Origin of the sequence: uncultured Campylobacter sp. (assembly GCF_938002845.1) — a bacterium.
Lineage (GTDB): Bacteria > Campylobacterota > Campylobacteria > Campylobacterales > Campylobacteraceae > Campylobacter_B.
The window spans coordinates 1-42,310 of the sequence record NZ_CALKZP010000034.1; the positions used below are offsets into that span (position 1 = coordinate 1).

General features: G+C 46.9%; 41 protein-coding genes and 3 pseudogenes. 20 read left to right on the forward strand and 24 right to left on the reverse strand.

Features of this window, described 5'->3' with window-relative positions:
• The first annotated feature begins 130 nt into the window (after positions 1 to 130).
• From Q0224_RS04630 to Q0224_RS04660, 7 genes are all read left to right on the forward strand, one after another.
• On the forward strand, positions 131 to 685 hold the full coding sequence (locus Q0224_RS04630; RefSeq protein ID WP_297949483.1) for a UbiX family flavin prenyltransferase: 555 nt from the start codon (positions 131 to 133) through the stop codon (positions 683 to 685).
• Positions 685 to 1,161, forward strand: coding sequence for a pantetheine-phosphate adenylyltransferase (coaD, locus tag Q0224_RS04635; protein WP_295151818.1), 477 nt, complete (start codon positions 685 to 687; stop codon positions 1,159 to 1,161). Before Q0224_RS04630 ends, coaD begins: the two co-directional genes overlap by 1 nt.
• A 73-nt stretch (positions 1,162 to 1,234) precedes the next feature.
• A complete protein-coding gene (locus Q0224_RS04640; protein ID WP_297949484.1) occupies positions 1,235 to 2,311 on the forward strand; it encodes a hypothetical protein in 1,077 nt (358 codons plus the stop codon).
• A gap of 329 nt (positions 2,312 to 2,640) precedes the next feature.
• The gene (locus tag Q0224_RS04645) at positions 2,641 to 2,769 is read left to right on the forward strand and encodes a hypothetical protein (protein WP_297949485.1); all 129 of its coding nucleotides are present in this window, start codon (positions 2,641 to 2,643) and stop codon (positions 2,767 to 2,769) included.
• A 41-nt stretch (positions 2,770 to 2,810) separates the two neighbouring features.
• Positions 2,811 to 3,437, forward strand: a complete 627-nt coding sequence (tmk, locus tag Q0224_RS04650; RefSeq protein ID WP_297949486.1) for a dTMP kinase — start codon at positions 2,811 to 2,813, stop codon at positions 3,435 to 3,437.
• Between the two features lie 312 nt (positions 3,438 to 3,749).
• Positions 3,750 to 4,337, forward strand: coding sequence for a hypothetical protein (locus tag Q0224_RS04655; RefSeq protein WP_297949487.1), 588 nt, complete (start codon positions 3,750 to 3,752; stop codon positions 4,335 to 4,337).
• A 639-nt stretch (positions 4,338 to 4,976) separates the two neighbouring features.
• Complete coding sequence (locus tag Q0224_RS04660; RefSeq protein ID WP_297949488.1) at positions 4,977 to 8,000, forward strand: TonB-dependent hemoglobin/transferrin/lactoferrin family receptor; 3,024 nt, start codon at positions 4,977 to 4,979, stop codon at positions 7,998 to 8,000.
• A gap of 516 nt (positions 8,001 to 8,516) precedes the next feature.
• Here Q0224_RS04660 and Q0224_RS04665 read toward each other — a convergent pair.
• The 14 genes and pseudogenes from Q0224_RS04665 to secA form a co-directional block, all read right to left on the reverse strand.
• Positions 8,517 to 8,966, reverse strand: coding sequence for a hypothetical protein (locus Q0224_RS04665; protein WP_297949489.1), 450 nt, complete (start codon positions 8,964 to 8,966; stop codon positions 8,517 to 8,519).
• Between the two features lie 647 nt (positions 8,967 to 9,613).
• A complete protein-coding gene (ychF, locus tag Q0224_RS04670) occupies positions 9,614 to 10,717 on the reverse strand; it encodes a redox-regulated ATPase YchF (protein ID WP_297949490.1) in 1,104 nt (367 codons plus the stop codon).
• Positions 10,718 to 12,178, reverse strand: a complete 1,461-nt coding sequence (locus Q0224_RS04675) for a leucyl aminopeptidase (protein WP_297949491.1) — start codon at positions 12,176 to 12,178, stop codon at positions 10,718 to 10,720.
• Positions 12,153 to 12,770: a DedA family protein gene (locus tag Q0224_RS04680; RefSeq protein WP_177388946.1), complete on the reverse strand. Its 618-nt coding sequence runs from the start codon at positions 12,768 to 12,770 to the stop codon at positions 12,153 to 12,155. The genes Q0224_RS04675 and Q0224_RS04680 overlap by 26 nt, the downstream gene beginning before the upstream one ends.
• A gap of 2 nt (positions 12,771 to 12,772) precedes the next feature.
• Positions 12,773 to 13,321: an adenine phosphoribosyltransferase gene (locus Q0224_RS04685; RefSeq protein WP_005870566.1), complete on the reverse strand. Its 549-nt coding sequence runs from the start codon at positions 13,319 to 13,321 to the stop codon at positions 12,773 to 12,775.
• Positions 13,318 to 13,560, reverse strand: coding sequence for a hypothetical protein (locus tag Q0224_RS04690; RefSeq protein ID WP_297882774.1), 243 nt, complete (start codon positions 13,558 to 13,560; stop codon positions 13,318 to 13,320). Before Q0224_RS04690 ends, Q0224_RS04685 begins: the two co-directional genes overlap by 4 nt.
• Before the next feature lie 647 nt (positions 13,561 to 14,207).
• Positions 14,208 to 14,453, reverse strand: a pseudogene (locus Q0224_RS04695) (RpiB/LacA/LacB family sugar-phosphate isomerase); the annotation flags it as partial.
• A 318-nt stretch (positions 14,454 to 14,771) separates the two neighbouring features.
• Positions 14,772 to 14,936 (reverse strand): annotated as a pseudogene (locus Q0224_RS04700) (RpiB/LacA/LacB family sugar-phosphate isomerase); the annotation flags it as partial.
• 9 nt (positions 14,937 to 14,945) lie between these two features.
• Positions 14,946 to 15,791 carry a signal peptidase I gene (gene lepB / locus Q0224_RS04705; RefSeq protein ID WP_297882772.1) on the reverse strand — a complete coding sequence of 282 codons (846 nt, stop codon included), beginning with the start codon at positions 15,789 to 15,791 and terminating at the stop codon, positions 14,946 to 14,948.
• Positions 15,792 to 16,649, reverse strand: coding sequence for a bifunctional methylenetetrahydrofolate dehydrogenase/methenyltetrahydrofolate cyclohydrolase FolD (gene folD / locus Q0224_RS04710; protein ID WP_297949492.1), 858 nt, complete (start codon positions 16,647 to 16,649; stop codon positions 15,792 to 15,794).
• A 301-nt stretch (positions 16,650 to 16,950) separates the two neighbouring features.
• Positions 16,951 to 17,085 (reverse strand): hypothetical protein, encoded by a 135-nt coding sequence (locus Q0224_RS04715; RefSeq protein WP_297949493.1) that lies wholly within the window; start codon positions 17,083 to 17,085, stop codon positions 16,951 to 16,953.
• A gap of 339 nt (positions 17,086 to 17,424) precedes the next feature.
• Positions 17,425 to 18,615, reverse strand: coding sequence for an ABC transporter permease (locus Q0224_RS04720; protein WP_297949494.1), 1,191 nt, complete (start codon positions 18,613 to 18,615; stop codon positions 17,425 to 17,427).
• A 772-nt stretch (positions 18,616 to 19,387) separates the two neighbouring features.
• Complete coding sequence (locus tag Q0224_RS04725; protein WP_297949495.1) at positions 19,388 to 19,516, reverse strand: hypothetical protein; 129 nt, start codon at positions 19,514 to 19,516, stop codon at positions 19,388 to 19,390.
• 60 nt (positions 19,517 to 19,576) lie between these two features.
• Positions 19,577 to 22,195 (reverse strand): preprotein translocase subunit SecA, encoded by a 2,619-nt coding sequence (gene secA, locus Q0224_RS04730; RefSeq protein WP_297949496.1) that lies wholly within the window; start codon positions 22,193 to 22,195, stop codon positions 19,577 to 19,579.
• Positions 22,196 to 22,315: 120 nt separating this feature from the next.
• Here secA and lolA point away from each other — a divergent pair, with 120 nt between their 5' ends.
• From lolA to Q0224_RS04760, 6 genes are all read left to right on the forward strand, one after another.
• On the forward strand, positions 22,316 to 22,828 hold the full coding sequence (gene lolA, locus Q0224_RS04735) for a LolA-like outer membrane lipoprotein chaperone (RefSeq protein WP_297949497.1): 513 nt from the start codon (positions 22,316 to 22,318) through the stop codon (positions 22,826 to 22,828).
• Between the two features lie 6 nt (positions 22,829 to 22,834).
• Positions 22,835 to 23,395, forward strand: coding sequence for a low molecular weight protein-tyrosine-phosphatase (locus Q0224_RS04740; protein WP_297949498.1), 561 nt, complete (start codon positions 22,835 to 22,837; stop codon positions 23,393 to 23,395).
• Positions 23,396 to 23,460: 65 nt separating this feature from the next.
• Positions 23,461 to 23,913, forward strand: coding sequence for an FxsA family protein (locus tag Q0224_RS04745; RefSeq protein WP_297949499.1), 453 nt, complete (start codon positions 23,461 to 23,463; stop codon positions 23,911 to 23,913).
• Positions 23,910 to 24,839 (forward strand): hydroxymethylbilane synthase, encoded by a 930-nt coding sequence (gene hemC, locus Q0224_RS04750; protein ID WP_297949500.1) that lies wholly within the window; start codon positions 23,910 to 23,912, stop codon positions 24,837 to 24,839. Before Q0224_RS04745 ends, hemC begins: the two co-directional genes overlap by 4 nt.
• A 9-nt stretch (positions 24,840 to 24,848) precedes the next feature.
• On the forward strand, positions 24,849 to 25,484 hold the full coding sequence (locus Q0224_RS04755; protein ID WP_297949501.1) for a hypothetical protein: 636 nt from the start codon (positions 24,849 to 24,851) through the stop codon (positions 25,482 to 25,484).
• Positions 25,485 to 25,552: 68 nt separating this feature from the next.
• On the forward strand, positions 25,553 to 25,762 hold the full coding sequence (locus Q0224_RS04760; protein ID WP_297949502.1) for a hypothetical protein: 210 nt from the start codon (positions 25,553 to 25,555) through the stop codon (positions 25,760 to 25,762).
• A gap of 235 nt (positions 25,763 to 25,997) precedes the next feature.
• Here the strand turns inward: Q0224_RS04760 and Q0224_RS04765 are convergent, their stop codons facing one another.
• From Q0224_RS04765 to Q0224_RS04775, 3 genes are all read right to left on the reverse strand, one after another.
• Positions 25,998 to 26,948 carry a hypothetical protein gene (locus Q0224_RS04765; protein ID WP_297949503.1) on the reverse strand — a complete coding sequence of 317 codons (951 nt, stop codon included), beginning with the start codon at positions 26,946 to 26,948 and terminating at the stop codon, positions 25,998 to 26,000.
• A 116-nt stretch (positions 26,949 to 27,064) separates the two neighbouring features.
• A complete protein-coding gene (locus Q0224_RS04770; protein WP_297949504.1) occupies positions 27,065 to 27,421 on the reverse strand; it encodes an MmcQ/YjbR family DNA-binding protein in 357 nt (118 codons plus the stop codon).
• The gene (locus tag Q0224_RS04775; RefSeq protein ID WP_297949505.1) at positions 27,418 to 28,620 is read right to left on the reverse strand and encodes a replication-associated recombination protein A; all 1,203 of its coding nucleotides are present in this window, start codon (positions 28,618 to 28,620) and stop codon (positions 27,418 to 27,420) included. The genes Q0224_RS04770 and Q0224_RS04775 overlap by 4 nt, the downstream gene beginning before the upstream one ends.
• A gap of 80 nt (positions 28,621 to 28,700) precedes the next feature.
• Between Q0224_RS04775 and Q0224_RS04780 the strand changes: the two genes are divergently transcribed.
• Positions 28,701 to 28,868 carry a hypothetical protein gene (locus Q0224_RS04780; RefSeq protein WP_297949506.1) on the forward strand — a complete coding sequence of 56 codons (168 nt, stop codon included), beginning with the start codon at positions 28,701 to 28,703 and terminating at the stop codon, positions 28,866 to 28,868.
• Positions 28,869 to 29,318: 450 nt separating this feature from the next.
• On the opposite strand, the gene cysK is transcribed toward Q0224_RS04780, so the two are convergent.
• Genes cysK through Q0224_RS04795 form a run of 3 tightly spaced genes read right to left on the reverse strand, consistent with a single transcriptional unit; the run spans position 29,319 to position 31,927 of the window.
• Entirely contained in the window at positions 29,319 to 30,233 is a 915-nt protein-coding gene (gene cysK, locus Q0224_RS04785) for a cysteine synthase A (protein WP_295151870.1), read from the reverse strand.
• 9 nt (positions 30,234 to 30,242) lie between these two features.
• Entirely contained in the window at positions 30,243 to 30,656 is a 414-nt protein-coding gene (locus Q0224_RS04790) for an Rrf2 family transcriptional regulator (RefSeq protein WP_005870604.1), read from the reverse strand.
• The gene (locus tag Q0224_RS04795; protein ID WP_297949507.1) at positions 30,656 to 31,927 is read right to left on the reverse strand and encodes an aminotransferase class I/II-fold pyridoxal phosphate-dependent enzyme; all 1,272 of its coding nucleotides are present in this window, start codon (positions 31,925 to 31,927) and stop codon (positions 30,656 to 30,658) included. The genes Q0224_RS04790 and Q0224_RS04795 overlap by 1 nt, the downstream gene beginning before the upstream one ends.
• Before the next feature lie 191 nt (positions 31,928 to 32,118).
• Here Q0224_RS04795 and Q0224_RS04800 point away from each other — a divergent pair, with 191 nt between their 5' ends.
• The 6 genes from Q0224_RS04800 to Q0224_RS04825 all read left to right on the forward strand — a co-directional run bounded on the left by Q0224_RS04800 (position 32,119) and on the right by Q0224_RS04825 (position 38,829).
• On the forward strand, positions 32,119 to 32,478 hold the full coding sequence (locus Q0224_RS04800) for a hypothetical protein (RefSeq protein WP_297882019.1): 360 nt from the start codon (positions 32,119 to 32,121) through the stop codon (positions 32,476 to 32,478).
• A complete protein-coding gene (locus Q0224_RS04805) occupies positions 32,479 to 33,393 on the forward strand; it encodes an HAD family hydrolase (protein ID WP_297949508.1) in 915 nt (304 codons plus the stop codon). It begins immediately after the preceding gene.
• A gap of 934 nt (positions 33,394 to 34,327) precedes the next feature.
• Positions 34,328 to 34,573, forward strand: coding sequence for a DUF2018 family protein (locus tag Q0224_RS04810; RefSeq protein WP_177387432.1), 246 nt, complete (start codon positions 34,328 to 34,330; stop codon positions 34,571 to 34,573).
• Positions 34,573 to 35,565, forward strand: a complete 993-nt coding sequence (locus Q0224_RS04815; protein ID WP_297949509.1) for a polyprenyl synthetase family protein — start codon at positions 34,573 to 34,575, stop codon at positions 35,563 to 35,565. The genes Q0224_RS04810 and Q0224_RS04815 overlap by 1 nt, the downstream gene beginning before the upstream one ends.
• The gene (hemA, locus tag Q0224_RS04820; protein WP_297949510.1) at positions 35,565 to 37,121 is read left to right on the forward strand and encodes a glutamyl-tRNA reductase; all 1,557 of its coding nucleotides are present in this window, start codon (positions 35,565 to 35,567) and stop codon (positions 37,119 to 37,121) included. Before Q0224_RS04815 ends, hemA begins: the two co-directional genes overlap by 1 nt.
• A complete protein-coding gene (locus Q0224_RS04825; RefSeq protein WP_297949511.1) occupies positions 37,111 to 38,829 on the forward strand; it encodes a proline--tRNA ligase in 1,719 nt (572 codons plus the stop codon). Before hemA ends, Q0224_RS04825 begins: the two co-directional genes overlap by 11 nt.
• Positions 38,830 to 39,739: 910 nt before the next feature.
• Here Q0224_RS04825 and Q0224_RS04830 read toward each other — a convergent pair.
• From Q0224_RS04830 to Q0224_RS04845, 4 genes and pseudogenes are all read right to left on the reverse strand, one after another.
• The gene (locus tag Q0224_RS04830; protein ID WP_297949512.1) at positions 39,740 to 39,964 is read right to left on the reverse strand and encodes a hypothetical protein; all 225 of its coding nucleotides are present in this window, start codon (positions 39,962 to 39,964) and stop codon (positions 39,740 to 39,742) included.
• A gap of 266 nt (positions 39,965 to 40,230) precedes the next feature.
• A complete protein-coding gene (locus tag Q0224_RS04835) occupies positions 40,231 to 40,698 on the reverse strand; it encodes a hypothetical protein (protein ID WP_297949514.1) in 468 nt (155 codons plus the stop codon).
• Positions 40,699 to 41,082: 384 nt separating this feature from the next.
• A pseudogene (locus tag Q0224_RS04840) lies at positions 41,083 to 41,661 on the reverse strand (NAD(P)H-dependent oxidoreductase).
• A gap of 138 nt (positions 41,662 to 41,799) precedes the next feature.
• Positions 41,800 to 42,310 (reverse strand): Type 1 glutamine amidotransferase-like domain-containing protein (locus Q0224_RS04845; RefSeq protein WP_297949516.1); only part of this gene is annotated, 511 nt, incomplete at its 5' end.

The following is a 42,310-nucleotide window of genomic DNA, read 5'->3' on the forward strand; positions in this document are numbered from 1 at the left end:
AGCGCAACCTTGCCATGGTTGATGTCGCGAGTTCGACTCTCGTTTCCCGCTCCATCTTAACTTCAAATTTTAAAATTCCTTCCGTTTCGCTCGCTTTTGAAGCACAAAATTTCGATATGAAAGCTTTGAAATGAAAATTTTAGTTTGCGTAAGCGGCGCGAGTTTTTGCGAGATCGGGCTTGATCTGCTTAAATTTCTTGCCAGCTCGCCGCATGAAATTCACGCCGTACTTACGCAGGGCGCGCGCCGCGTCCTGCGCGCCGAAAGCGGCATAGACGCGGACGAGGTCTTAAAATCCGCGGAATTTAGGAGCGTAAAATTCTATCCCGACGACGATCTGGGCGCGCCGCCCGCTTCGGGCTCATTCGGCATTGACGCCACAATCTTTGCGCCCTGCTCTATTGGCTCTTTGGCTAAAATTTACGGCGGGCTTTGCGACAGCTTAAGCACCCGCGCCGCTGCAGTCGCGTTAAAAGAGCACAAGCGGCTGGTTCTTGGCGTACGTGAGATGCCGCTTTCTGCGATCAGCCTGCGTCAGATGAGTGAGCTAGCCGCACTCGGCGTCATCATCGCTCCGCCCGTGATCGCAGGCTACTGCGGCGTGCAAAATTTAAAAAATTTCATAATCGGCAAGTGGTGCGACGCGCTGGGCGTGCAAAACGAGCTATTTAAAAGGTGGCAATAATGCAAAACTCAAGAAAATGTATCTATCCGGGCACTTTCGATCCTATCACGAACGGCCATCTGGACGTCATCAAGCGTGCGCTAGGGCTTTTTGATGAAGTCATCGTCGCAGTCGCGCTAAACGAGAGCAAAAAGCCCTACTTCAGCCTAAAATCCAGACTAGAGATGGCGCGAGCCGCGACACGCGGGCTTCGTGGCGTGAGCGTGCAAAGCTTTGATAATCTGCTCGTGGATTTTGCTAAATCTTGCGGCGTGCGCTTCGTTATCCGCGGACTCCGCGCGGTTAGCGACTTTGAGTACGAGCTGCAGATCGGCTATGCAAACGCCTCGCTATGGGAGAAATTTGAGAGCGTGTATTTGATGCCGACGCTCAAAAACGCCTTCATCTCAAGCTCGATTGTCCGCTCCGTTTTGAGCCACGGCGGCGACGTTTCGCACCTGGTGCCGAGCGAAATTTTAAAATTTTTGAAAAAATGAGCTTGCAAGCTACTGAAATTTAGCCCGCAGGTGCGGCTAAATTTAAAATTTGTAAGCTGCACGGGAGATAAAAATGGATGAGATAGAAAGACTGCGAACGTTTTTAAAAAGCGTGAGAGATGAATACAAAGCCTTACATAAAATAGCCGAAGCGCAGGTCGTAAGTAGGCGCTGGGCGTCTGGTAGCTATATCAATTTAGAGCCGTTTTATTTCGAATATAACCGCTTCTTTAAGGGCAAAATTTTAAAAGCTAAACCAAAAAAGATCGCAAATGCCTACGAATACGGCTTTGACGCGCGAGATCGCGTCGTTTTTGAAAGACAACATGACGACAAAAAATCTTCCTGGGATAATTTGTATTTTTGGGGGCGGGACGAAGTTTTAAAATATCACTTCGGCTGCTATAATAAAAAATGCTCAAAATGCTTCTATATAAAAAGATTTGTCTATGAGGGTGGCGTGCTAAAGTCCATCTACTCGGCCTTTGACAACAACGCCTATGGGATAGAAAATTTTACTTACGAAGGCGGCAAGCTCGCACAAAGACGAGAGTATGTAGAGCACCCTCGCGCAGGCAGAAGGAATGACGTAACAAACTATGAATTTGACGCAATGGGCGAGCTAAGCTTAATAACCGAAAATGGTTATGTGCGCTATCAAAAGCCCGATAAGAATATGAGCTACAAAAAGCTCTATGAGCTCGCCGCGCAGAGGCTGCTGCCAGCGATTAAAGAGACGATCAAAAAGCATGCGCCAGACTGCAAGCTCTACTGCATAAATTTAGCTTGCGACAATAGGAGTTTGCCGCCAATCATCGGATTCGGCTCGCAAGAACAGCGCGCGCAGTGGCTTGCACGAAAGGACGGCTGGCTTCTTTGGCTCGTTCCTGATTACGAGTTTCGAGCCGAGGTCGAAGTAGACTACGAAACGGCGAAAATTTTCGATCTTTTCAATCAGGAAACGCAGCTAAATGATAAATATGCGCAGGCTAAAAAGCTCATTTGGGGGTGCGTGAAGCAGCTTAAAGCAGATCTTGGCGAATTTGCGCTCGATATGACGGAGGATTTTACGATCACGGCTACCGATTGCGATCTTGGCGATCTGAGGAAAGATTTCATAGCGATAAATCCCGAGCCGATAAACGTATAGGGCAAAATTTAAAATTTCATTGTCACGGTTTTATCATCGCGCGCAGCACTCACCCACCCCAATGCGCCCCACTATGCATAACGCCGCCCTGCTCCGCAAAAGCGCCGCCCTTTCCATCTAGCGCCATCCGCTTCGCAAAGCACATATCCTGCTATGTATAATGGCTCCCTACCTCGCCCGACGCGTCATCATATCCGCACGGCGTGCCGTCTTTACCGACCGGCGCTCCGCCCGGTAGATGTCCGTAAGCGCAAATTTACTCGCTCGCTGTTATGCGACACATCCATTCGAGCGCTAAATTTAACCGCGAGCCGTGCCGCAAAGAATAAGTGTTTAGCAACAAAGCGCCCGATAAAATTTTACGCCTAAAGATCAAAAGCGGCTCGGACAAGCTCGCGCAAAAGCCCGATTTTAAGACGAAATTTAGCGCCCGTCTGTTTAAAAAAGCCGCTATTTAGCTATAAGCTTGTAAAATAGCGCACAAATTTAAAGGCGAAAAATGTATGTAATATTCGAAGGTATCGACGGCGTGGGCAAAAGCACGCAGATAGCGCGGCTGGCGGCGGCTTTTCCGCAGGCGATCGTGACCAAGGAGCCCGGCGGCACAAAGCTCGGCGAAGCGGTGCGAAGCCTCGTTTTGGGCGAGGATTTTAAGTGGCGGCGCGGCAGCGTAAATCTGCGCGAAGCCTGCGGCGAAATTTCAAAGCGCGCCGAGCTGCTTTTGTTCCTCGCAGACCGCGCCGAGCACTACGAGCGCGTGATAAAGGGCGGTGCGGACAGGCTCGTGCTAAGCGATCGCGGCTTCATCTCGGGGCTTGCCTATGCGCTGGCAAATGACGAAAACGCGGATCTTAGCGAGCTTATCGCGCTTAATAAATTTGCACTTGGGGGCAAATTTGCAGATAAAATCGTGCTGTTTTCGGCGGACGAACAGCTCGTCATGCGGCGGCTTAAAACGCGCGCTAGCAGCGATATAATCGAAGCTCGCGGGCTTAAATACCTAATGCGCGTGCAAGATCTTATGGCGCGGGCATGCGCGGCGTGCGAAGTTCAGACTCTGCAAATCGACGCCGCGCAATCCGAAGAAGTGATCTGCGATCAGATAAAAAATTTCATACTTTCTTAAAATTTTAAGGCGTGAAATTTTGCCGCGGGAATTGATTTCTGAGGCTTGCCGTGAAATTTTAACTATGGAATTCCGCCCATAAAATTTCATCTCCAAATTTCGTAATAGAATTTTGCAGTAGAAGTTTTGGCAAAATTTCATGGGCGGAATTTGTTTTATAATTTCGCAGCAAAATTTAGCCACGGAATTCTGTCTTAAAATTCCGCCGCAGACCAAAAAGCGCAAAATTTCATAAGCGAAATCCCGCGCGGAATTTTAATCCACAGATTTGCAGGCGGAATTCCGCTTAAGCTTTAGATTAAAAGGATAATGATGAAGACATTAAAGTTCGTTTTGCGTAAGGTTTTTAAATTTATATTTCTGTTTTGGGTAGTCATAAGCTCGCTTTTGGGTAGCTATATTATCGCGGATAAATTTTTCGGCCGCACCGTCGTGGCCTGGACGCTCATCCGTGATTTTAGCAGCGCTTCGCTGGATCTGAAGGATTTTAGCATCAGCGCCCGCTTAAGAGCTACCACTATCGGCGGACGATCATGGCGCGACGAGCGCGAACCTGAGCCCGACTTCTCGGACGACAACTCGACCGGCGCCCCGTATGAACTAAATATAAAATTTGAGCACGTGAGCGCGCCCGGGATCGTGCTGAAAAACATCAAGCTCGAGCAGGTGCAAAGCGGGCGTGTCGTTTTTGAAAAAGATGAGCTAGAGGTGCCGATAGAGATGGGCTATAGCGGTTACAAAAGCGGCGAATTAGAGATACCGGGTCTCGATTCTGCGCATGTCAAACACATACTGAGCGCCGAAATATGCGTGCCTGACGGCACTTGCACGAAGTTTGTGCATTATTTCTTGCCGTACAGGCACGTAGAGGGCACAGCGGCTCTGCGAGGTATCTTTTAGCCGCGAAAGATTCGGCGTGAAATTTTAAAACATAAAATTTACGACGGCATGGGTTAATTTGGCGAAATAAACGAGTAAATTATCAATGCCTGCAACGCGGTATGGTTTATTTGCGTGGCAGGATTTTGCCGCTCGCCAGGAATTTGTGATTTCGCGGCGCATAAAATTTATAACGCAGCGTGAAATTCTGCCCGGCAAAAATTTATGCCCTATTCCGGCGCCGATAAATAAATCTGCTAACAAATCCCGCGAGGCTACAATCTATTAATATGATAAATTTACAGTGCAGCGATTGAGTATAAAATTTTGAAATTATCGGCAAAAATATCATAATTCAAAAAGTGCGTTACATATTATAAAATGCGCTTTGTTATCATTCGCTCTTTTATAATTTTCAGTATTTTTGCTAGCCGTTTTAAAAACGCTTTGCAAAATTTAGAGCTAGATTAAAGCTTAAAATGCGCCTATTACGTATTTTTCGACCTATTCAAAATTTTATACTTCTTAAAAACCAAAATTTCAAGTATTTAAAATTTATCCCTAAATTTAAACTGCAATTTAATTAAACATTAAAAATCTTTGTATTATTATTCGCCGCGTTAATAATCAATTCTATAATCATTAAGTAAGGAAATATGAATGTTTAGAAGATTCTCTCTCTCTCTCTATGCCTCGCTGCTCTTTTATGGCTCGCTTTACGCGGAAGAGCCGACCAACTCACAAGAATTAGGAACTATCCAGGTAACCGGCAATGTCGATTCGCAAAGCGTAGCCGAGCAAAAGGTCGGCGAAACAAAAACCACCGCGCAGACTATTAAGAAGCAGCAGATCACCGATAGTAGAGACTTGGTGCGATACCAAACCGGTATCACAGCGGTCGAGACGGGCAGATTCGGCGCTAGCGGATACGCCGTTCGCGGAGTGGACGAAAACCGCGTGGCTATCACGGTGGACGGGCTTCGTCAAGCGGAGACTCTAAGCTCGCAGGGCTTTAAAGACCTCTTTGAGGGGTATGGAAATTTTAATAACACAAGAAACGGCGTAGAGATGGAAAATGTCAAAACGGCCAATATCACCAAAGGAGCCGATTCCATAAAAGCAGGAAGCGGCGCACTCGGCGGATCGGTTATGTTTGAAACCAAAGACGCTAGGGATTTCTTGACGGAAAAGAATTACCATTTCGGCTTTAAACAGGGCTATCAAAGCGTCGATAGTCAAAATTTTCACTCCTTCACCGGTGCAGCTAGATACGGCTGGTTTGATCTTTTGGTTATAAACACCGATAGACACGGTCATGAAAGAAAAAACTATTTCTACGACATATATGATAGTAAAGAGGACAAACTTCATATAGGAAAAACTCGTGAAAAGGCAGACCCATATACCATAACCAAAAAAAGCACACTCGTAAAGGTAGGGTTTCAGCCAGGCGATGAGAATAGATTTTCCGTTGGGATAGACGATTATAAGCTAAATTCTGACGGTGAAGATTTTTCTTATACATTAAGACAGGGTTTTCGTCCAAATGCTCCAGAAGTATATGGAGATAGGACAAACCACGATAGCTCAACCAGAAGAAACGTGCAATTTGCCTATGAAAATTTTAGCGAGACGCCGCTTTGGGATCATGTTAAAATTTCATATTCAAAGCAGAGTATTAAAAACCGTGCGATAAACAGAGAGGGCTGCCAAGGAAGTGCTTGCCAGCAAACACAAAATCCATCGGGAATGCATCTAAATGAAAACTCAAGTGGATATGATCTCGTAGATAAAGATAATAAGCCACTTAGTGTCGATCCTACTCCTGGTGGTTGGCAAGAGGGCGCTATTAGAGATGGTTCTGGCAATGCGCTTTCCCGTTATTCCGATTATACAATCAAAGATGGACTTTATTTAGATTGTTCCAAAATAGATTGCAATAAAAAATTTAAAGTATTGAAAGAAACATACGATGGGGATACTTGGGATTATAACTATGAATTGGTAGAAAGAGAGATAGAAAAACATACTCTTCCCGACGGAAGGGTTTACGGAACTATAAAAAAAGATTCCAGCGATGCAGACGATATGACGAAAGAACATAAGTTATTTTTTCTAACTCCGTATACAGATGGCTATAATCGTATAATATATTCCGATAGGACATTAGAGACCAATACCCAGCAATTAAATTTGGATTTTGAGAAAGAGCTTAACCTATTTAACGTCATTGATAACTCCATATCATACGGCGGGCTTTTTGATAGAACAGATAAATCCATGATCAATAGAGACGGATTTTATGAAGGAAATTCGCAATGGTGGAATGATATATTTTTTGGCAAAACAGCCAAGGGAGTAATAAATCCGGATTGGAATAGGCTTGGAAGATTAAGAAATAATACTACTGACATTAACACCTATCTGATTCCGGTGCAAACTACGACTACGGCGGGTTATATCGGGGATGAAATTCAAATCACCAAATATGTAGGCTTTGATCTTGGCTACCGCTACGACAAGGTAAAGCATAAACCAAAATATACAGGCTATCCCGAAGTGCCAAGGGGTATGATAATAGGTCTTTGGGTGCCCTATCCTTATAATCCTTTTGACGGAACCGGAACATATAGCTATAAATCCTCTTATGGAGAGGAAAATTATCAGCAAAATTTAAAATTCCTGTTAAGAGAGAAGGAATACAAAAGCGGCTCATATAAACTAGGTCTAAATTTAGACCCGCTGGATTGGATGAGAATACAGCTAAAAAGTTCTAAAGGTTTCCGCGCTCCGACATCGGATGAGGCATATATGACCTTTAAGCATCCGGACTTTTCTATCCGTCCAAATATCGACCTGGAAGCCGAGATCGCAAGGACAAAAGAAGTCGCCCTTACCTTTTATAGCGAGAGAAGCCGCATAACTTTCGATGTTTTTAAGACGGATTATAAAAATTTTATCGATCTTGAATTTTTGGGAAATTTACAGGTCGTAGATCAGCAGATACCGTATCCGTTTTATCAAAACGTAAACCGAGATAGCGCCAAAGTTCATGGATTTGAGATAAATACCCATCTGGAGCTCGGCGATGTATCGGAGAGCCTGGAGGGATTTAGGCTGGGATATAAATACAGCAAACAAAAAGGCAGAATGTCGTGCGCCAGCAACGCCTCAAACGCCAATAATTCAAACTCCGGATGCAGCAGGGGCGAAGAGGTGCCGATGAATGCGATCCAACCGCCTACTTCCGTCTATAATATCGGCTATTCTACGCCCGGCGACAAATATGGCATTGATCTTTTCATCACCGACGTAGGAGCCAAGAAGCGCAAAGATACCTACAATATGTATTGGAAAAGCCAAGTCGAAAGAACGGATCCGTATTGGGGGCACATCGATGCTTCTATAGTAAACGGAGAGCCCGTAACCGATAATACCAAAGGTTGGCGAAGCGGTGATTATACGGTAGTGGACGTTATTGCTTATGCAAAGCCGCAAAAAAATTTTAACTTTAGTCTAGGCGTTTACAACCTAACCAACGCCAAGTATATCACTTGGGATAGCGCGCGCTCGATCAGGGCTTTTGGAACGGTCAATATGATCGATCAAGCGACGGGTGCGGGCATCGGTAGATTTTACGCGCCACGCAGAAATTTTAGATTTAACTGGGAGATAACGTTTTAGGTCTTGGGTATGTTTCGATCCAAAATTTAAAACGAATTTTGGATCGAAGGCTCGATTTGATCGAATTGAGCCCTGCTTTGCAATTTACGCTTTAAATTTATATCCAATGAGCCTTTACAACGCAAGAGCAAGATCGCTTCGTATTTTTGGCATTTCGATAAAATTTTTAGCGATATAATTTTCGCCGAACGGTAACATTTTGCGTGTGCATTAAATTTGTATATCGCCGCTTTCGTTTATGCGGTTTTGGCTCAGAACCTACCGCCGTGCGGTATAAATTTTACATTTCTATCGATAAAGCCTTTTTTTATTAAGGTCAAAGGCAAACTTTCATATCACCTAAATTTGCTCGCCGTATGATCCTAATAAAGACGAGTTAGAAGCACCGAAGACATTTGACAACCGCACGCAAAAACTACGGCAGCTGGATGAGACCTACGATAAGGCGCACAAGACGATGCTTAAATACAAATGATTTTTTATTTATGCGTTAATACGCGGAAAAATAAAGACAAATTAGCCTCTATTTTTCTCGATTTCATATAAAATTTTGATTTTTTTACAAGCTCTTTGCAAGATGCAGAACCCTAAGGCAATATATAATAAAATGGACAACTTACTAATGCCGTAAAACCATATGGGAAACGTTACGATTAAAAAAACTATTAATATAAAATCCCAAATTATAGCTAGAACCTGTTTCACTCTCATATAATTTGAATACTTAGCTAAAATCGAAATATGCGTTATGCTGGGCGACTCAAGGGAAAGATAACAATACGTTACCTCGACTATATCGCCGTTATCAGCAAACCATTGATCGGGATAGTCGAAAAATCTTATTCCTTTTACCTCAAATGTTATATACAGTCCGTCTCGCCCCCAGTCTGTTTCTAAGTTTTCCATTTTACCGATAATTGTGAAAAATTTCAATTCACTTGAAGCTTTCTTTTTTAAATGCCACATTATTTTCCTCCAAATTTCGGTAAAATTTCGTAAAATACGCGCTACTTTCTGTGGCGTTCGCGCTAAAATTTTAATTTTTGCACACTCGCGTTAAGATAGGCGAGAAGTCCTATCAAAATCAATGTTACAACACGCAATCATAGAAATTCGCTAAAACCGGGCAGCGTATGCGAAAACGCACGCCCTTAATCTCAAAAAGCGCGAATGTGTCGATACTTTTCGCAATGTATGGACGCTTAAATTTTCGATTCTGCTCGTGATTTTACTTTTAGCTTCGGATTTTGGCAAAAGATTCATATCTATAGTCCGTGCGCAAAATTCGCCACCGAAAGGTACAGCGGATTAAAATGCATAGAATTGTAAAGTTGAGCTTACTTACGATAATGTTTAAAGTTCCGTCCTGCGCGAGCTAAATTTTATATAATTTTAAAATCGAGCCGAACCCGAGCATGCGTTCGATCCCGGGGATTTTTTATGAAATTTCAAAATTTTAAATCGCTGCTTTAAACTAAAATTTTTAAATTTCCAAATTCTCACACGCCATAGAAATTCAAATTTCGCAAATTTAAAAATTTGAATCGGGTGTGCAAATTCGGCACAAATTAAAACTCTGTAAATTTTAAATTTCGCTCGAATGCAGCGCAAATTTAAACATTAAATCTAAAGTGCATCACGTCGCCGTCTTGCACGACGTAGTCCTTGCCCTCAAGGCGCATTTTGCCCGCTTCTTTCGCCCTACTCTCGCCGCCGCACGCGATAAAATCATCAAATCCGATCACCTCAGCTCTGATAAATCCGCGCTCAAAGTCGTTGTGGATCACGCTCGCGGCCTTTGGAGCCTTCCAGCCCTTCGTGATCGTCCACGCGCGCACCTCCATCTCGCCTGCGGTAAAGTAGCTGATGAGGCTGAGCTTTGCGAAGGAGCGCTTGATGATGAGCTCCAGCCCGCTTTGCTGCGCGCCCAGGCTTTGCAGCATCTCGTGCGTCTCCTCGTCGCTTAAGCCTATCAGCTCCTCTTCGATCTTGGCGCAGAGCTTGATCACCTCGGCGCCGCGGGCGTTTGCGTATTCTCTTACGTGCGCGACATATTCGTTATCTTGCGCGATACCGTCCTCGTCCACATTGGCGCCGTAGATTACATCTTTGGCGCTAAGCAGGCGCAGCTCGCGATTTAAAGCGACGTAGCTTTCGTCCTCTTTGAGCGCAAAATTTGAAGCAGGCTTACCGTCGTTTAGATGCGCCAAAAGCTCGTTTGCCACGGCTAGCGCCTCTTTAGCGCCCTTTTGATTTGCTTTGGCTTCCTTGCCGAGGCGCTCGATCTTGCGACCAAGCTGCTCGATGTCCGCTAAAATTAGCTCGGTTTCGATGATCTCGATGTCGCGGATAGGATCGACGCAGCCTTCGACGTGGGTTATGTCGCCGCTTTCGAAGCAGCGCACGATATGAAGGATGATCTCGCACTCGCGGATATTTGAAAGAAATTTATTCCCCAGCCCCTCGCCCTTGCTAGCTCCGCGCACGAGACCCGCGATATCTACAAACTCAATAGTCGAATGCACGATGCGACCGGGCTTAACGATCTCCGCCAGCTTCCCTAATCTGGCATCGGGTACGGGCACGACCGCTTTATTGGGCTCGATCGTGCAAAATGGATAGTTCTGCGCCTGTGCGTTTTGTGCGCCGCTAAGCGCGTTAAAAGTCGTGGATTTACCGACGTTCGGAAGCCCTACGATCCCTACTGAAAGCCCCATCTACGCGTCCTTCAGCTCTTTGGCTAGAGCCTGCAAGAAATATAAGTTTGCTCTCACGCCCGCGCCAGTCGCGCCCGCTGCGTAATAGCCCCACGCCTTTTCCAGATACGCAGGCCCCGCGATATCAAGGTGCAGCCACCTGTCTTTATACTCGTCTTTTATAAATTTATCCAAAAACAACCCCGCAGTTATCGCGCCGCCGTATCTACTGGAAGCGCAGTTAGAGACGTCTGCAATACTGCTTTTGATTAGCTCGCGCAGATAATCGTTAAATTCCAAAATGCTAAATAGCTCACCGCTGCAGCCGCTAAGATCTTTAAATTTACGCTTTATCTCCTCGCTGTTTCCCATTATGCCGCTCGTGTATTCGCCCAGGCCCACGACGCAAGCGCCGGTTAGCGTTGCCATATCGATTAGCAGATCGGGGGCAAGATCCTGCGCGTAGCTTAGGCAGTCGGCAAGCACGAGCCGCCCCTCTGCGTCGGTGTTTCGCACCTCGATACTCACGCCGCTGCGGCTAAGCAGCACGTCGTCGGGTTTATACGAATCGCCGCCGATCATATTTTCAGTAGCGCCGATAACCGCGTGTATCTCAAACGGCAGCTCAAGCTCGGCAGCGCCCTTGATGATGCCCATCGCGGCAAGCGCGCCGCTTTTGTCGCTTTTCATCGTAAGCATATAATCGGCAGGCTTCAAACTTAGCCCGCCGCTGTCGTAAGTAAGCCCTTTGCCGACGAAAACGACGCGCTTTAGGCAGCACTGCGGCTTATAGATCAGATGGATTAGGCGCGGCGGATGAGCGCTGGAGCGATTGACTGCCAAAAACGCATTCATATTCTGCTCGCGCAAAAAGTCCTCGTCGTAAATTTTAACGCTCACGTCGTCGTAGTTCGAGGCTAAAATTTCAGCCTCGCTCGCCATCTTTTCGGGCGTGTAAATTTCGGGGATCTCATTGACGCCGTCGCGCGCAAAATTTGCGGCATTTGCCATCACGGTGCCCTGCTGCACGCCGTAGTTCATCTTTTGCACGTCAGGCTTAGCTCCGCTATACTCTTGCGTCGAGATTAAAATTTCATTCAAGCTAGAGCTTTTTTTATCGCTTTTGTATTTGTTAAACTCATAGCCGCCCAGAAGCACGCCTTCAACCATCGCCATCGTGCTTCTGCGGTCGCATCCGCATTTGTAAAAGGCGATTTTAAAATTTTTAATCGCGTAGCCCTTAAGCGCGTTATATGCGCTCGCAAGCGCCGCTCGCAACCTATCGAAACTAAGCTCTTTGATCCCCACGTACAGCCGTCCGCTCTCGGCAAGAAGCAGATTACCCTCCCCTTTGTAATTAAAAAGCGCAAACTTATCCGCGTCTTTAATAAATTCGTGATTTAAATTTTTATCTACGATTAAAATAACTTCAAAATCCGCCTCTATCTCGTTAATTTTACGATCTAGCAGTTTTACTTTCATCTCGTTCCTTTCGTGAGTTCATAAAGTGATTTTCCATACGTTTAAATAACCTAAAAAATAGATATAAAATCCCGCCTATGATAGGTATCGCAAAATACCAGTGTTGCTCGATTAGCCGCAGCCCGCTCCAGATCTCCTCGCCGAAATACCACGCCAAAACCATCGTCGCACCCGACCAGCACCAAGCGCTAAAAAGATTGATAATCGCAAATTTCTTTGCGCTGTAGCGAGTGATGCCGATACTCATCGGGATGATGACGCGGAAGCCATACATATAGCGCTGCATTAAAATTATCGGCCAGCCGTAGCGTTGCAAAAGCAGGTGCGCGATCGCAAATTTTCGGCGCTGTGCCGCGAGCTTTTTACTGATATATTTTTTATTGTAGCGACCGATATAAAAATAAAACTGATCGCCGCAAAATGCCCCAAGACCCGCGACAAAGATACCTAGCGGCAAATTTATATGTCCCTCGTGCGCCATTATGCCGCCTAAAATCAGTGCGATTTCGCCTTCTAAAATACACCAAACAAAAAGCACGATATAGGCGTATTGGTGGTATTCTTGTAATAAATTTTTAAGTAGCTCTTCCAAAATCACGCCTCTAAAACGCAATAAACATTTGTGCGTCGCGAAAACTCGCCTAGATCGTTTAACTCACGTAAATTTAGCAAAAAGCAGGCTTCAACGCACTTAGCCTGCGTCTGCGCGATGAGATCTAATGCCGCTCGTGCGGTGCCTCCGGTGGCGATAAGATCGTCGATTAGCAACACCTTGGCATCTTGCACGCCGGAGAATGCATCCACATGCATCTCGACCTGATCGAAGCCGTATTCAAGGCTGTATTTTTGCGAAATCGTGATATAAGGAAGCTTCTTTGGCTTTCTAATTGGCACAAAAGCAACCCTCAACCTCGCAGCAAGTGCCGCTGCAAAAATAAATCCGCGACTTTCTATGCCTACTATGTAATCAAGTCCGTAATCAGCGTAGCGCTCGGCTAGATGATCAAGCAGGAAATTAAACGCCTCGCGATCGCCTACGAGCGTCGTGATATCGTAAAACAAAATACCGGGCTTTGGGAAGTCGCGCACGGTGCGGATCGAGCGAAATAAATAGCTTTTTTGCTCGTTGCTTAGACTTTTCATAGCTTACCTCTTTTCAATCTTGCGTTTTGGATTTTTAAGCTGCAGTTTTCGCTCTCCTCATTTTGCAGGGCCTCAATGCCGAAGCGAAGGGCAGTTTTGAGCTTTTCGTTATCGCTTTTAAGCTTTGAAATTTTCTGCTCGCTTTTACGAAGAAGGGCGTAAATTTTAGAATTTTTTCGGATCGATAGAATAAGTAGTGCTGCAAAAAATAGCGCTAAAACACCCAATGCTACGCTCATTGCTCGCCTCCTTTATTTGAATTTGCAAAGCGCATAGTAACGGGAGTCGCGCTGAAATAGACAGAATTTAGGCTTTTAAAATACGCGCTAGAAAGATTTGCTCCCTTTAAATTCACGCTCGCAATAGCAGAATTCTCATCTTTTAAACCTGCACTAGCGCAATTTGCGTTTTTTGGCTTAACGTTCATGCAGACGGAATTTGTAGTCTTGAAATTTATAATTGTGGGGTTCAAACCGACAAAATCTTTGTGGCTAGCTTTTTGAGCGAAATTTTTCTCGCAAACACTCTCGCGCGTAAAATTTAACGTAGAATTTGTGCTAGTGGAATTTTTATCTAGCGGATTTTTCTCATTAAAGATTATCTTTGCGTGCGTAGAATTTAAATTTATATGATGTGCACCACCAAAGCTTATCAAAGAATTCTCGCCGGTAAAGAAGGAATTTTTATCGTTAAAGCTCCGTGCAAAATTTGACGCGGAATCCGTGCCGATGGGATTTTTGTCGGAAGGATTTTTACCACCGAAGCTTAATTTGGAATTCCGCCCATTTAAATTAGCGCCATAGCTTTGTTCCGTAAAATTTTGAGCGGAATTCTGCATGAAATTCTCCCCATCAAATCCATGCGCGCAATTCGAACTACCGCAAGCGCCTAGCTTTGCGACGCGCTTAATGTGCCTACCGCCCGCAAAATCGGTACTAAAAAATGCCCTAATCATATCTCCGATCACCAGCGCGCCCATCAATCGCTCGCCGAAGGCTAGGACGTTGGCGTCGTTGTGCTCTCTAGCTAGTCTAGCGCTCGTCGCGTCATGACACAGCGCGCAGCGGATGTGAGCGTGGCGATTTGCGGCGATGCTGATACCGATGCCCGTACCGCAAATCAAAACGCCGTAAATGCCGTAGTCGGTGGAATTTAAAATTTTATCTTCGCTCGCATTAGGGCTTACGGCTGCATTTACGCAGGTAGTCATGCTTCCGCTAGCGTTAAAATTTTGACGACTAGCGTTTTTAACAGCGTTAAAATTTTCATTTTTCCCGCTACATTGTACGGCGTCGTTAAAATTTCCGCTACCGTTTATACTCGCGCTGGAATTTTCGCTGCCGCTATTACCGCCTGCTTCGGAATTTTCCGCGGCTGCAGCGGAATTTATGCCGTCGTTTTCTTTAAAATTTTCACTTCGCGCACAAGCTTCACATTCGGCTAAAATTTTATCCGCCAACGTGCCCGCAAAATCGGGATAGTCCACGCTCGCTTCGGCACTATGCGTGCCAAGATCGACCGCTTCGTAACCTAAAGTGGCGAGCGCTTTTTTGGCTTGCTCTTTGGCACGAAAGCCCGCGTGATCGCTCGCTATGAAAATTTTATTTATTTGCATTGCCGCTCCTTATTTTTGCTCATAGATTAGGCTCTCGTCGTTTTGCAAGGTATCGACGAAGCGTCCGATTCGCTCCCAGCGGATCTTGCGATCGGCGTCAATACTAAAATAGGTAAACCATGGCTTGCCGACGATCAGACGATAAGGTACCGGACCCCAGAAGCGGCTATCGGCGGAATTATTTCGATTATCGCCTATCATAAAATACTCATCCTGCGGCACTTTGATGTAAAAGGCATTGAAGCTTATCCCCGCAGCTTCGAAGCTATGAGGAATTTCACTTAAACTAATGGGCTTCATAGAAAATTCACCCTTCTCAAGTGCGATTTTGACATTTGTTAGCATTGAGTTTCTAGCATTAGGGTCGTAGTGAATGCCCTTAAATTTATACGGCTCTTTGACATATTTTTCGCCACCTAAAATCACAATATCGCGAGCATCATAGTTCGCGGCAATGAACTCATCTCCTTCATGCGGACGAAGGTAGAAATTATTCAGATCAAATATTACCTCGTCGCCGCCTACGGCAAAATTTCGCTTTACAAAGTGCATTTTTTCATTAAGCGGATAGCGGAAAACCACGATGTCACCGCGCTTCGGACCCTCGCCACGGATGATATGCCCATCTCCGTCGCTATCAGGAGCTACCTGCCACTCCACAAAGGGAATATGCGGGGTCGGGATGCCGTAGCTAAATTTTTTAACGAATAAAAAATCACCCTCCAAAAGCGTAGTGCGCATCGATCCGCTGGGGATCACGAAGGCTTGTGCAACAAAAAGAATGACGAATAAAACGACGATGACCGTCCCCGTCCAACTTGATAAAAAGTGATAAATTTTGCTTAGTATTTTCATTTAGGCTCTTTGTCTTAAGCGATTTTTCGCCGATTTTATCGTATTGCTAAGAAGCATCGCGATCGTCATCGGCCCCACGCCTCCGGGCACTGGAGTAATTAGCGAGCATTTTGGTGCGACCGCATCAAAATCGACGTCGCCTCTTAGTTTGCCGTCGCCGCCGCGATTGATCCCCACGTCGATCACTACCGCGCCTTGTTTTACCATATCGGCGCCCACAAAATGCACCTTGCCGACCGCGGCAACCAAAATGTCGGCGTCTGCGCAAAGCTGCTTTAAGTCTTTCGTCTTGCTATGAGCGATAGTGACGGTGGCATCGGCATTTAGAAGCAAGCTCGCCATCGGCTTTCCGACGATATTACTGCGACCCAGCACAACGGCATTTTTGCCCGCGATCTGCACGCCGTATTCCTCAAGCAGGCGCATCACGCCAAGCGGAGTGCAAGGCACAAAACCGTCTGAAAGCCCGCTAGTAAGCTTGCCTACGTTTATCGCGCTAAATCCGTCCACGTCCTTTTGCGGACTTATTTTTTCTAAAATTTTATTCGTATCGATATGCCTTGGAAGCGGCAGCTGTACCAAGATGCCGTCGATGCCCTCATCCTCGTTTAAATTTTCTATCAGTTCTAAAAGCGCCGCCTCGCTCACGTCAGAGCTCAAGCGGTGCGCTACGGAGCGGATCCCACAGGCGGCGCAGGCTTTTTCCTTGCTCGCGACATAGGTCTTACTAGCCGCGTCCTCGCCTACCAAAATCACCGCCAGTGCGGGCTCTACGCCCTTTGCGGCAAGATCCGAAGCGTCCGATTTGATCTCCTCTTTTACCTTCGCGCTTATGCTTTTGCCGTCGATTAAAGTCATTTAAAGCCTTTTTGAAAAATAGGGAATGTTACCCTAAAATTTATAAAATTTAGATTTATTTAGCGGGATTTTATGGGAATTTGAAAGAATTTTAAAAAGAATTTCGTCCTGCTCAAATAAGCCTAAATTTTATCGTCATTATAGACGGATGGACGCCTTGTCGCCGCTACATTCAAGTTGCAACGCTGCTAAGGCTTGTATTGCGGGCTTGAGAGCTTTTGTCCACGAATGAGCAAGAACTACAATGTTTCCATTTTTTCGCCTTTAAACGCTCCGTATCGTGCCCGTTACGCAATATACGCTATGCATAATAGTAGCCTGTATAATGGTGGCCGGGCGTCTTATTTTGCTCTGGTTTTGGGACATCTTGCGGTCCGCTCCTAGAGCAGCTGCATAGAAACAGCGCCGCGCACAGAAACAAAACGATCTTTTTCACCATAGATCCTTTCAAAATTTTTATGATTTCATCTTTGAGTGGTTTTGAAATTTTACAAAATTTAGAAAAGCGCTCTAAAAATTTGCTCCACTTTGGAATTTAAAATCTTGAATAAATTTGAACGACCAAATTTATTCAAGATTTAGGCTCCATGTAGCTTACAATCTCACGAAAAAATCAAAATTCTGGCGATGCAAATCGTATTTAGTGCAATTTTACGCGATACGCGCTGTGCAAGATCGCGTAGCTTCTGTCTTGCGCGCCGAAATGCCGCGCAAGACACAGCCGCGCCGCTTTAAATTTCAAAATTTAGTTAAATTTTAAGCGCCGCATTTAAATTTACTCGTTGCGCAGTGTTTGCAGCACGTCGATTTGCGTGGCTTTTTTGGCCGGATACCATGATGAAAGCGCCACGATAAGCACCGCGCCGATTAAAATCATCGCCAAATCGCCTAGCGAGAGCTCCATCGGCAGCTTCGAGCTTCCGTAAACGTCAGCCGGTAGATTTACGATGTCGAAGCTTCCGAGCAGCCACACGCCGAATAAGCCCAAAATGAGCCCGAATATGATGCCGCCGCCGCCGATCGTGGCTCCGAGCGCGAAAAAGGTCCTTTTAACCTCCTTTTTGCTGGCGCCCAGGCTAAGTAAAAGCGCGATCTCTTGGCGACGGTTCATCACGGTCATCAGAAGCGAGCTTACGATATTTAGGCTCGCAACCAGGATTATTAGCATCAGCACGATGAAAAGCGCGCGCTTTTCAAGCGCAAGGGCGCTGAAAAAATTGCCGTTTTGCTGCCACCAACCCACGACGCTAGCACCGCCGGGGAGGCTTTTTTTGATGCGCTCCAGATCCTTAAACGGATCGTTTGAAAAAACATGCACGCCGTCGAATGTCCCCTCGTCATAGCCCAAAATTTTGGCTAGATCGCTCGCGTCCGCGTAGGAATACGCCTTGTCGTAGGCGATCAGCCCGGAGCTAAAATCCGCGCGCACGTCAAAGCGTTTCATCTTAGGGATCAGCGCAAAGCCGCCCGGATCGCTCTTCGTAAAGATCATCGTGATCTTGCTGCCCTCATCCAGCATAAACTCGTCCTTGATCCCGCGTCCTATCATGATGCCGTAGTCCGTTAGATTGGCGTCTTTGGCGCCTGCTGCGACGACGGAGTTGATGCGCTTTTCGTCGTTTAAATTTACGCCGAAAATCAGCCCGCCCTCGAGCTTCTCGCCGCTTTTGGCGATAACTTGCGAGCTAATATACGGGCTAAAGATCAGATCGGGAAAGTCCGCCCGCAGCCCCTCCACGTCGTCTTTTGAAATACCGCCGCGAAAGTGGCTGTGGATCGTGATCGGGTAGTTCATCGTAAAGAGCTTGCGCTCGAACTCCTTATCAAAGCCGTTCATTATCGCCATCGCAACGATCAGCACCGTAAGCCCCACGCCCACGCCCAAGAACGCAAGCAGCGCCGAAAGCGTAATGAAGGGCTGAGAGCGGTCGAATCTGAGATATTTGAATAATAAATACTTTACCAAAAAGCCGTCCTTGTAAAATTTCACATAAAATTTAGCGCTAAATTATATGTGAAATTTTAAGTATTTTGGAATTTTAAAATTCCAAAAACAGGCTCCACGCCTTGGAATACTAAGTTTTAACTAAATAGAATTCTACTTAGGTGTGAACTATAATTTTAAACACTCTTAAAATGTTTCAAATCCCAACGGGACAAAATAAAGTTAAATTTAAAGATAGTGGAAAATGAGCCTTAACTCCCAGCGGGATAGAATTCTACTCTATTGTTTCTTGCACTTTGCTTGATTGCTAGCCGGTTTCAAACCGCAGCGAGTTTTAAAAATTTAAAATCGCGCTGCAATCTATTTTTATACGTAATAAATTTACTCCCAATAGATAAGAGATATCGGATACGACAAATCAAACAGACCTCTTTACCAAAACTTTGAAATTTTAAACCCGAATTCTAAATTTTAAAATTTCAAACGACTCAAAATTTCAAAATTTTAGAAATTTAAAACTTTTTTAGAATTTTGAAATTCTTAAAATTTAAAGGCGGAGTCTGCTTGCAAGCTCGCCCGCGTCGCATAAATTAAAAATTTCAAATACGCGCAATATCCTAGCCGCGTATTAAATTTAAGTATCACGCGCTGATTGGCTTACGTTTTGCCGCACGGCGCACCGAGACAGCGCTATGAAAAATATGCAACAAAGCATCAGGCACGCTTTGAAATTTTAAAATTTCAAAGCTAAAATTCCGCCCCATCGCGCAGCTTTGCACGCCGTCTGCACTGCCTAGCGATCAAGCTCTTTTAAAATTTCCATCCGCGCCGCCTCGCGATCAAACTCCCCTTTAAAATTTTTATGACGCCTTTCGCCCTCGACCGATCCGCCAAATACAAAAGCAAGGTCGAGAAGCGCCAATTGCGCAATGCTTGCAATCGAGATCACTGATCGTGCGATACTTACGACCGATCGCCGCGCCTACCTCGCAAAGCCGCCCTTTTTCGGACCGCCCTTGCCGTGGCAGTCTTTGTATTTTTTGCCGCTGCCGCAAGGGCAAGGATCGTTTCGCTTAGGTTTTTTGTCGCCGAACTCATCGGGGCCTTTTAGCTGCGCTTCATTCGTACTTGCGGCGGCGAGCTCTTTGGCGTTTGAGCTCTCCATGCGCTCCTGCATCGCGCGCTGCTCGGCTTCGATCTCCTCCCTAGATTTAAACTGGATCGAATGCAGCAAGCGGATGCTGTCGGATTTGAGGCGCATTACAAGCTCCATAAAAAGGTTGTAGCTCTCCTTTTTATACTCCGTAAGCGGGTCTTTGTGGTTGTAGCCGCGAAGTCCGATACCCGCCTTTAGGATATCCATCTGATACAGATGCTCCCGCCAGTCGCGATCGACGATCTGTAAATAAAGCATCTTTTCGATACTTTTGCGCTGCTGCGGATCGATCGGCGCCATCTTGTTTTCATACGAAACGGCAAGCGCGCCGATGATCTTTTCTTTCAACTCTTTAAAATCATCGACCTTCTCAAGCTCGCTATTTTCGAGCACCTCGCCCGTTTCTTGAGCGATTTTGGCGACGATCGGGAATTTATCGACCTCTTTGATATTTGCGCCGTCGAAAATTTCAAGCTCCTCAAGCACGCTAGAGATGTACTCCTCGCGGTTTTGAATGATTTTATCTTTCAGATCGTAGTCGGGATCCAAAAGCTCATTGCGATATTTATAGATCGTCTTGCGCTGCTCGTTTGCGACGTCGTCGTATTCTAAGATATTTTTACGCGCTTCAAAATGCAGGCTCTCGACCTTTTTCTGCGCGTTCTCTACTGCGCGCGAAACCATGCCTGATTCGATATGCTCGCCATCTTTTAGCCCCAAGCGATCCATGATATTTTTGATTTTGTCGCTACCGAAAATTCTAAGCAGATTGTCCTCCAAGCTTAAGAAAAATCTACTCTCGCCCGGATCGCCCTGACGTCCACTTCGTCCGCGGAGCTGATTATCGATACGGCGACTTTCGTGACGCTCGGTACCTAGAATATATAGCCCGCCTAAAGCGCGCACTTCATCGTCTATGCGGATATCCACGCCGCGTCCCGCCATATTCGTAGCAATCGTCACCGCGCCCTTTACGCCAGCGTCTTTGATGATCTGCGCCTCACGCTCGTGATTTTTGGCATTTAGCACGGAGTGCGCGATGTTTTCTTTAACCAAAAGCTCGTGCAGCTTCTCGCTCTTTTCGATCGACGCCGTACCTACTAGCACGGGCTGACCTTTGGAATTTAGCCGCTTGATCTCATTTATGACGGCGTCAAATTTCTCGCGCTCGGTCTTGTAGATAAGATCGTTTTGATCCTTTCTGATGACCGGCACGTTTGTAGGGATCGAGACCACTTCGAGTTTGTAAATTTGAGAAAATTCCGTTGCTTCTGTCTGTGCCGTACCCGTCATACCAGCGAGTTTTTCGTAAAGGCGGAAGTAGTTTTGAAAGGTAATGTCGGCAAGAGTTTGGCTCTCCTCCTGGATTTGCACGCCCTCTTTAGCTTCAAGAGCCTGATGGAGCCCTTCGCTGAATCTGCGCCCCTCGCTCAGACGTCCCGTAAATTCATCCACGATTATGACCTGTCCGTCGCGCACGACATAGTGCACGTCTTTTTCAAATAGATAATTCGCCTTAAGTGCTTGATCAAGGTAGTGGCTAAGCACGGCATTTTCGAGACTATAGAGGTTATCCACGCCAAAAAGCTTCTCGGCTTTTGAGATTCCTGCCTCTGTAATCAAAACGGCGCGGTTCTTCTCATCTACGGTAAAATCACCCGTCGCCTTGCCTTTCGGATCGGCTGGCGCCTCGCCGCGGATCATTGCGCGCGCTACTTCGTCGGCTTTAATATAACCGTCCAGAGTGCGATTCGTAGGACCTGAGATGATTAGCGGCGTCCTGGCTTCGTCGATTAGGATGCTATCAACTTCATCGACGATTACGAAATGATGCCCACGCTGTACCTTTTCATCCGCGCTAAATTTCATATTATCGCGCAGGTAGTCAAAACCGAACTCGTTGTTTGTGCCGTACGTAATATCGCACGCGTATGCGGCCTTGCGCTTGGCGTCGTCGTATTCTCCGCCTACGATCACACCGGTACTAAGCCCTAAAAATTCATATAGCTCGCCCATCTGCGCGGCATCGCGCTTAGCTAGGTAGTCGTTTACGGTCACGACGTGAACGCCCTTGCCCTCCATCGCATTTAGCACTACTGCCAAGGTCGCTACGAGGGTCTTTCCTTCGCCCGTTTTCATCTCGGCAATCGCGCCGTCGTTTAGCACCAAACCGCCTATTAGCTGAACGTCGAAGTGGCGCATATTTAGCACTCTTTTGCCCGCCTCTCGCACGATAGCAAATACTTCGTTAAGCACGTCATCCGTGCTCTTTTCGCCCGCGCGAACTTGCGCTCTTAACGCTTCAAATTCCGCCTTAAGCGCCGCATCGTCCATCGCCGCGTAGTTTTCTTCAAGCGCACTGATCTGCGCTGCGCGCTTGGCGTATTGCTTGACGATCCTATCGTTTTTAGTGCCGAAAATCCCGTGGATGACCTTTTTAAACATCTCAAACCTTAGTTTTAAAATTTTAACCGCGCATATTAACATATTTTTAGTTTCTATTTAATTAAATCCTAGAAAAACGGCTATAATACGCGCAAATTTTCAAAAATAAAGGCAAAATTTATGAAAAAAACTCTTATTTCTTTAGCGGCAAGCTGCATTTTTGCATTCGCAAGCGGGATAGAATTCAACACTCTGAGCGCAAATTTTTCGCAAACCGTGCAGAGCGACGATGCGAAAATCAGCTACGGCGGCGATTTTAGCGCCACGAAAGAGCACGCCGTGTGGCATTATAAGACCCCTACGATAAAAAATATATTTTTTAGCTTCACAAAGGTCGTCGTAATCGAGCCCGAACTTGAGCAGGCTATCATCACGAATATCAAAGAAACGCCGAATTTAACGGCGATCTTAGCTAACGCGAAACCCAATAAAAAGGGCGTTTATGAGGCGAGCTTCGACGATGTGAAATATCTAATCGAGATGAAGGGTGATCTGCCGAGCAAAATCAGCTACACCGACAAAATGGACAATAAAGTCGTCATTAATCTAAGCAACGTCCGCAAAAACGCGCCGGTAAATGAGGCGATCTTTAAACCCTCGATCCCGAAAAACTACGACATCATCACGCAGTAGGCGCGTGTGAGGCTACTTTTCGTCTGCCACGGCAACATCTGCCGCTCGCCGATGGCGCAGTCCGTGATGCAAAATTTCATTAATCAAAGCGGCCTAAATGCGCGCGTGAGTGTGGATTCTGCGGCGACGCACACCGACGAGATCGGCTCGCCGCCTTACTATGAGACGCAGCGCGTGCTAAAAGAGCAAAAGGTGCCGCTCGTAGCGCATCGCGCCGTGCAGGTCACGCCCGCAGACTACGAGAGCTACGATCTCATACTTTGCATGGACGATGAAAATATGCGCTCGCTGGGGCGAATTTTTCGCGGCAAGGATATGGCTAAGGTAAAATTTCTTTTGGAATTTGCAGGGGGAAATTTTACAGACTGCGATGCGCTAAATTTCAAAGACTCAGCAAAACAAACCGACTTAAATTTAAAAGACGCCGGTTCAAATTTAACCGCCTCCGAATGCCTACAAATCGCCGATCCATACTACACGCGCGATTTTGAGCGCTGCTACGCAGATATCAAACGCGGCTGCGAGGGACTCTTGCGATACATTAAAAATTCAGACGGAATTTGCTAAAATCCGCGATTAAATTTTAGCGTCTTTAAAAAGGCGCGGCTTAAAGTGATGATTCAAGGAAAAATATGTTTAGGCTTTTGATCGTTCCATATCTGATAATTGAGGCATTTACGACCTATTATTTCGTAAGCGCAAACGGCTTCGCGGCGTATGCGGTGGAGATCGTCATAAGCGCGATTTTAGGCGGATACATCGTAGCAAACCGCTCGTGGATGGGCTTTTTTAATCTAATGAAAATCTCGCCGAAAGAAATTTTAAGCGGCGTGGGCTTCGTCGTAGGCGGAGTTTTTCTCATCGCGCCTGGCATTTTCGGCGATATTTTGGGCGTTTGCGTAATCACCGCGTCGTTTTACTGCGTCACCAGCGACGTGCCTAAATTTAACGCTAGCAGCGAAAATTCCGAAAAAAGAGAGCGAAAATTTTGGCGACGCAGCCGCGCAAGCGACGACGTAATCGATGTAGAGGTGATCGAGGAGAACGAAATCGAGATTCGAAAAAGCATAGGAGAGGAAAAATGAAAAATTTGATCATCGCTACTCGCGGCAGCGTGCTTGCGCTGTGGCAGAGCAAACATATCGCATCGCTGCTTAACGCCCACGGCATCCAAGCGCAGCTAAAAAGCATGAAAACCAAAGGCGATAAAATTTTAGATACACCGCTTGCAAAAATCGGCGGCAAGGGGCTTTTCACAAAGGAGCTTGAGGAGAGTATGCTTCGCGACGAAGCACATATCGCCGTGCATAGCCTAAAGGATGTGCCCGTGGAGTTTCCGCAGGGGCTTGTGCTAGCGGCGATCTGCGCGCGCGAGGATGTGCGCGATGCGATGATCAGCGAAAAATACGCTAAATTTAACGAGCTGCCCCGCGGCGCAAAAGTCGGCACTACGAGCCTTCGCCGCAAGATGCAGCTGCTTAGCATGCGACCTGATTTAGAGATAATCTCCTTGCGCGGCAACGTCCAAACCCGCTTGCGAAAGCTCAAAGAGGGGGAATTCGACGCGATCATCTTGGCGATGGCGGGCATCAACCGCCTAAATTTACGCGCCGAAGTGAGACACGTAGCGCCCTTTGAGGTCTCGCAGATGATCCCTGCGATGGGGCAAGGAGCGCTCGGCATCGAAGCGGTGGACGAGCCGCAAATCCTGCGCGCGATAGAATTTTTAAAAGACGAGCGCGCTATCATCGAAACGACCGTGGAGCGAGATTTCATTAGGGTTTTGGAGGGCGGCTGCCAGGTGCCGATCGGCATCAACGCGCGCCTTGAGGGCGAAAATATCCACATCAGCGCGATAGTTGGCCTGCCGGACGGCAGCGAGAGTATCCGTCAAAGCATCGTCGCGCAAAAATCTCAATACCAAAGCGTAGGTACGGAGCTCGCGCGCGCTTTTATTGAAAAGGGCGCAAAGCAGCTCCTCGCGCGCGCCGAAGCAATGACGAGCCTATAAGAAGCTCTAATGCAAAAAGAGCAAATGCCGCTTTTTATAATCAAAGATTATTGGATCAGGATTTATATCGATCTGGGCGTTACTTCGTCCATCGTCATGCTTGTTTTCGAACTCGTCACTAGGGGTATTCACTGGCATTACTGGGTTGGGGTTTGGATTTTAACCTTAATAGGTCTTTTAGGTATAAATAAAAACAAATTTTTAAGCTTCTATCCCGGCAGAATAGAATATAACAAATCCTCCGCAAACCATCAAGAAACGATAGTTACAAAAAAATCTATCGACATGACGCGTATTGATAAGGTAGCGATTTATAAATTCGTAGATTTTGCGGTAGAAGAATTTAGCTATGATAAAAATATTGGGACCTTTAAAAAGCTTATTTTAACGGCTTTTTCGTGGATATTGTATTTGATGGATTTGATATGCTTTGCCGTTTTGCGCCTAAGTGGTAGGATAAAAAGCATAAATTTATATGTCTTAATATTTTTAGACAGCGAAAATGGGGTATTCGCCGGTATCCCACTTGCGATGTTAAGCGATTTTGAACGAAAAAATTTGGAAAAATATTTAAGAGATGAACTCAAACTAAACCTGGAGGATATCGAGGTTAGAGATAGGCTTTTGAATATAAATTTTATGTAACGCCGCTAGCTTACGTGACGATGTGGAATTTTACGTCGATATGAAATTTCTGAGATTTATTTGGCAAGATGCTAGACAGATCTGAAAGCGGCGAAGTAGCATATAAATTCTGGAATTTATACGGCGACAATGCGGAAATTTTATACTGCTTATCGGCGGGTAACTCCGTGGGCTTTTTGCGGGTGCAAGATGAAGCAGACCTGCCGCAAATGAGTCCTAGCGAGTTTATAATGATAGAAAAAATTGCGCCGAATTGGTATCTTTTTAAAACCACATAAAAAGCCCTGCCGCAAGCTGGTTTAAAGCTTCGTGGCAATCTAAATTTAAAAGCGTTACCCGCAGCTTAACCGCACCGCCGATCAAAAATCGCGCGAATTTTAAATTTAAACAGACGATCTGTAAATTCTGCACGCTGTAAATTTTTAAAGAATTTTAAAATTTTTTGAAGTCTAAATTTAAACAAAGCGTCGCCAAAGCACGCCGCGATAAATTTAAACATAGCGCGAAAGAGGCTTAAACATAGCGCTCACAAGCAATACGCTTAAAAACGCCACCCGGCCCAGGCTTAAACTGCGCAAAGTCCACTCCCGTCGCGTCCAAAACCGCCCGCGAATAAAAATAGAGGCTGTAAAATAGCTCATCGTCGTAAAAATGCTCCTCCCAGCGCTCCTCGTCGTCCTCATCGCTCTGCGGCCACAGATATTTTTCCGCAAGCATATCCGAAAAGCTCGCCAGCGGCGCTGCGTGCGAGATCTTATCGGCGTCATCGCAAATCTCAAGCATAAACGCAAAAAATCCGCCGAGCCGAGCCGCGATAAAGCCTGCCGCTTTGTTTTCGCCGTTTGCGTTTTCGTCGTTTCTACTCGCCGCATCGTTTTGCTTTTTATCTGCAGCGGCGTTTTGATTATTTTTATTCGCGTTTTTGCCCGCCACAGCGCGCGCCTGCATAAAGATGCGCGCCAAAAACAGCAGCGCAAAAGGGGTTGCGTGCCAAAGCGTGCTTTGGTGCTCTATCTCGTTAAAAATCTTACTAAGCGCGTCCTGAAGGGCTTTGGCGTCAAATTTCTCCCGCTTGCTCGCATCCGAACTCTTATCCGCTGCGCTCGTTTTAAATTTTATCGCCTCGCTATCCGTACTCTTAAATTCCGCCCCGCCCGTTTTAAATTTCGTCGCCTCGCTATCTGCCTTTTTAAATTTAGACTCACTCTTTTGCGCTAAATTTATGGAATTTTGCGCCGCGCCGTATCTTGCTGCATCCGTAGAATTTTGCCCGCAATCGGACTTGCTTTTTAAATTTTGCTCGTCGCCCGAACTGCGCGCCGCATCACAAGCTTCGATTGCCCGCACGAGTTTCTCAAAAATTTTGGGAAACTCGCTCGCCCTGCCGTAAGCAGTCGTGAGCCTGCTCCACGGCACGTCCTGCACTTTTAAATTTGCGATATATTTCAAATTTTGCTCATTCATCCGCGCTCCTTGCGAATATTTTTAAATTTAAGCTCCGCGAGCTGATAAAATTTGCACTCTCGGTTCAAATTTAGCCTCTTTCGCACGCAAATTTAAACTAAGCCCAGGCGCAAATTCTACCTCGTAAGCTCCCTGCTATGCTCGATTAGATCCTCGATCTGCTCGCGCGACACCGCATCAAGGCAGACGCTGATCCAGTGCTTTTTATTCATATGATAGGCTGTAAAAATTCCTTTTTCGTCACGCAAAATTGCCGCCAAATCGGGCGAAACTTTTAAATTTATCACGTCGCTTGAGCCAGGAAGTGCGCGACCGAGCTTTTCGTTTGCAAGCCCGCGCATCAGAAGTGCAAACCACTTGCGCTTCCCTCCACCGTGACGAAAAACCGCAAAATTAGGATATTCATCCCACAGATATTCGCCGTCCGCGCCATAGCGCTGCTTCATTAGTTTTAGGACGCTGCTGAAGTTCATTCTCGTTCCTTAATATCGATCTTTTCTTTGCGCAATCGCGCCAGCCACTCATCCAGCGTCTTTTCAAAGCCGATTCCCTTACTTTCGTAAAATTTCGCCGCCTCGCTCATATAGGCCTGCTCGACCCAGCCGCCGAAGTCGTGCGGGTATTTGTAGTCCGCTATCTGCTTGTCGGAGTTGATGAGATAGCGCGGCGTAGGCAGCGGCGCAGCGGAGCGGACGAACTTCAAAGCAGCGTTGATGCCCAAATACGCGGCGTTTGACTTGGGGCTGTGCGCCAGATAGATCGCGCATTGCCCCAAGATGATGCGAGCTTCGGGATAGCCGATCTTGCTGACGGCAGCTAGCGTGCTGGCGGCGATATTTAGGGCGTTTGGATTGGCGTTGCCGATGTCCTCGCTAGCTAGGATGACCATCCTGCGCGCGATAAAATCCGCGCTCTCGCCCGCATCTATCAGCCTCGCGACGTAATACAGCGCGGCGTCGGCGTCGCTTCCGCGCAGGCTTTTTATCATCGCGCTTGCGAGCTCGTAATGCAGATCGTCGCTACTAACGCCCGCAGCTACGGCATTTGCACGCAGCGTGCGAAGCGTATCCAGCGTAATGGCGCTGTCTGCCAAAAGCGCAAATTCGAGCAGGTTCAACATACTCCTTGCATCGCCGCTGCTGGAGTTTAGCAGGTATTTTCGCGCCTCCTCGTCCATCTCAAAGCCGATCTCGCCCTGCACCCGCGCCAAAAGTGCTTCCAAATCCTCGTAGCTAAGCGGCTCGAACTCAAAGATCATTGAGCGCGAGCGTATGCCGCTGCTTAGCACGAACTGCGGATTTTCCGTCGTCGCGCCGATGATGATCGCGGCGTAGTTCTCCATCGGGATTAGCAGCACCTCCTGCTGCGTCTTGCTGAGACGGTGGATCTCGTCGATGAAAATGAGCGGCTTAATGAGCGAGCCCGCGTGCGAGGATAGAATTTTGCGGATATCCTCGACCTTCAGGCTCGTCGCGTCAAGCTCGTAAAAATCGTAGTTCAGCTCGCTTGCGATCACGCGCGCCATCGTCGTTTTGCCGCTGCCTGCGGCGCCGAAAAATATGCTGTGCGGGATGCTGCCTGCGGCGACGAATTTTTTAAAAACCGCTACGATCTTGCCCTGCCCCACGATCTGCTCTAGGCTTTTGGGGCGAAATTTCAAGCTCAAACTCATTTTACAACCTTAAAAATTTTGCCTCGATGATAGCGTTTTTATGATTAAATTTTGAAATTTGGCTAAATTTAAAAGGCGGTTTGGATTTTACATACGGCGAGGATTTGAAATTTATGCACGGTGAGAGCTTGGAATTTACGTCGCACGAGCGAGCTTTAAAATTTCAGATTATGATTTTAAAATTTTATGCCGCGTGCGTGCGAGCTGGCAATATAAAATTTTGCTGCGTACGGATCGCGCAGATTTAGCGGACTTAGCGGCTCTAAATTTAATGCCATGCGTTGCGCAGTCGCGCCGCCATACATAGCGCGCCAAAAATCAGCTCGGGCGCGCAAGATAAAATTTTAAAATTTAGCCCTATTTTGGGGCTAAATTTTATCTCGCGACGAGCCGCTAAATTAGCAAATCAATAAACGCAAAATCAGCAAAGCTAAAAAATCGTTTCGCTCCCATAAAATCATCGCGCAACCATCGTAACTATCGCCTCGTCCGCGCAGAAACTATCGTATTAATCTCGCGCCTACGTAACGCGAAAATGTAAAATATAGTCGCGCAATCGTCGCAATAACCCGCGCGATCGCGCAAAACTCATCGCGCCAATTCCGGCGCCAGCGTAAAATTTAATCTCGCAAAGCTGCGCGCCCGCGTAAAATGCGTAAAATTACCGCGCTAACGCCGCACTGGCGTAAAACCGCCGTCTATTTGAAAAGCTCGGTAGAAAGATACCTCTCGCCGGTATCGCAGAGGATCGTAACGATCACTTTGCCCTTGTTCTCGGGCTTGGCGGCGATCTGAGCGGCAGCATAAACGTTCGCACCGCTTGAGATGCCCACGAGCAGGCCCTCTTTTTGTGCCAGCTGTCTAGCTGCAGCGAACGCATCGTCGTTCTCAACGCTCAAAAAGCCGTCGATGACGCTTCTATCAAGATTATCAGGGATAAAATTTGCGCCGATGCCCTGGATTTTATGGCCGCCCGCACTGCCGCACGTAAGAAGCGGTGAGCTAGCAGGCTCTACGCCGTAGGCTTTGAGGTTTGGATTTTTAGATTTTAAAAATTTCGCCGTGCCGCTGAGCGTGCCGCCGGTGCCAAATCCCGCGACTAAAATATCTACCTTACCGCCGCTTTGCTCCCAAATTTCAGGTCCAGTGCTTTGAAAATGCGCTTTTGGATTGCTTGGGTTATCAAACTGGCTCGGAATGAAGCTATTTGGAGTGCTCGCAGCCAGCTCATTTGCCCTATCCACGGCGCCTTTCATTCCGAATTTCGGATCGGTCAGCTCGATTTTAGCGCCGAATGCGGCTATGAGCTTTTGGCGCTCGATACTCATCGAGCTTGGCATCGTTAGGATGAGCTTCATACCGAGCTTTGCTGCGATCATCGCAAGCCCTACGCCCGTGTTTCCGCTGGTAGGCTCTATCAAAACGCTATTTTTATCTATTTTGCCCGAGCTTAGTGCGTCTTTTACGATCTGCCATGCGATGCGATCTTTGACCGAGTGGCTTGGGTTTAAAAATTCCGCCTTGGCTAAGATGAGGGCATTTTTGCCAAATGTATTGATTCTGACTAACGGAGTATTGCCGATGAGCTCCGTAACATCGTTTGCTATTTTCATATTTTTCCTTTAAATGCTGAAATTTAAATACTGGACGCTTCGCGCCATCATCTCCTCGTAGCTGCTTAGAGGCTCGTTAAATATCTCTGCCAGCTTGACGTCAAATTTCTCAAAAAACGCCCGCAGTCCGGGATCGCTCATCTGAATGCTAGTCATCCGCAGATCCTTCTCAAGAGCGGTAAAAATTTCACCGAAAGAAATCTCGCTAGCATCTCTGGCTAGGTGATAACCGCCGTTTTTACCTTTGATGCTACACACTAGCTTTTCGTTTCTAAGGGTATTTAGAATTTGCTCCAAATAATTCTTAGAAACTCCCGTACGCTCGGCGATCTCTTTTATACTTATCGGCGCTACTTCGCTAGCTTTGGCGATCTGCAAAATCGCAGCCAGCCCATAAACGCCCTTTGTGCTTAAAAGTGCCATTATTTCAGTGCCTCGCTAAGATCAGAAATCAAATCGTTCGTATCCTCTATACCCACGCTTAGGCGGATTAGGCTCGCAGGCACGCCAGCGCGGTTTAGCTGCTCCTCGTTTAGCTGCGAATGCGTCGTGCTCGCAGGATGAGTGATGATCGACTTCGTATCGCCGATATTTGCTACGACAGAGAAAATTTTAACCTTGCTAACCGCCTTTAGCGCTGTTTCTTCGCTATCTACGATGAAACTCATCAGACTGCTTGCATAGCCGTCTTTAAATTTCGCTTTGATCGCGGCATTAAACGGCGAGCTTGCAAGCCCCGGATAATTGACCTGCTTTACCTTCGGATGATTTTGCAAAAATTCTGCTATCTTTAATGCGTTTTGCGAGTGTTTTTGCATGCGAAGCGGCAGTGTTTCAAGTCCCTGGATGAGCTGAAACGCGTTAAACGGCGATAGCGTCGCACCGATGTCGCGAAGCAAGGACAAACGAATCCTAAGCGTATAAATATCAAAATTATCTACTAAATCCGCATAAACTAAGCCGTGATAGCTCTCATCAGGCTCGTTGAAATGTGCGTAACGCGGATTGCCTTTGAGTTTGGAATTTAACCCCTTGCCCGAAACGATCGCGCCTGCGATGCTAAGACCTTGTCCGCTTATATATTTGCTAGCGCTGTGGATTACGACATCGGCGCCGTCATCAAGCGGATTGTAAAGCGCAGGGCTTGGGATCGTGTTATCCGCAATCGTTACTACGCCGTGCTTATTTGCAATTATAGCGATTTTAGCAGTATTTGCAACTGAAATTTGAGGATTTGAAAGCGTCTCAAAAAAGATCGCTCTAGTCTTATCGTCGATTAAACCTTCCAAATTATCTGCAGTTTCGGAGTCAAAAACCCTAGCTTCGATGCCGAAACGCCTGATCGTGTGCGCTAAAAGCGTAGTTGCGCCGCCGTAAATTTTCTCGGCAATGATGATATTTTCGCCCGCTGCGGCTAAATTTGCCACTGCAAAAAATATCGCTGCCTGCCCGCTAGAGACCGCGATTGCGGCTTTACCGTTTTCCAGCGCCGCAAGTCGCGCCTCAAAAACATCAGTAGTAGGATTTGTCAAACGCCCATAAATCGGCCCTAAATCACGCAGCGCGAAGCGATCGGCAGCCTTTTTGCTAGAACCGAAGTTAAACGCGGTGCTTTGATAAATGGGAACTGCCATCGTGCCGTAGCCGGCGACGGAGTCGTAACCAAAATGAGTTGCGAGGGTTTCTTTTTGCATTTTCGTCCTTTGTAAAAAATTTGGCGAATAATAGCTAAATTTTAAAATAAAGTCAAGTATTTTTATATGATTTTAAAATGCCTATAATACAGGATTTATAGAAAAAATGTTATTAAAATATAGTTTTATAATATGCGTAATTTTGCCAAAATTTCGAATTTTGCTATAATGCGCGCTTTAATTAAGGAAAAATCATGCAAATCAAAGAAAAAGATGAGCGCGTTAAATATATCCGCGCGTTAGAACGCTTCGTAAAATCCGCCGTAGCACTGCTAAAGCGCGAGGATTTCGACGCAGAGCTTTTTGCGAAGCGAATAGCTAAAAACTATGAAATTTTATCTAAAGCGGCCGCCGTAAATTTAGATAGTCCCTACACTAAGGCGCTTGAGAGCTTTGCTAAAAACGTCCTTGATGCTAGCGAGGCAGGACAGATCAGCGATGCCGCGTTTAGATCGGCGCTACAGCATGAAGCAAACGCCTTGCAAAAGCTCAAAAACAATAAGAGTTACAAAAAAGACAAGCACAAAATCGATTTTTTAAAGGATTATTAGATGAAAACCGTGATTTTTGATATGGATGGCACGCTGCTCGACTCTTCGCACGCGATCGAAATCAGCGTCAATAACACTCGCCGCGAGCTCTACGGACTAGCGCCGCTACAAAAGAATTTCATCGTCCACACCATCAACGATCCGAGCAAAAACGCCTTTTTGGAATTTTACGGCAAAACCGAAGCGAGCGCCGAAGAGCTTGCGTTTTTTGAAAAAGAATTCGTAAGCAATTACCGCGATCTTGCCGTGCTTTACGAAGGTATCGAAGATCTTTTGCACTCATGCAAAAAAGCAGGATTTTTCCTCGCAGTCGCCTCCAATGCACCTTCCTATACCCTAAGCGCGATCTTAGAAAAAACGGGCGTGCGCAGGCTATTTGATCTGGTCGTAGGCGCGGACGAGCAGATGCCCTCAAAGCCCAACCCTGCGATGCTGCTACACGTAATCGCGCGCTCACCGCACAAAAACGCGATTTTTTTAGGTGATAGCAAAAAAGATGAGCTAGCCGCACTCCGCGGCGCAGAATTCTTACAAAATTTAGAATTTCAAGGTGGCAATGACGGCGAGAGCTTAAATGCTAGCCGTGGCACTAATAGAAAGAATTTCAGCGCTAGCAGCGGAAGCTTAAGCTCTTGCGGCGAAAATCTTAACGCAGATGAAAAATTCCGCCCTAACGACTCGGACGCTGGCGAGGCGGCAACCCTAAGCTTTAAAGGCGCCAGAATTTCCGCAAAAGCAGAAGCGACAAAGGAGGCACAAGCTGCTGCAGCGCGATGCTTTCAGGCAAACTTGGCAGATCTAAGAAGCGCAAAACTTGAGTATTTGCAGGTATGCTGGGGGTTTGGCGAGCCTAGCGAACTAAGTCGCAATGCCCTAAGCATCACGCAAGCGCGCGAAATCATCGGCGGAATTTAAAGTAGCCTAGCTTTTGGGGCATAGCTAAATTAAAAGTAGTATCGCAGCAAGGAAAATCACGCTTAACTCTTAAAACGGAGCGAATTCCATCTTCGCGGGCAACGCAAGCGAAATTAAAATTTAAAAATAATTCTTGCGCGAAAAATTCCGCTAGCACGAGAAACTGGGATTTCATTTGCGCGAGTGGAATTTAAAATTTTAAAAGTAGCTTTTGTAGTGCGCGATTTTATCTGCGCGAAAAATGAAATTCTATCTGTAAAAGGTGGCGAAATTTTAAAATTTAAAGACACCCTCTCGCAGCTTAATTTAAAATTTGCCTCGAAAGCCAGACTTAAAATTTAATGCCAAACGCGATTTTAGCATTCTACCGCATCCATGAAATTTCAAATTCTCGCAAAGCGGCGGCATTTTAAAATTTTAAGAAGCCTGATGCGTGTTGCGTGCGCGAGTAAATTTTGTGCAAGTAAATTTTATCCACCATGCAGAAATCAAAATTTTACCGCACAAGCAAAGCGAAAATCCTCTCCGCCTGCGCGAAATCCAAGAATTTTAGCGCTCAAACAAAGCGGAATTCTATCCACTCACGCGAAATCCAAAATTTCACTCGCGCCATAGAAGTTTAAAATTTCCGCAAAAATCAAGCTGCTTATATGTAAATTTAAAATTCCGCCTATCTGAAAAGCTTCGCGTTTAATCCGCCACGCAACCAATATTAAATTTTTAAATTCCGCTCGCTCTGCCTATCTCGCAAACAAGTAAAATTTTAAAATTTATATATTCAAAGCCCAAAATCCCGCGCTTAAGCTTAAAATTTACCGCACGCAAGCGCAAAATCTGCGCAATCGCTTCTGTTTAAAAACCCCGATAGTTTGCCGCGTCCTAACCTAAATTAAATTTTACATTTGCTATAATCGCGAAATTTTAAGGAAGGTAAATGGATATTTTTGAAGGCAGCCCAAGAGAGAAATTTTTTGAAATTTTATCCGCTGCAAGCCCTACTTTGGTGCAAAACGAAATCGAAGAAGCTCTAATCCGCCTAATCGCCTGTGAGCGGCTCTGCGAAGCGCGCGGCATTAGCGAGCGCGAGATCGAAAGCTTCATCGCGCAGCAGGATCTACAAGACGAGCTAAACGACAAATTTTTGCAAATGAGCGGAAATATCCTAAGCAATAACGAATAATGCAAGATCAAATCGATTTAATTATGAAAAGCTTCATCGCAGACTGCGGATATGAGCCGGCTAGCGAGATGTTTGATAGGCTAAGCCCCGGCAAAAAACTGCGCTCCAAGCTGCTGCTAAACATCGCGCAAAAGGATGAAAAATCACTGCGTTTGTGCGCGATCATCGAGCTCATTCAAGCCGCGAGCCTGCTGCACGACGACGTCATCGACGAAAGCTCGGTGCGCCGCGGCAAACCCTCGATCAACGCCACTTACGGCTCCAAAAACGCCGTGATGCTGGGCGATATACTCTATTCCAAGGCATACTTCGAGCTTTCTAAATTTGAAAACCACATCGCCGCCGCGCTTTCGCTCGCCGTCACGAAGCTTGCTGTGGGCGAGCTAATGGACGTGAGCTTAAGCGACGATTTCAACGACGATGCGAGCAAATATCTGCAGATGATCTATCTAAAAACCTCCGCTTTGATCGAAGAAGTCGCGCGCTGCGGGGCGTTTCTGAAATTCGGCGGCGCAGAAAATCGCGGCGAAATTTCAGATATGAGCGGCGCAAAAAACGAGGGTGAAATTCCAAGCGCCGCGAAAGATCATGATAAAATTTCAAGCGCGAGCGCAAAATTCGGCGAATACGGCAAAAATTTAGGGCTTGCCTTTCAGATTATCGACGATATTTTAGACGTGACGCAAAGCTCAGAAGCGCTCGGTAAGCCGAGCCTGAGCGATTTTGCGGAGGGCAAAACCACCCTGCCCTACATCTATTTATATGAAAATTTAGATGATTCGGAACGTCAAAAGCTAAAATCATTTTTTAAAAAGCAGCTTTGCCAGAGCGAAATTTCATGGATCAAGGCGAAGCTTAGCGAGCACGGCATCATCGAGCGCTGTATAAACGAAGCTCGCGCCTACGGGCAAAAGGCGCTTGAAGCCGTGGCGGAATTTAAAAACGACAAGCTGGAGCAAATCGTGCGAGATATGATAGATAGGGAGTTTTGATGGCGTATATGAGCGTGAGCTTCACCCACAAAAACACGGACATCACGGTGCGCGAGAAGCTGTCGTTTTCAAACGACGTGCGCAAGAAAGAAATTTTGCGCCTTTTAGCTTCAAATTCTGCAATAGAGGAGTGTTTGGTGCTTAGCACCTGCAACCGAGTAGAAATTTTTACCGTCGTAAGCGACTTTGATGAAGCGCAAAAGTTCGTGCTTTTGGTACTTTCGCGCGTAAGCGGCGTGAGCTACGACGAGCTAGCCGAGCGCGCCGATATTTACGAAGATTACGGCGCGATACACCACCTTTTCGCCGTCGCAGCCTCTCTTGACAGCCTCGTAGTGGGCGAAACGCAGATCGTAGGCCAGCTCAAAGACGCCTATAAATTCGCGATGCAAAACGCTCGCGCCGGCGCGCAGATCGCAAGAGCGATAGATGAAGCGCTAAAGTGCGCGGCGCGCATACGCAATCAAACCGAAATTTCAAAAAATCCGATCTCGGTCTCAAGCGTCGCCGTGGCGATGGCAAAGGAAAAGTTAGGCTCCTTGCAGGGCGCGGACGCCGTGGTAGTGGGCGCGGGAGAGATGAGCGAGCTAGCGTGCAAACACCTGCTCGCAAACGGCGCGAATATCACGATCTTGAACCGAAATTTAGCCGGTGCGCGAAGGCTAGCCGCCTCGCTACTTGGCGAGAATTCCTTGGATGCGAAAAATTGCGCGGATGAAAATCCCGGCACAGGAAAAAATTCAGACGGCTTAAATTCCGGAAATGTCACGAATTTCGCGGGCGAAAATCCCGCACAAAAACAAAATTCCAAAGACGGCGTAAATTTTAATAAAAAGATTTTCACAGACGGCAATGAATCTCACATAGCAGGCGAAAATTCCAAAGGCGATAAAAATTCTGCCCCCTTCGCGAATTCCTCCGCGCAGGCACAATCCCGCATTAAAATCGATAGTCTTGATAATCTCAAAAAATATCTAAACGTAAATAGCCTATTTTTCAGCGCTACGGGCTCGCAGGAGCCGATCATTACCGATAGCTTGCTAGAGCCCAAAAGCTTTAAGCGATATTTTTTCGATATAGCTGTGCCGCGCGACGTGGAGCTTAGCCAGAGTGAGGATGTCGAGGTTTACAGCGTCGATGATCTGGAGGAGATCGTAAAGAAAAATTTGCTGCTTCGCGAGGAGCAGGCGCAGATCGCTTACTCCATCGTGGCAAAATGCACGAATGAGTTTTTCAAATGGCTCAAGGCGGCGGCATCCACGCCGATCATCAAGGCTTTGCGCCAAAGCGCGAAACAAGTAGCCGAGCTAGAACTAGCCAAGGCGCTTAAAAAGGGCTATCTAAAGCACAGCGATGCAGAGGAGGCGCGCAAGTTAATTCATCAGGTTTTTAAAGCGTTTCTGCACGCTCCGACGGTAAATTTAAAAAATCTTGGCGAAGCGGACGATGAGGGCGGCGCGGTAAACGCGCTGGTCGAAATTTTTGAACTGCAAGAAAACTACGAAAAATTTTTAAATCAAGAAAACGAGAAAAAGGACAGACAGAATGAAATTTAGCAAGCTTTTCGCTCCGAGCCTAAAAGAGGCTCCCAGAGACGCGGTACTACCTAGCCACGCGCTTTTGATCCGCGCGGGATTTATCGAGCAGCTGGGCAGCGGGCTTTATAATTTTTTGCCGCTAGGAAAGATAGTGCTGGAGCGGATCTGCGCCGTCATCAGGCAGGAGATGAACGCTGCGGGCGCGCAGGAGGTCTCTTTTAGCGTCGTGACGTCCGCGGATGCGTGGAAAAAAAGCGGTCGCTACGCCAAATACGGTAAGGAGCTGCTGCGTTTCAAAGACCGCAAGGATAACGACTTCGTGCTAAGCCCTACCAACGAGGAGGCGGCGGTTTTGATGGTAGCGGATAAGATCACGAGCTACAAGCAGCTGCCGCTAAATATCTATCAGATCAATACGAAATTCCGCGACGAGGCGCGCCCTCGCTTCGGGCTTCTGCGCGGACGCGAATTTATAATGAAAGATGGCTATAGCTTCCACGCAGATGCTGCGGATATGAAGCGTGAGTTTGAGGTGATGAGGCAGGCGTACTCGCGGATCTTTACGCGGCTTGGGTTAAATTTTCGCGCAGTCGATGCGGACAGCGGCGCGATCGGCGGCAGCGGCAGCAAGGAGTTTATGGTGCTGGCGGATAACGGCGAGGACGATATCGTCGTGTGCAAGCGCTGCGAGTATGCCGCAAACATCGAGGCTGCGCGCCGTGCTCCCAAAACCACGAACGCCGCCGCGCCCGAAACCGACGGTATGATGAAATTTAAAACCCCCGCGATGAAAACGATCGACGCGGTGGCGGAATTTTTCAAAGTGGATAAATTCTACACTATCAAAGCGGTGATCAAAAAAGCGCTATACGAGGATCGCAGCGAGATCGTAGCGTTTTTTATCCGCGGCTGCGACGAGCTGCAAGAGACCAAGGCGCAAAACGCCTGCGCCGCGCTTGAGCTAGTCGATGCCAGCGAGGAGGAGATCGCGCGAGCGGGCTTTACGGCGGGCTTTTGCGGACCTTTTGGGCTCGGCGAGGGAGCGAAATTTTACATCGACGCCGAGCTAAAAGGAGCGCGCGAGATGATCGCGGGCGCAAATGAGCCGGATTACCACTACGTGGGCGCTAGCGTGATAAATTTTAACGAATCACGCTTCGCGGATCTCGCCGCCGTAGGCGAAGGCGATGCATGTCCGTGCTGCGGCGGCGAGCTTGGCATCACAAAAGGCATCGAGGTGGGCCATATCTTTCAGCTCGGCACGCGATATTCCGAGCCGATGGGAGCGCGATTTTTGGATGCAAACGGCAAGGCTCGTGCGTTTTACATGGGCTGCTACGGCATCGGCGCAAGCCGCCTAATCGCCGTGGCGATCGAAAGCAGTCACGACGAGCGAGGCTGCGTGTGGCCGCGCGAGCTGGCGCCTTTCGAACTTGAGATCATCATCTCAAATCACAAAGACGCGGCGGCAGTAGAATTTGCCGAGAAACTATACGAGCAGTGCCGCGCGCGCGGAGTGCGCGTGCTACTTGATGATCGCGCGGAGCGTTTCGGCGTGAAGATGAACGACTTCGAACTGATGGGCTTTCCGTACGCAGTGCTCGTGGGCAAGGCCCTAGCTGAGGGAAGCGTCGAGTTCATCACCCGTGCAGGCCTAAAGCGGCAGAGCGTAAGCGCGGATGAAATTTTAAAATTTATCGAGAAAAAATTAGCCGAGAAAAATTAGTAAGCGCGTGAAATTTAGCCCTAAATTTGGGCTAAATTTTGCCACCATATTTTGAAATTTGCAAGCTGATTTTGCTACGCGGCACGGCGTGAATTTTATAAATTTACCGCGCATGACGTCGAAGTAAAACTTAGGCGCAACGATAAAATTTACGCTTAAGCTGCACTGCCATTTCACTACAGCTAAATTTTAAAGTATGAGTTTGCGACTAAGATTACATCGACAGCCAAAAACCGCCGCCCAAAAGCGAGTAAATTTAAAGCACCAACTTGACCGCGCAAGTAAAAAGCGCGTTTCAACAACTTCCCGCAAGAGTTGCCAAAACAAAATTCCGTGATAAAATCCCGATCTCTGCCCGCCCTTTTACTAAAACGATTTTTAAAAAGCGAAATTTAAGCAGCGTTTTCGCTCCTTTGATTTCGCTCTTTAAATTTAAGATTTAAATTTCGCGGCGTAACTGGCGCATAAATTTAATCAGCGCGCAAAAGCCGATCAGAAATTTTACCAGGTCAAAATTTTGCCTAAATTTATTCGGCGACGACCGAGTTTAAATTTTATTCGTAGGTTTTTCGTAGTAGCCCCATTTGGCGCGGTATTTTCTCCTCGCTATCCGAGTCAAAACGATCTGAATGACAAAAGCGCAAGCGAACCGCTGCCCCATTTCAAATATGTGATTCTATAGGAATCGGATATGGTATCGTAATAAAACCTGGTTGCAAAAGTATAATCGTATTTTAAAACAATTTGCCCGTCTTTAAGGGCGATCTGCCGTGCAAGGTCGGTATCGCCCCCGATCCTTTGGTACCAAATTTTTACGTCCTTGTCGTATATCGCGGCCTTGTATCCGTCTATCTGCGTACCGTAAACATCTAAAGAAAAACGCCCTGCTTAAGCGCGCTATCCACTAAATTTAACCTATAGTAACTAGCCCCTCTGCTCTTATTCGTTTGCACATATATGACGCGCCCTCTATGGTCTGCAAATCCTCTGGGCTAGACGGTAGCACCGCGGTGTAGGACATATACAGCGCCGCACCCGCGCCAAGGATAAAAAACAGCAGCACGCATCTTAAAAGCATATTCATCTGATTAAAGCTAGCGATCTTTTTTTCATCGTATTTTGTATCAAAAAACATCAAACCTCTTTTAGTTAAATTTTATCTCGGCACTTCATCCTGGCGCGCCGTAGTGGCAGAAAAGCGGAGCTACGTCGCTATAAGCTATCGCGATCTTTAAATCCGCATTTTTTCAGCTAATACGGCTCGGTTTTTCCGTCGCCGCGCGCAATACAAGGTACTGCTTCTGCCAAAATCCAGCTTGTATTTTCATTCGACGAAGCGTAAATTTAAAAGCTAAATTTAAAAAGCGCGCGAAAGAAAAATATTTCTCTTTTTAAATTCCGCTAAAATTTTATCCAAAATGCGGCAAGCTCGTAGCTGCGAGGCTCGCCCAACCCGCTGAAGCTTTCAAACGCAAGCATAACGCCGCTGCTTAAGCTTAGCTCCAAACCCTCATCCGTTGCGCGCTCGCGATACTCGATCCGCTCACGATTTAAAGCGCTTTTTACGGCCGCAAGATCGATAGGAGCAGGGCAGCCCGATAATATCCAAGGCTCGATTTCGATTTGCCCCGCCCTTGCGCCGCCTAAATCAAGAGGCTCGCTTCTGAAATGATCCGAAAAAATCATAAAAATTTCATCCCGAAAAAAGTGAAACTCAAAGGCGCCGTATCTTAAAATTTCAGCCCCCGCGCTCTTAAAGCTCGCATCCGCAGGGCCCAACATCGCGATGGTCTGCGCGCAACTCAATCCTCTTCTTACGTCAGTAAACTCGCCCCAGCGAAAAAATTTAAGCATATCGATTTTTAGCATTTCACCCCTTTGGCGGCGTTTGAAAGATACTGCGCGCAAGCAAAGCCTAATAAAATTTAGCGTCCGCGGCCGCAAAAAAACGGGCGGGCGCAATCAAAAGTGCGCGGGCGCGTCTTATAAATTTTACTCGCTATACGCGCCAAATTCTAATACTGCGCTCGCAATATGAGCGAATACGGATGCCAGTGCCGTCGTTACAAACCCTAGCTTTCAGCTTTATATCGCACCGCTACCTGCGAAGCGACAAACCGCGCAGATCCGATGTTTACCGATTAAAATTTCACAAGCGCCGTAATATCCGGTTTAAGAAGCGATCTTATAAATCCGCTTTAGCTCATCTGGCGCTGTATTGCGAGTAGATAAACTCGTTTGAGGCCGTCAAGGCTAGCCGAAAATCCTTTTTAGATGCGCTTCGTAATCTCTCATAAAACGCTCCACATCAGGGTTTTTAACGACGTCGTTGCACATAAAAGTAGGCAGCCTTTTCGTGCCTAAAAATTCATTTGCCTTATGAAAATGCAAATAAACGCCGTCCACGCCCATGCCCTCGAAAAAATCGCCTGGCTTCTCAAACGCCTGAAGCGGCGCATTCCAAGTAACGCTTAGCATGTGCGATTTGCCCTTTATCAGCCCGCCGGTGCCGTATCCGTCGTTTGGATTTGCGCTGTGTCGCCCGTCGTTTGCCACTATCTTGCCCATACCGCTCATAAACACCTCGTCTACGTATTTTTTGACGAACCAAGGCTCGCCCATTCACCACGCGGGCATCTGCCAGATTACGGCGTCCATCCATAGAAATTTCTCCACCTCGCCCTCTAAGTCGTAGCCCTCATGTATCGTAGTTTCGCGCGTTTCGTGCCCTAGGGCTTGTAGCGTCTTTTTGGCTAGCTCGTGCAAGGTTTTACTTAGCTTGCCGCCATTGCCGTTAAACGGCGCTCCGCCGTTAATCAGTAATATTTTCATTTTGATCCTTTTGATTAAATTTATTCGTTAGTGACTCACCGCGCCTAAGTTCAAATTCCACCTCGCAGCCCTATGCGCAAATGTAAGCGTAAATTTTACGAAGCGTTTAATTACTAAATTTTACTTTCACGCCGCAGTTTACCGCCCTAAAATTTCAAATTTATCCCCGTGCACCGCGATCGCTTCGGCATTATTTATCGGTGCCAAATTTAGCTTACTGCCGTAAATTTTTAAAATTTCGGCCGCGCTTTGCACGAAAGGCTCCTCGCCGTAGTGCGGCACGGGGTAAAATTTCACCAGATCAAGCCCAGTTTGCGCCGCGGCTCCGTAGTCGCCCGCATCGTCCATCACGCTCGCGTACTCCACGCTGGGAGCCGCGATCATCGCGCCCGCCGACTCGCCCACATAGATGAGCTCGCCACTTCGGACGCGATCTGCGATGAGGGTTGCTAGACCCTTCTTTTTAAGCTCGCGCAAAAGATAAAATGTGTTGCCGCCGCTTACGTAAAGCACCTGCGCCGCGCCGATCTTTGCCTTCGCTTCGGCCTCGCTCACTTTTGAAACATCTAAAATTTGAACCTCAAAGCCCATTTTGACAAACGCCTCTTTCGCCTCGTCCACGTAGTCTCGGTACTCCTCTACGTTTGCC

Coding starts and splice junctions, on each gene's coding strand:
- Q0224_RS04660 (WP_297949488.1), top strand. CDS start 4,977: ATGTTTAGAAGATTCTCTCTCTCTCTCTATGCCTCGCTGCTCTTTTAT.
- Q0224_RS04765 (WP_297949503.1), bottom strand. CDS start 26,948: ATGAATGAGCAAAATTTGAAATATATCGCAAATTTAAAAGTGCAGGAC.
- Q0224_RS04795 (WP_297949507.1), bottom strand. CDS start 31,927: ATGCAAAAAGAAACCCTCGCAACTCATTTTGGTTACGACTCCGTCGCC.
- hemA (WP_297949510.1), top strand. CDS start 35,565: ATGGCGTATATGAGCGTGAGCTTCACCCACAAAAACACGGACATCACG.
- Q0224_RS04745 (WP_297949499.1), top strand. CDS start 23,461: ATGTTTAGGCTTTTGATCGTTCCATATCTGATAATTGAGGCATTTACG.
- Q0224_RS04655 (WP_297949487.1), top strand. CDS start 3,750: ATGAAGACATTAAAGTTCGTTTTGCGTAAGGTTTTTAAATTTATATTT.
- ychF (WP_297949490.1), bottom strand. CDS start 10,717: ATGGGGCTTTCAGTAGGGATCGTAGGGCTTCCGAACGTCGGTAAATCC.
- Q0224_RS04805 (WP_297949508.1), top strand. CDS start 32,479: ATGAAAACCGTGATTTTTGATATGGATGGCACGCTGCTCGACTCTTCG.
- Q0224_RS04665 (WP_297949489.1), bottom strand. CDS start 8,966: ATGTGGCATTTAAAAAAGAAAGCTTCAAGTGAATTGAAATTTTTCACA.
- coaD (WP_295151818.1), top strand. CDS start 685: ATGCAAAACTCAAGAAAATGTATCTATCCGGGCACTTTCGATCCTATC.
- cysK (WP_295151870.1), bottom strand. CDS start 30,233: ATGAAAATAGCAAACGATGTTACGGAGCTCATCGGCAATACTCCGTTA.
- Q0224_RS04630 (WP_297949483.1), top strand. CDS start 131: ATGAAAATTTTAGTTTGCGTAAGCGGCGCGAGTTTTTGCGAGATCGGG.
- Q0224_RS04685 (WP_005870566.1), bottom strand. CDS start 13,321: ATGAAAAGTCTAAGCAACGAGCAAAAAAGCTATTTATTTCGCTCGATC.
- lolA (WP_297949497.1), top strand. CDS start 22,316: ATGAAAAAAACTCTTATTTCTTTAGCGGCAAGCTGCATTTTTGCATTC.
- Q0224_RS04810 (WP_177387432.1), top strand. CDS start 34,328: ATGGATATTTTTGAAGGCAGCCCAAGAGAGAAATTTTTTGAAATTTTA.
- Q0224_RS04755 (WP_297949501.1), top strand. CDS start 24,849: ATGCAAAAAGAGCAAATGCCGCTTTTTATAATCAAAGATTATTGGATC.
- Q0224_RS04770 (WP_297949504.1), bottom strand. CDS start 27,421: ATGAACTTCAGCAGCGTCCTAAAACTAATGAAGCAGCGCTATGGCGCG.
- Q0224_RS04825 (WP_297949511.1), top strand. CDS start 37,111: ATGAAATTTAGCAAGCTTTTCGCTCCGAGCCTAAAAGAGGCTCCCAGA.
- Q0224_RS04835 (WP_297949514.1), bottom strand. CDS start 40,698: ATGCTAAAAATCGATATGCTTAAATTTTTTCGCTGGGGCGAGTTTACT.
- Q0224_RS04830 (WP_297949512.1), bottom strand. CDS start 39,964: ATGTTTTTTGATACAAAATACGATGAAAAAAAGATCGCTAGCTTTAAT.
- Q0224_RS04815 (WP_297949509.1), top strand. CDS start 34,573: ATGCAAGATCAAATCGATTTAATTATGAAAAGCTTCATCGCAGACTGC.
- Q0224_RS04775 (WP_297949505.1), bottom strand. CDS start 28,620: ATGAGTTTGAGCTTGAAATTTCGCCCCAAAAGCCTAGAGCAGATCGTG.
- secA (WP_297949496.1), bottom strand. CDS start 22,195: ATGTTTAAAAAGGTCATCCACGGGATTTTCGGCACTAAAAACGATAGG.
- Q0224_RS04640 (WP_297949484.1), top strand. CDS start 1,235: ATGGATGAGATAGAAAGACTGCGAACGTTTTTAAAAAGCGTGAGAGAT.
- tmk (WP_297949486.1), top strand. CDS start 2,811: ATGTATGTAATATTCGAAGGTATCGACGGCGTGGGCAAAAGCACGCAG.
- hemC (WP_297949500.1), top strand. CDS start 23,910: ATGAAAAATTTGATCATCGCTACTCGCGGCAGCGTGCTTGCGCTGTGG.
- Q0224_RS04690 (WP_297882774.1), bottom strand. CDS start 13,560: ATGAGCGTAGCATTGGGTGTTTTAGCGCTATTTTTTGCAGCACTACTT.
- Q0224_RS04760 (WP_297949502.1), top strand. CDS start 25,553: ATGCTAGACAGATCTGAAAGCGGCGAAGTAGCATATAAATTCTGGAAT.
- Q0224_RS04675 (WP_297949491.1), bottom strand. CDS start 12,178: ATGAAAGTAAAACTGCTAGATCGTAAAATTAACGAGATAGAGGCGGAT.
- Q0224_RS04790 (WP_005870604.1), bottom strand. CDS start 30,656: ATGGCACTTTTAAGCACAAAGGGCGTTTATGGGCTGGCTGCGATTTTG.
- lepB (WP_297882772.1), bottom strand. CDS start 15,791: ATGAAAATACTAAGCAAAATTTATCACTTTTTATCAAGTTGGACGGGG.
- folD (WP_297949492.1), bottom strand. CDS start 16,649: ATGACTTTAATCGACGGCAAAAGCATAAGCGCGAAGGTAAAAGAGGAG.